This window comes from Amycolatopsis vancoresmycina (assembly GCF_000716785.1).
GTDB lineage: Bacteria > Actinomycetota > Actinomycetes > Mycobacteriales > Pseudonocardiaceae > Amycolatopsis > Amycolatopsis vancoresmycina.
In genome coordinates, this window is record NZ_JNYY01000015.1 from 56571 (window position 1) to 114241 (window position 57671).

Sequence of the window (57671 nt, forward strand, 5' to 3'; positions counted from 1 at the left end):
CCAGCGCGGCCGCGGCGAGCCGCCCGGCTTCTCCCGGGCGGCCGGAACGCGGTGCTTCGAGGAGCAGGTGCGCGTGGACGGCGTCGACCGCGGCGCGGTGCCGATCGCCGCCGGCGGGGCCGAGCCGGGCGCGCGCCGCGGTCACCTGGGCGAGCCCGTCGCCGGTCCGGCCGGCCAGGTGCGCCGCCCAGGCCAGCCGCGCGTGCAGCGCCGGAGCCCGGTCGAACAGCCCGATCTCGGAAAACCGGTTCGCCAGTGCGAACGCGCGGCCGGTCTGCCCGGTCTCGCCGAGCGCGTGCACCAGCGATTCCAGGACGGCGCCCCGCAACGGCAGGTCGGGGCTCTCCACCAGCAGCGCATCGGCCTGGTCCAGCAGGCCGACCGCGGCCGCGGCGCTCCCCGCCGCCAGTGCCCGGTGCCCGGCGTCGGCGAACAACCGCCCGGCCGCGGCCCGGTCACCCGCGAGCTGCCGCAGCCGCGCGGCCCGCGTGCACCAGTCGCCGGGCAGGCCGGGGTGCAGCAGCTCCGCCGCGTCGGCCGCGACCCGGGCGAGCTCGGCGCGCCGGGTGGGACCCAGCTGGGTGAGCACCGCTTCGGCCGTGAGCGGGTGTTCGAAGACGTACCAGCCGGCCGCGGCCGGGTCCGGCTTGACGAGCCGGGCCTCGACGGCGGAGTCGAGGAACACCGCCACGGTGCGGTCGTCGGCACCGATGGTCCGCTGCACCACCGGAGCGGGGAACCGGGTGCCGAGGACCGCCGCCGCGGCCAGCAGATCCGCCCCGGCCGGCCCGAGCTTGCCCAGCCGTGCGGCGATGCTGGTGATCAGCGCGGCCGGCACGGTGCCCGCCGGCCGGTCCGCCAGGTGCCAGCCGCCGGGGCCGTCGGCCAGCACGCCGTCCTGGACCAGCTCGTGCAGCAGTTCCTCGACGAGGAACGGGATTCCCGAGCTGAGCTGCCACAGGTGGGCGGCCGTGGCGGGCGGCACGTGCTCGCGGTCCGTGCCGAGGCACGCCGCGACCATCTCGTGGACGTCGGCGCGGCCCAGCCGGCGCAGTGTCCGAAGTGCACAGACCCCCTGCCGGGCGGCGGACCGGGCGATGTCGTGGGCGGCGGAGGCGCCGTCGCGGATCGTGCCGACCAGCAGCACCCGGGCCGAACCCACGTTGCTGACCAGGTACTCCAGCAGGAACAGCGTTTCGGCGTCGGTGTCGTGCAGGTCGTCGAGCACGAGCACGCAGCCGCCGGCCCGGCCCACCACGGTGAGCAGGCGCAGTACGGCTTCGGCGACCACGAGCAGCGGCGGCGCCAGGTCGGCCGCCGGCCCGCTTCGCCAGTCGGGCACCAGCACGCCCAGCGCCGGCAGGTACGGGCCGAGGTCGCCGACATCGATCGGTTCGGCGTCCCTCGTCAGCGAAAACAGCGCTTCGGCCAGCGGCCGGAACGGCACCACCGGGCCGATGGCACTCCCGCTGCCGCGCAGCACCCGGGCACCCCGGGCGGCGGCCCGGGTGGCCAGCTCCCGCGCGAGGCGGGACTTCCCGATCCCGCTTTCGCCGACGAGGAAGACGGCACCGCCGTGCCCGGCCAGCGCGTTGTCGAGCGCCTTGGCCGATTCGCGCAGCTCGGGATCGCGGCCGAAGACTCCGGGCGAGCGGATCAGCATGCCGGTATTGCGCCGCGCTCATCGGAACAATCGTATTCACGCATCGAATCGACCCCCAGGTCTCCGGCCCGCCGTGCGGGCACACCATTGGATACCCGATCGCCGTGCCGTGGCCAAGCGGGACCGGATGCTGGAATTTCCGGTGGTGGGGCGGTTCCCCCACATTTCCGGTTCGGGCGGCGGGGTTTCGGGAGAAGGCGGATCGTCCGTTCGGGGGTTGACAGGACGGCGGGACTGCCGGGGCGCCGGAAGCTCCGTGATCCAGGCCGCACTGTGGTCCGGTCCACCGGTCCGGCCGCACGATCCGCCCTGTTCGCCGGGAATCCGCGGCCGGGCGCGGCCGCCGCCGGGAATTCGGGGGCGCGGCCCCCATGGCGCGGCGCCGCCCGCCATGGGCAGACTGGCGACGCCGCGGCTGGGGTGAAGTGACCGGGGCACTGGGGTGGCACGACGGATCAGGCGCGGAGGAAACAGCCTGGTCCCGTTCCGGGTGGGCGCCTGCCCTTCCGTGGGGAAGATCGGACATTTCGTTCTCGGGCAGGACAGCTCCTGCCCGTGGTAACGCCCATGCCGCGCACGGCAGAATGCGGGGAAACAATTGAGTACGAACGAAATCGCCCGGGTCGGCGTGGTCGGCTCCGGCACGATGGGCGCGGGGATCGCCGAGCTCTGCGCGACGAGGGGGCTCGACGTCCGGCTGGCGGTGTCCCGGGAGTCGTCCCTGACCTCGGCTCCGCGGAAGATCGCGGCGTCGCTCGGCCGCCGCGTCGACAAGGGGAAGCTGACGCCGGCCGAGCGCGACGCCGCGCTCGCCCGGATCACGGTGCGCACGGACCTCGCCGAGCTCGCCGACCGGGACCTGATCATCGAGGCGGTCCCCGAGGACGAGCAGCTGAAGCTCGGCCTCCTCGCCACCCTCGACAAGGTCGCCGGCGACGACACGGTCCTGGCCAGCACCACGTCGGCGATCGCGATCACGCGGCTCGCCGCGGCCACCGCGCGGCCGGAGCGGGTGATCGGCCTGCATTTCTTCAACCCCGCCCCGGCCATGCGGCTCGTCGAGGTCGTTCCGGCGCTGCCGACGGCCGCCGAGGTGACCGAGCGGGTCACCGCCTTCGCCGAGCACACCCTCGACCGGGAGGCGGTCGTCGTCGCCGACCAGAGCGGCTTCGTCGTCAACGCCCTGCTGATCCCGTACCTCCTCGCCGCGATCCGCATGGTCGGCACGGGCTACTGCCCGGCCGAAGACGTCGACCGGGCGATGGAACTCGGCTGCGCGCACCCGATGGGACCGCTGCGGCTGGCCGACCTGATCGGCCTCGATGTCGTCGCCGCGATCGCGGCCGCGCTGCACGAGGAGTTCAAGCAGCCGCTCTACGCCGCCCCGCCGTCGCTTTCGCGGCTGGTCGAGGCCGGCCACCTCGGCCGCAAGACCGGCCGCGGCTTCCACACCTACTGAACCGGGAGACCACCGTGCACTCGTTCCTCAACATCAAGAAGTCCGCCCGGATCAGCGACGACTTCTGGGACGTCACCGACAAGGCCGGCCTGTTCGACGTCGTCGTGGCCGGGCTCGGCGACGGGCGCCACCGCGCGCTCGCCGACGGCCACGAGTTCGTCAACATGTCGTCGTACTCCTACCTCGGCCTCGACACGCACCCGCGGCTGGTGCGGGCCGCGGCCGACGCCGTGCTGGCCGAAGGCGCGCTGAACACCTCGACGTCCCGGATGCGGGTGCGCTTCGGCGCGTTGAAGGACGCCGAAGCCGCGCTGTCGGAGCTGTTCGACGTCGAAGCCGTCACCCTCAACTCGTGCGCCGCCGCGGCGTGGGCGGCGCTGCCGCTGGTCGCCTCGGGACTGTTCACCGAGGACGAGCCGCCGCTGATGGTGTTCGACAAGAACGCGCACTTCTGCCTCAACGCGATGAAGCCGAGCGTCGCCGACGAGACCGAAGTCGCCGTGGTGCCGCACAACGACGTCGAAGCGCTCGAAGCGTTGTGCAAGCAGCACAAGCGGGTCGCCTACGTCGCCGACGGCGTCTACAGCACCGGGGGACAGGCGCCGGTGAAGGACCTGCTGCGGCTGCAGGAGAAGTACGGCCTGTTCCTGGTCTTCGACGAGGCACACGGCATTTCGACGGTCGGCCACCGCGGCCGTGGCGTGGTCCTGGAGGAGCTCGGGCAGATCAACGACCGCACGATCATCATCACCTCGCTCAACAAGGGGTTCGGCGCGTCCGGTGGCGCGATCTTCCTCGGCAGGCGGGGTTCCCAGTGGCGGCTGGACACCGCGCAGCGCAACGGCGGGCCGCTGATGTGGTCGCAGCGGATCAACACCGCGGGCCTCGGCGGGCTGCTCGCGTCCGCCGAACTGCACCGGACCGACGAGCTGACGGTCCTGCAGCAGCGCCTGCAGGACAACATCGCGCTCTTCGACCGCTTGGTGGAGACCGGCGAGCGCGGGGACGGGCTGCCGATCCGGTTCGTCCGGGTCGGCTCGGAGGACGCCACCGTCCGGCTCGCCCAGGACCTGTTCCGCAACGGGTTCTACGTCTCGCCGATCTTCTTCCCGATCATCGGCCGCGGCAAAGCCGGCCTCCGGATCATGCTGCGCGCCAGCATGACCACGGCCGAAATCGAGCGGTTCGCCGCCCTGCTCGGCTCGCTGGGGGACGCGTGACCGCGCTGCTCTCGCACGTCGACACCGGTTCGCCGGAGTTCCGGCGCAACGTCGAGGACTTCGAAGCCAACCGGGAGGTCATCGCCGCGGCCCGGGCCGCGGCGCTGGCCGGCGGCAGCGACCAGGCCCACCGCAAGCACGCCGCCCGCGGCAAGCTGACCGCCCGGCAGCGTGTCGCACGGCTGCTGGACCCCGGCACGCCGCTGCTGGAGATCGGGCAGCTCGCCGCGCACGGCGTCTACGACGAGCCGGTGCCCTCGGCTGCGCTCGTCGTCGGGATCGGGCTCGTGGCGGGACGGCCGTTCGTGGTGTTCGCCAACGACGCCACGGTGAAGGGCGGCACCTACTTCCCGCTCGGCGTCCGCAAGCACCTGCGCGGGCAGAAGATCGCCCGGGAGAACGGCCTCGGCTGCCTCTACCTGGTCGACTCCGGCGGGGTGTTCCTGCCGCTGCAGGAGGACCTCTTCCCCGACGAGGACCACCTCGGCCGGATCTTCCGCAACATCGCCGAGATGTCGGCCGAAGGACTGCCCCAGCTGGCCGCGGTGATGGGCTCGTGCACCGCGGGCGGCGCGTACATCCCGGCGATGTGTGACGAGACGGTGATGGTGCGCGGCACCGGCACGGTGTTCCTCGGCGGCCCGCAGCTGGTGCGCGCGGCGACCGGTGAGGTCGTCGACGCGGAGACGCTCGGCGGCGCCGACCTGCACACCCGCGTCACCGGCGTCGCCGACCACCTCGCCGAGAACGACGACCACGCCCTCGAGATCCTGCGTGAGCTGGCCGCCCGCAGCACCCGGCCGCCGCTGTCACCGCCACCGCGGTCACCCCGGCCGCCGAAGTACGACCCCGCCGAGCTGCCCGGCGTGGTCAGCGCCGGGCTCAAGGAGCACATCCCGGCCCGCGAAGTCCTGGCCCGGCTGGTCGACGACAGCGAGTTCACCGAATACCGCGCCCGCTTCGGCCCGACGATGGTCTGCGGCACCGGGCACGTCGGCGGCTACCCGGTGGGCGTGCTGATCAACGACGGCGTGCTGTTCTCCGAGAGCGCGCAGAAGGCCGCGAACTTCATCGAAGTGTGCGCGCAGCGGGACATCCCGCTGCTGTTCCTGCACAACATCAACGGGTTCATGGTCGGTGCCGAGTACGAAGCCGGTGGCATCACCAAGCACGGCGCGAAGCTCGTCAACGCCGTGTCGTGCGCGAAGGTGCCGAAGTTCAGCCTGGTGATCGGCGGCAGCTACGGCGCCGGGAACTTCGCCATGTGCGGCCGGTCGATGGGCTCGCAGCTGATGGCCATGTGGCCCAGCGCGCGGTCCACTGTGGTCGGAGCGGAGCAGACGGCCAAGGTGATGACCCTGATCCGCGGTGACCAGCTCGCCAAGGAGGGCCGGGAGCTCACGCCCGAGGAGGAGGCGGAGATCCGCGAGCCGATCCTCGCCGCCTACGAACGGCAGGCGCAGCCGCTGTACTACGCGGCCCGGCTGTGGGTCGACGCCGTCGTCGACCCGGTCGAGACGCGGGACTGGCTGGCGCTGTGCCTGGCCATGGCCGCCGACGCGCCGAAGCGGGAGACCCGCTTCGGGGTCTTCAGGATGTGAGGGACGATGCCGAAGCGTGTGCTGATCGCCAACCGCGGGGAGATCGCCCGCCGGATCGCGCGCACCTGCCGCCGCCTGGGCGTGGACTACGTGGCCGTGCACTCCGACGCGGACGCCGGTGCGGCCCACCTCGAGGGCGCGATCGAGATCGTCCACATCGGACCCTCGGCGGCGCGGGAGAGCTACCTCGACATCGACGCCGTCGTCGAGGCCGCGCTGCGGACCGACTGCGACGCCGTCCACCCCGGGTACGGCTTCCTCTCCGAGAATCCGGCGTTCGCCGACCGCGTCACCCGCGCCGGGCTGGTCTACATCGGACCGGACGCGGCCACGATCGAGGCGATGGGGGACAAGGCCCGGGCCCGGGAGCTGATGGCCGCGGCCGGGGTGCCGGTGCTGCCCGGGTCCGAGCACGCGACCGAGTCCGCGGACGTCCTGCTCGCCGACGCCCGCCGGATCGGCTACCCGGTGATCCTCAAGCCGGTCGCCGGCGGCGGTGGCAAGGGCATGCAGGTGGTGCACGGCGACACCGAGCTGCCCGAGGCGGCCGCGGAAGCCGTCCGGCTGGGACGCGCCGGGTTCGGCGACGGCCGGCTGCTGGCCGAACGGTACGTCGCCGCGCCGCGGCACATCGAGGTGCAGGTCTTCGGTGACCGGCACGGCAACGTCGTCCACCTCCTCGAACGCGAGTGCTCGCTGCAGCGGCGGCACCAGAAGATCGTCGAGGAGGCGCCCGCACCGCACCTGTCCGCGACGACCCGCCACGCCCTGCTGGACGCGGCGGTCCGCGGCGCCACCGCGCTCGGCTACGTCGGGGCGGGCACGTTCGAGTTCGTCCTCGACGGCGACGGGCAGTTCTTCTTCCTGGAGGTCAACACCCGGCTGCAGGTCGAGCACCCGGTCACCGAGGAGATCACCGGCCTGGACCTGGTCGAGTGGCAGCTGCTCGTCGCCGACGGCGACCCGCTTCCGCTGCCGCAGTGGCAGATCCACGCCAGCGGGCACGCGATCGAGTGCCGCGTGTACGCCGAGGACCCGGAGCACGGGTTCCGGCCGGCGCCGGGCCGCGCCGAGGTCGTCCGCTGGCCCCGGGACGTCCGGGTCGAGGCCGCGTTCGACGATTCCGGCGCGGTACCGGGGTGCTACGACCCGATGGTCGCGAAGCTCGTGGCCACCGGACCCGACCGGCCCGCGGCGCTCGCCCGGCTCCGCACGGCCATCGAGGACACGACGATCCTCGGGCTCACGACGAACCTCGGGTTCCTGGCCGGCCTGCTGGCCGAACCCCGGGTCGCCGACGGCCGCGTCGACACCCACTTCGTCGACACCTGCACCGCCCGCCCGGCTCCGCACTCCCGGGACGCACTGGCCCTCGCGTGCGCGGCGGCGATGGCGGTGCCGGACCGGCCGGTGACCGCGTCCCCGTGGACCGGCACGATCGGCGCCTTCGACCGGGCCGCGCTCGACCCGGAAGCGCCGCTCGGCCGGGTCGTCCTGCGCCACGACGGCCGCGACCGCGAGGCCCGGCTGCTGTCCCGCGACCGGGCCGGGCTGCACGTCGAGACCGGCGGCCACCGGTTCGCCGTCCTCGCCGAGCGGGCCCCGGACGGGCTGTTCCACGGCACGGCCGGGACCACCCGCTGGACGGGTTTGCCCACCGCGGACGGCTACGAGATCGTCGTCGGCGGCCACCGCGTCGCCCTGGCGCGCCGCACCTTCGACGAAGGCGGCGGCGAAGCGTCCGACGGCGCGGTGCGCACGCCGATGCCCGGGGTCGTCGTCGGCGTGGCGTGCGCACCCGGTGCCCGGGTCGAAGCGGGGGAGCTGCTCGCGGTCGTCGAGGCGATGAAGATGGAGAACCGCATCCTCGCGCCCTTCGCCGGCACCGTCGAGCGGCTCTCTTGCGCCGCGGGCGACGGCGTCACCGCCGACCAGGTCCTGATCACCCTGAAAGCCGAAGGAGACACCCATGTCTGACGCACCGGCCCTGTTGTTCGTCGGCGGCGCCCGGCCGCTGAGCTTCAGCCTCGACATGGCGGCCGAGGCACTGGCCCAGGCGGCGGCGCGCGGGATCCGCGTGCACGTCACGAACACCGCGGAGGTCCTCGAGGCGACGGCGGACGTCGTCGCCAAGGCCGACGGAACGTCCGTCGTCGACGTGCTGCGGCCCGGCGAGTCCGCGGCCTGGGCACGCGGCAGCGGCGAGCGCTTCGACGCCGTCTACGCGCTGCAGGAACTGGCTCAGGTCGCCGTCGCCGAGACGGCCGAAGCGGTCGGCGCTCCCGGCAACCCGCCGGAGGCCGTGCACCGCGTCCGGACCAAGGACGCCTGCCGGGAAGCCCTGGCTGCCGCCGGGTTCCCGCAGCCGGTCGTCCGCCTGTGCGCGGACCTCGCCGAGGCGGAAGCGTTCCTGCGCGACCACACCGGGCCGTGGATCGTGAAGCCCCGCGACGCCATGGGCAGCACCGGTGTCAGCCTGGTGACCGAGGCTGCCGAGCTGCCCGCGGCCCTCGCCCTGCTGCCGGACGCGAAGGCGTTCCTCGTCGAGCAGTTCGTCGAGGGACCGGAGTTCAGCGTCGAGGGCGTCTTCCTGGGCGGCGAGCCGAAGATCCTCGCCGTCACGGCCAAGGAGAAGGTGCCGCCGCCGTTCTTCGTCGAGACCGGGCACGTGCTGCCCGCGCCCCTGCCGGACGCCCGGTGGCGCGAGATCGACGAGCAGGTCTCGGCCGCGCTGAAGACGCTCGGCCTGCGCGTCGGCGGCTTCCACGTCGAACTGTGGCTCACCACGGCCGGAGTCGTGCTCGGCGAGGTGCACGGCCGCTTCGGCGGCGACTGGATCCACCGCATGCTAGCCCACGCCATCCCCGGCCTCGAGCTGTACGGCCTGGTCTTCGACGACATGCTGGGGCGCCCGCTCCCGGAGGTCTCCCTGGAACCGAGCCGTGGCGCCGCCGTCCGGTACTTCACGCCGCCACCTGGGCGGCTCGCCGCCGTCGAGGGCTGGGACGAAGTGCTCGCCCACCCCGCGGTTCTGTATGCCGAGCTGGGCGTGCAGGCGGGCGACGTGATCCGGCCCCTGCACCGCTCCGGCGACCGCGTCGGCCTGGTCGTGGTCGGCGCCGACACCGCCGAAGCCGCGAGCGCGCTGGCCGCCGACCTCGTGAACTCGGTGAAGTTCGTGCCCGAGCCCGAACCCGACCGCCTGCCGGGCCTGTGGGCCCTGCGCTGACTTCGAGGACGACATGAGCACCGACATCGGCATCATCGGCACCGGCTCCGCCCTGCCCGATCGCGTCGTCCCCAACGCCGAGATCGCCCCGGCGGCCGGGGTCGACGCGGCGTGGATCGAACGCAAGACCGGCATCCGCGAACGCCGGCACGCCGCCCCGGGACAGGCCACCTCCAACCTCGCGGCGATCGCGGCCGACCGGGCGCTGCTGGCCGCCGGCCTGAGCCCGGACGACGTCGACCACGTCGTCGTCGCCACCTCCACCCCGGACCACCCGCAACCGGCCACGGCCAGCCTCGTCCAGCACCTCATCGGCGCCCGCTCGGCGAGCGCGGCCGACGTCAACGCCGTGTGCAGCGGGTTCGTCTACGCGCTCGCGATGGCCGAGGGGCTGCTGCACACGCGCGGCGGCGGCCACGCGCTGGTGATCGGCGCCGACATCTACTCCCGCATCCTGGACCCGCGTGACCGGAAGACCGCGATCCTGTTCGGTGACGGTGCGGGGGCGGTCGTACTCGGTGCGGTACCGGCGGGAGGGGGCGTCATCGGCACGCGGCTGCGCGGACACGGCGCCGGCCACGAGCTGATCGGCGTGCGGGCGGGCGGCAGCAGGCTGCCCGCGTCGGTCCGGTCGGTGCTGGACGGCGAGCACTTCTTCCGCATGGACGGCCGTGGCGTGCGCGAGTTCGTCACCGGGCACGTGCCGGGCGCGATCGCGGCCGCGCTGCGCGAGAGCGGGGTGCCCGCCGACGCCGTCGACCACCTCGTCCCGCACCAGGCGAACGGCGTCCTGCTGCGCGACCTCGCGGGCGCGCTCGGCCTGCCGAACGCCCGGCTGCACCTGACCGTCGGGGAGTTCGGCAACACCGGGGCGGCGTCCGTGCCGATCACCCTGGACGCCGCCCACCGGTCCGGTGCGCTGAAGACCGGGGACGTCGTGCTGCTGGCCGGGTTCGGCGGCGGCATGAACCTCGGCGTCAGCCTGTGCCGCTGGACCGCCACCCCGCCGCGACCGGGAGCCGGCGCGGAAAACCACGCCGGAGTCCTGTCCCACCGCTGAGAAAGGCCTTGCATGCCCGCGCTCCTGCCCCGCGGCGGACCACCCCGCCTGCTCGCCGTGGCGACCCTGGTCACGATGACCGGGTACGGCGTCTACCTGACCGCCGGAGTCCTGTACTTCACCCGGGCGGTGCACCTGCCCGCCGGCCAGGTGGGGGCCGGCCTGACCATCGCCGGCGCGGTGTCGCTCGCCGCCGGGATCCCGTTCGGGCACCTCGCCGACCGCCACGGCGCCCGCACGGTCTACGCGCTCACGCTCGTGCTGGGCGCGGTCTCCATGGCCGGGCTCTGCCTGGCCGAGGACTTCTGGTCCGTTGTGGCCTTCGCGAGTCTCGGTGCCGCCGCCCAGACCGCGGGACCGGCGGCCCGCAGCCCGCTCGTGCAGGAGTACGGCGGCGACCGGCCCGCGGAGTTCCGCGGCTACCTGCGTTCGGTGACCAACCTCGGCATCGCGCTCGGCGCGCTGCTGGCGGGCTGGGGCGTCGCGGCCGACACCCGCAACGCGTACCTGCTGCTGATCGGCGGCAGCGCGGTGTCCTACGCGGCGAGCACGGCCATCGTGCTGCTCCTCCCGGCGGTCCCCCCGAAACCGGCCGGGACCGGTCCCCGGTGGGTGGCGCTGCGAGACCGTCCCTACCTGGTGCTGACCCTGCTCGACGGGGTGCTGGCGATCCAGTACCGGGTGCTGACCGCGGCGGTCCCGCTGTGGCTGGTCGCCCGGACCACGGCGCCGAACTGGACGATCTCCGGCGTGATGGTGGTCAACACCGTGATCGTGGTGTTCTTCCAGGTCCGGGCGAGCCGCCGGATCGACACGACCCGGGCGGGCGCGGTGGCGTTCCGGCGGGCGGGGTTCGCGTTCTTCGCCGCCTGCGTGGGGATCGCGGCCATGGCGGGCGCGCCGACGTGGCTGGCTCTCGTTCTCCTGCTGGCGGCGGTCGTCGTGCACACGATCGGCGAGCTCTGGCAGGCCGCGGGCGGCTTCGAGCTGTCGTTCACGCTGGCGCCCCCGCACGCGGTCGGCCAGTACCAGGGCCTGTTCGGGATGGGACTGGGGCTCGGCGTGACGCTGGGGCCGGCGGTGCTGATCGCGCTGTGCATCACCTGGGGCACACCGGGCTGGTTCGTGATCGGGGGCGTTTTCGCGGCGACCGGCCTGGCCGTCCCCGCGGTGGTCCGCTGGGCCGAGCGCTCGCGCCGGCCGTCGGCCGAGCCGCAGGCCGCGTGAGGGCGTGGGCGCTCAGGACAAGTGTGCCGACAGCAGCCAGGCCGGTGCCGACTTGCGGCCGTTGCCCTCATCTCGGACGTCGCGGCCGGCGAAGCCCGCGAAATCCGGGAAGTTCTCGGGGACGTCGGCGTGGATGCGGGCCGGCCGGATCTCGTCGATCGTCCAGTACGCGCCCACCACCTCCCGCAGTTCCGCCGCCGAGACCGGGTTGACCTTGTCCGATGGCACGGTCGCGCTGTCGAAGACCAGCACGAAGTAGGACGCGCCGGGCGCCGCGGCGCGGACGATCGATTCCTGGTAGCCCCGGCGCCGCTCGACCGGCATCGAGTGGAACAGCGTGCTGTCGACGATGGTGCCGAACCGGCCGTCGTAGCCGGTGAACGTACTGATGTCGGCGACCGCGAAGGCGGCGCCGGCCAAGCCGCGCCGGGCGGCTTCCGCCCGCGCGAGCCCGATCGCGGTCGGCGACAGGTCCAGGCCGACCGTCGTGAAACCCTGCTCGGCGAGGCGGAGCGACGTCGCGCCCTCGCCGCAGCCGGCGTCGAGGACTTCGCCGTGGAAGGCGCCCGCGTCGATGAGCGCGGCGATCTCGGGTTGCGGTTCGCCGATGCTCCACGGCGGCCGGAGGCCCGGCCCCATCTCGGGCGCTTGGCCACGGTAGGCGGATTCGAACAACGCTTCGCTGGGTGAGTTCGTCATGCCCCCAGAGTGTCAACCGAGTTGATATATGTCAACATGGTTGACATGGAGAGTCTCCGCGACGAACCCCTCGGCTACCTGCTGCACCGGGTCACCGCGGCCCTGCGGGCCGAAGTGGCCGCCACCGTGCTCGGGCCGGCGGACCTGGCCCACCCCGGGTACCTCTGCCTGCGGATGCTGGCGCGGTCGCCGAAGTCGAACGCCGAGCTGGCCCGCGAGGCCCAGGTGTCGCCGCAGGCGATGAACAAGGTGGTCCGCGAGCTGCAGGAGCGTGGCCTGGTGACGCGACCCGCCACGGTGCCGTCCGGAAGATCGCTGCCCGCCACGCTGACCCGGGAGGGCGTGACCCTGCTGGCGCGCCTCGACCCCGCGGTGGCCGAGGCCGAGGACCGGGTCCTGGCCGGGCTCGGCGACCACGGCCGGCGCGAGCTCCGGCGGCTCCTCGTGGCGGCCTCCCGCCGCTGACGAAGATGCGACGTGTCGTGATTCGGACGCGGCCGCCCTAGTGACGGATCACGGCGCCGGCGCGAGCCTGGTGCGATGCACTGGAGATCATCTGTTCTGGTCGTGGCCTGCGCCGGCACCCTCGTCGCGGGCACCGCCGGAGCCGCGAACGCGGCGCCCGGCCCGCACGCGGCACCGTCACCCGCGGGCCTCGAACGCCATTCGGTCACCCTGCTCACCGGGGACGTCGTCCAGGTCGAGCGGCAGCCCGGCGGCAAGCAGGCCGCCACCGTGCAGCCCGGGCCGGGCCGGGAGAAGATCCGGTTCCACCAGCAGGAGGTCGACGGCCACCTCAGCGTCTTCCCCGAGGACGTCACCCCGCGGCTGGCCGCCAAGCAGGTCGACCGGACCCTCTTCGACGTCACCGAGCTGATCGCCGAGGGCTACGCCGACGAGCAGTCGGCGACCCTCCCGCTCATCCTCGGCTACCGCAAGGGCGCCGACCTCCGGCAAACCTCGGTGGCGGCCGACCTGGGCGTGACGCTGAGCAGCGTCAACGGCCGTTCCGCGCGGGCGAGCAAGGCGAACGCCGCCGCGTTCTGGACCTCCTCGGCGAACAGCGCGATCGAGCGGATCTCCCTGGACCGCAAGGTCCGCGCCTCCCTGGACCGCAGCGTCCCGCAGATCGGCGCCCCCGAGGCGTGGGCCGCGGGCTTCGACGGCACCGGCACCACGGTCGCCGTCCTCGACACGGGTTACGACCCTGCCCACCCCGACCTGGCCGGGCGGGTGACCGGGGCGGTCAACTTCACGACCAGCCCCGACACCACCGACCACTTCGGCCACGGCACGCACGTGGCCTCGACGATCGCGGGCTCCGGCGCCGCTTCGGGCGGCCGGCTCAAAGGCGCCGCGCCCGGCGCGAAACTGCTCGTCGGCAAGGTGCTCGACGACGACGGCTCCGGCTACGAGTCCTGGGTTCTCGCCGGGATGGAGTGGGCGGCGCACTCCGGCGCCAAGGCGGTCAACATGAGCCTCGGCGGCGGCCCGACCGACGGCACCGACCCGCTCAGCCTGGGCCTCGACGCGCTCAGCGAGCAGACCGGCACGCTCTTCGTGGTGGCCGCCGGCAACGACGGCGACCAGGGCGCCTACACGATCGGCTCGCCGGGCACCGCCGACGCCGCGCTGACCGTCGGCGCGGTCGGCCGCGACGAGAAACTGGCGTCGTTCTCCAGCCGCGGCCCGCGCCTGGGTGACAACGCCGTCAAGCCCGACATCACCGCGCCCGGCGTCGGCATCGTCGCCGCCCGCGCCGCGGGGACCGCGATGGGCGACGTCGTCGACGACCACTACACCGCCGCTTCCGGCACCTCGATGGCCACGCCGCACGTCGCCGGCGCGGCGGCGATCCTCGCCCAGCAGCACCCGGACTGGACGGGCAGGCAGCTGAAGGACGCGCTGGCCAGCACGTCCCTGACCGCCTCCGGGCTCTCGGTGTTCGAGCAGGGCGGCGGCCGGGTCGACGTGGCACGCGCGGTGAAGCAGAAGGTGTTCGCCACCGGCACGCTCGACCTCGGCGCGCTCGAGAACGGCACCGCTCCGGTGTCCAAAGAGGTCACCTACACCAACACCGGAACCACCCCGGTCTCGCTGAAGCTCGCGCTCGACGCCAAGTCCCTCGCCGGGGTCCCCGCCGGGGACGGGATCCGGCTCGGAAAGTCCACTGTGGACGTCCCGGCCGGTGGCCGGGTCACCGTCACGATCACCGGCGACCCGGCGAAACTGGCGGCGGGCACCTACAGCGGCCGGCTCACCGCGACCGCGGACGGGGTGGTGGTCCACACCTCGCTCGGCGCGGACAAGACCGCGCCCAGGCACAAGGTCACCCTCAGCGCACTCGACCTGCACGGCAAGCCGGCCGTCGCGCCGTGGCTGCTGATGTACGGCGAGGACTACCGCTTCGACCTGAACACCTGGCTCGGCGGCGGCAGCATGACGGTCGAGCTCGGCGCGGGCGTGTACTACCTGACCGCCGAGGTCGACGGGGGCGGCGACGGCCTGACCGTCTTCCAGGTCGTCCTGCCGGAGCTGCGGATCACCGGCGACACGGCCATCGTGCTGGACGCCCGCAAGGCGGTGAAGGTGGAGATCCAGACCCCCAAGCCGGCCGAGCAGGCCGGGATCTGGAGCTACTACACCTACCGGGAACTCGGGCCGCGCCGGATCGCGAACTACGCGATGCAGTTCGACTACACCCGCGAGCTCCGCGTCACGCCGACGCCGAAGGTGACCACCGGCGCCTTCGAGTTCGGCTCCCGCTGGTCGAGGATCGCGCCACCGTTGACGGTGAACGTCCTCGGCGGCCGCGACCCGCTGACGAACCGCTACCTGCCCGGCTCGCCCAAACTGGACGGCCGGCGGCTGCTGCTAGGGCCTGTATCGAAGTCGTCTCCAGCAAGTTGAGCTGGTGCTGGGCGTGTCGGTGGCCGACATGGGTGAGGTCTCCGGTAGGTGGTTCGTCGACCAAGAAGAACCTGAACACCGGAGACCTCGTGGACACCCTAGCGGTGACGAGGCGGTTCGATCTGACCGACGAGCAGTGGGCAGCGCTGGAGGCGTTGTTGCCCGTGCCGTCGCGGCCGGGTCGGCCGTCGTTGTGGAGCAGACGGCAGTTGATCGACGGGATCCGGTGGCGGGTGCGCACCGGCGCTCCGTGGCGGGACATGCCCGAGGGATATGGGTCCTGGGCAGCGGTTTATGGCCTGTTTCGGCGGTGGCAACGGGCTGGTGTCTGGCAGCGAATTCTGACTGCGTTGCAGGCTCTGGCCGAGGCGGCGGGGCGGATTACGTGGGATGTCAGTGTGGATTCCACGATCGCGCGGGCGCATCAGCATGCGGCGGGGGCGCGGAAAAGGGGGATCTGCAGGCCGAGCCGCCTGGCGGGGTCATCGTCGAGCCGGAGGATCATGCGTTGGGGCGGTCGCGGGGCGGGTGGACCACGAAGCTGCATCTGGGGTGTGAGCAGGGGCAGAAGCCGTTGTCGATCGTGCTGACCGCGGGGCAGCGTGGCGATAGCCCGCAGTTCGTTCCGGTCCTGGCCGGGATCCGGGTGCCCCGTCCGGGCGGTGGGCGGCCGCGGACGCGTCCTGATCGGGTGCTGGCGGACAAGGCTTACACGTCGAAGGCCAACCGTGCTCATCTGCGCGGTCGTGGGATCAAGGCGACCATTCCGAGCAAGGCCGACCAGGACGCGCATCGCAAGGCCAAGGGGTCGAAGGGCGGCCGGCCACCGGCCTTCGACCCCGAAATCTACAAGCAGCGGCACGCGGTCGAGTGCGGGATCAACCGGCTCAAACGCCACCGTGGGGTGGCCACTCGCTATGACAAGCTCGCTGTCCGCTACGAAGCCACCGTCCACGTCGCTGCGATCAACGAGTGGCTATGACCCACTTCGATACAGGCCCTAGCCGTCTCGGCCGGGCAGGGCAAACCGGCGGACTTCAAGAACGTGCGCGGGAAGGCGGCGATCGTCGACCCGGACCCGGCGGACTACGACCGCGACGGGGTTTCCCGCGCGGCCGCGGCCGCCGGGGCGGCGATGGTCTTCATCGTCGTGCCGGACGGCTGGGGCACCGCCTCGGTGCCGTCGGTCAGCGCGGCGCCGTTCCTGCCGATCCCGACCGTCCAGCTCGACCGGGACCAGGGGCTGGCGTTGCTGGCCACCATGAAGTGGTTCCCGGCGCTCCTGAGCCTGCAGGGGGTCCCGGTCAGCCCGTACCTCTACGACGTGGTGCAGACCGAGCGCGACCGGATCCCGGACAAGCCCGTCCACCGGGTCACCGCGGCGAACACCGCGGCCGTCACCACCCACTACCGCCAGACCGGCAGCGGCGGGGAGGCCAAGGAACAGCGGTTCGCCTGGAAGCCGTGGCAGGACTTCGCCGTCAACGAATACCAGCGGCGCGTGGCGACACCGTCGACCCGGGAGGAGTACGTCAGCTCGGGGGACACCCTGTGGCAGCACCGGGTCAGGCACGGCCTGATCTGGGACGAGATGTCCCCGCTCACCGGCGGCATGACCACGGCACCGCGCACCTACGCGAACGGGGAGCACGTCACCGAGGACTGGTTCGCGCCGGTGGTCCGGCCCGCCATCCCGCGGGGCGTGCCGGGCCTGGACTCGACCCGCGAAGGCGACAAGCTCCGGATCCGGATCCCGGAGTTCGCCGACAGCCAGGCCGGGCACTACGGCTTCAACGAAGGCGACGACCAGGCCGGACCGGCGGTCACCTCGGCGAAACTGTTCCGCGACGGGCAGCTCGTGTCGGAACAGCCGTACGCGTTCGGCACGTTCCCGGCCGGCGCGGACCCGGCGACCTACCGGCTCGACCTGTCGGTGCGGCGCGATTCGCCGGAGTGGCTGTTCGGCACCGGCACGCAGACGTCGTGGACGTTCCGCTCGGCCCGCTCGGCGGCACCGGCGCTGCTTCCGTTGCTGCAGCTGGATTACGCGGTCGAGGCGGACGCCGGTAACCGGCTCCCGGCCGGTCGCCAGGCCCGGATCGGCCTGTCCGCCCGGTTCCAGGACGGGATGGCCACGCCGGACGTGCGGTCGATGAAGGCCTGGGCGTCCTACGACGACGGCAGGACCTGGCGCGCGGTCGACGTCAAGCGCACCGGGAAGTCCTACGAGGCCACGATCGAGCACCCGGCGCTCGGGGCCACGAACTCCTACGTGGCGTTGCGCGTGCAGGCGACCGACACCGCGGGCAACGCCGTCGACCAGACGGTGCTGCGGGCGTACGGGCTCAGTTCGAAATAGCGTCGCTCAGGGGTCCCGGGTGCCTTCCGCCGGCCGGCAGGGGGTACCCGGGGCTCGGCTCGTCCAGCCAGCCGAGCTTGCTGGCCTGCCAGGCCAGCTGCATCCGGGTGCGGGCGTCGACCCGGCGCATGAGGTCCTGCAGGCGCCGCTGGACGGTCCGGTAGCTGACGTTGAGCTGGGTCGCGATCGACTTGTCGCTGACCCCGCCGATGAGCAGGGACAACAGCCTGCGCTCGTCGGGATCGAGGTGGGGCGTGGGCGCGGTGTCGCCGATCCGCAGCGGAGAAGCGCGTTCCCAGTAGACCTCGAACAACGCGACCAGCGCGGAGAGCAGGCTGCTCTCCCGGACGAGCGCGGCGGTGGGCTCGCCGGTGCTGTCGTGGCTGACCAGCGGGCACAGCGCCACCCGGCGGTCGGAGATGGCCAGGCGCACCGGCAGCTTCGAGATCGAGCGGGCGATCTCGCCGCCTTCGATGCCCTCCAGGACGTTGACGATCCGGCCGGGCTCTTCGAGCAGGCCGGTCTCGTAGATCACCCGGTACTGCACGCCGCGGGCCTGCGCCAGGGCCTCCTCGACGTTCTCCGACGCCGCCATCGCGACGTTGCCCTCCAGGCAGAACCACAGCGACTCTTCGCGGGCGCCGCGCTGGATGGCCAGCGCCTGCCGCCGGATCGCGTCCACCCCGGTGACGACCTCGACGAGCTGCGCGGAGTCACGCCGCCGCGCGCTGCCGCGGTACTCCTCGGCGAGCTGGGACACCGCGGCCCTGGCCGCCTCCAGCTTCTCCTGGCCGTGCACCAGCAGCGGGCCGAGGGAGACGTCCGGCGGCGCGGACGTGTACTGCCCGTCGGCCAGGTTGACGAGCCCCTTCGCCAGCAGGACGTCCAGGATCGGCTGCACCTCGCCGCGGCCCACGCCGGCCCGCCCCGCGATCTCTTCGGCCGCGGTCCGGTACCCGCCGACGACCACGCGGTAGACCCGTTCTTCGTCGGGTGTCATGCCCAGCGCTTCCAGCACCCTGCCTCCTAGCCACGCGGCCGGCTGTTCCCATCGGCGTCGACGGCTCGCTGACAACGTACAACGCGGCCCGGGACCGCGTTGCGACGCAGGACGCCGGTCACAGCGTGCCGTGGCGGCCGGACGCCACGGCACGCACGGGTGCTTCGAAGAGGTCCGCGATGCGGGCGTAGCCGGCGTCGTTGGGGTGGAACCAGTCGTCGGCGAGGCTGCCGCGGACCGGGCTCAGCGCCGGGCCGCGCAGCTCGGCGACGCGCACGCGGTCGTCGGCGTCGATCAGGGCGTTGATCGCCCGTGCTTCGGCGTTGCGCCTCGGCAGGGTGGCGACCACGGACCGGCCCGGCGGGAGCTGCGCGAGCAGCCGGCCGAACCGCGCGGCGGTCCCGCGGCGGCGCGCCGGGGTGAGCATGTCGTTGGCGCCCACCAGGACGGTCACCAGTGCCGGTGGCATGGGCAGGGCGTGCAGCCGGGGGAGCTGGTGGTCGAGGACGTCGGCGATCCGGGCGCCGGAAGCCGACAGGTTGACGACCGCGAACGGCTCGCCGAGCCGGGCGTGCAGGCGGGGAACCCAGCCACCGTCGGGGGTGCGGGCGCCGATGCCCTGGGTCATCGAGTCGCCGAGCGCGACCCAGAGCGGCCGTCCGGTGGCGAGGGCCGCGCGGTTGGCTTCGTCCCACGCTCGCGCGAAGGGTTCCTTCTGCGCGCGGACCCGGCGGACGCCGGGCAGCACGACAGCGGCAGCGTCGAGCAGCCGGCCCGACCACGTGCGCCTCGGCAAGGGTGTCCTCCTGGTTGGCTTTGCCCGGGCATTCGGAGCCGGCCGCGCCGCGGATGGGACACCGCCTCCGACGAGCCCTCGTCGCCGTTCGGGCGGCAAAGCTGCCCGGTTTACTCTCGTTCGCGCGACGTTCCCAGGCCGCCGTGACGTCAGGTGTAGAAGGTGGTGAGGCCCGCCGGTGATCGGCGGGGAACGGGGGGACAGGGGTGGAGCGGACGACGTGTTGTGTCGTGGGGGGCGGCCCGGCGGGCATGGTGCTGGGCCTGCTGCTTGCGAGGGCCGGGGTCGAGGTCACGGTACTGGAGAAGCACGAGGACTTCCTGCACGACTTCCGCGGCGACACCGTGCAGCCGGCGACCCTGCAGCTGCTCGACGACCTGGGACTGGGGGAGCGGTTCGCGCGACTGCCCCAGACCCGGATCACCGACGTCGTCCTGCCGGACGGGGCCGGTGGGGTCCGGTCGATCGGGGATTTCGGTGCGCTGCGCAAGTGGGGGGTGCGGCACCCGTACGTGGCGATCGTTCCGCAGTGGGACCTGCTGGACCTGCTCGCCGACGCCGCGAGGGCGGAGCCGGCGTTCCGGCTCGCGATGGGGACCGCGGTGACCTCCCTCGTTCGCGAGGGCGGCCGGGTCGCCGGGGTCCGCTACCGCGCGAACGGGGCTGGCGGTGCGGCGGTCGACGGCGAGCTCCGGGCCGACCTCACGGTGGTGTGCACCGGCCGGAATTCGGTGCTGGCCGCGGCGGCCGGGCTGGGCGTGACCGAGTACGGCGTCCCGTTCGACACCTGGTGGTTCCGGCTTTCGCGCCGGGAAGGCGAGCAGGTCGGCCGGCTGACCCGGCGGCCGGGCCGGGGCCGGTTCGCGATCGTCATTCCCCGGGAGGGCTACTTCCAGATCGGGTACGTCGCCCGCAAGGGCACCGACGGCCGGCTGCGTGCCCGCGGCATCGACGCGTTCCGGCGCGACGTGGCGGAACTCCTCCCGGAGTACGCCGACCGGGTCGGCGAGCTGGTCTCGATGGACGACGTCAAGCTCCTCGACGTCCGGCTCAACCGCCTGCGCCGGTGGCACGCCGAGGGTTTGCTGTGCATCGGGGACGCCGCCCACGCCATGTCGCCGGTCGGGGGCGTGGGCGTCAACCTCGCCGTCCAGGACGCCGTCGCGACCGCGGCCCTGCTCGCCGGGCGGCTGCGGCGGGGTGCGGTGCGCGGGGCCGACCTCGCCCGGATCCGGCGGCGCCGGTTGCCGTCGCTGCTCCTGGTGCAGGCGGTGCAGCGGATCATGCACGCCGACCTGGCCGGCGCCCTCGGGTCCGGGCGGCAGGCCGGTCCGGCGGGCCGGCTCCTGACCGCGGCACACTGGGTGCCCGTCCTGCAGACGGCGGCGTTGTACCTGGTCGGCGTGGGGTTGCGCCCGGAGCGGGCCCCGGCATCCGCTCGGCGCGACGGCACGCCGGCCGGTCCCGGCCGAACAGCCGGGCGCGGTCGACGGTGCCGTTGAGGTCACGGCACCCGGCCGGTGAGTCACAACCCGGCTGCAACCGGGCTGCGGTACGCATGCCGGATGGCGCGCTCCACCGCGGGCCCGGACGCAAGGGGGACTCCCGATGAGAACAGCGGTGCTCGCAGCGGTCGTGCTGCTGCTCGGCCCGGGAACAGCGGTGCCCGCGGGCGCGGTGGCCCCCGTCTGCGGGCCCGCGTCCGTGGCCGTCACCGACCAGACCCTCTACGAGGGCACCCCGGCCGCCGAGGAACCCAGCTCGTACACCACCTTCACGTTCACCGTGTCCGTCACGGCGGCCGCGGGGTGCGTGCCGGCCGGCTCGGTCGCCTACAAGACCGAGGACGGCTCGCCCGGCGCGACCAGCCCGGCCGACTACGTCCCCGCCGCGGGACGGCTGAGCTGGACCGGTGACTCCGGCCCGCGCACCGTCGCCGTCCAGGTCGTCAAGGACGCCGTCCGGGAGCCGAACGAGCCGTTCCTGCTGCGCCTGTCCGATCCGGTCGGGCTGGTACTGGCCGACGACCTGGCCGCGGGCGGGATCGTCGACGACGACGGCGGCGACGGGCCCGCGGTCGTGGTCTCCACCGACGGCGGCAAGATCTGCTGGCGGGTCTGCACCGTCGGGGTCGGGCTCGGGCTCGGCGGCCCGGCCAAGGCACCGGTCACCGTGCACTACCGGACCTTGCCCCTCGGCACCGGCGAACCGGCGTACGTGCCGGTCAAGGACGCGACGGTGACGATCCCGCCGGGCGCGTCCGGCGGCAGTGCGGTGGTCGAACTGCTCGACGGCAAACCCGGCCAGCGCGAGTCCCGGTTCGTGCTGGAGCTGTTCGCTCCCTCGGCCGGCACGCTGGGGAACGCGCGGACGGAGGTGACGATCAAGCCTGGCGCTTAGCCACCTCGCCGGCTTCGGCCGTCGCGTTGGCCTGGGTGTACAACGCGGCGGCCGTGGCCCACTGCCGGGCCGCGTCGGCGGGCCGGCCGAGCCGCGCCTCGAGGTCACCGAGATCGCGGTGCAGGTGCGCCTGCTCGTAGCCGTCGGGCACGGTGGCCCGCACGGCCAGCCCGCGGTCCAGGTGCTCGCGGGCGGCGGCGAGGTCGCCCGCGCCGAGCCGGGCCCGCCCGAGGTGCTCCAGCGCGGCCGCCTCGCCGTGCCGGTCGCCGACGTCGCGGCTGATGTCGAGGGCCTGCCCGAAGAAATCCGCCGCGGTGGCGAAGTCGCCGCGGTCGAGGTGGACCCGGCCGGCGTCGAGCAGTGCCTCCCACTCCAGCCAGCGGTCGCCGAGCAGCCGGCTGACCGCGAGCGCCCGGCCGAGGTGCGCCAGCGCCGCGTGGTGGTCCCCGCGCTGCAGGTGCGCCTCGCCGAGCGTGTCCAGCGTGGCCGCCTCGAGCCGGGCATTGCCGAGCGCGCGGAACGTCGTCAGCGCCGCGGTCAGCGGTGCCAGGCTCTCCGAGGCGCGGCCCATCCGGACGTAGGTGTGGCCGAGGTTGCGCTGGGACAGCGCGTGCCCGAGGTCGTTCCCGGCCGCGGCGTTGCGGGCCACCGCGAGCCGGTGCGCGGCAATGGCTTCGTCGAAGCGGCGCAGTTCGGCGTAGGCGTTGGCGGTGTTGTTGTGGATGTGCCCTTCGCCCTGGACGTCCCCGGCGGCCTGGGCCGTCCGCAGCGCGGCCGCGTTGGTCTCCAGTGCCTCCGGCAACCGCCGGGTCATGAAGTACGCGACACCCAGCGCCCGCAGCATCTCCGCCTCCGCCAGCGGGTCGCCGAGCCCGGTCGCGGCGGCGGCGCCCTCGCGGCACAGCTCGACGCGGGTGTGCCAGTGCCCGGCCGTGTCGTAGAAGCTGGTGAGCAGGTACGTCAGCTGCCACGCGGCTTCGGCGCGGCCGTGTTCGCGGGCGAACCGCACCACCGGCAGCAGGTTGTCGCGCTCGGCGGTGAGGAAGGTCAGCGCGCCGTGCCGGTCGGCGCCGACCGGGACTTCGGGCGCGGCGAACCGCGGTACCGGCGTGACCAGGTCGCGGTTCGGGTCGATGGCCCGGTTCGCCGCCGCCACGGCCACCAGGTACCAGTCGACGAGCCGGTCGGCGATCTCCGCGTGGGCGGCCGGGGGCTCGTCGGCCCGCGCGCACTGCCGCGCGAACTCGCGGATCAGGTCGTGGAACCGGAACCGGCCCGGACCGGCGGCCGTGACCAGGTGCGCGGCGGCGAGCCCGGCCGCGGCGCGGTCGCCGTCGGTGCCCGGCACCCCGCAGAGCGCGGCCCCGAGCGCGGCGCTGAACGTGGCCCCCGGGCCGAGGGCGGCCCGGCGGAAGAACCGGGCCTGCGCGGCGGCCAGTGGCCGGTAGGCCGTGGCGAGCACCGCCCGGACCGTGCGGGAATCCCCTTCCACGGCCAGGGTTTCCAGCCGCCCGGCCCCGGCCAGCTCGGCGGCGAGCTCGGCGATCGGCCGCTTCGGCGCACCCACCAGCCGGGCGGCCGCGATGCGCAGCGCCAGCGGCATCCCGCCGCACAGCCGCGCCACCCGCGCCGCCGGTCCCCGCTCGCGCCGCACCCGCTCGGCGCCCAGCACCCGGTCCAGCAGCGCGACGGACTCGGCGTGCCCGAAGGCGTCCAATGCGACCGGGCGCACGGCGTGGCGGGTGCTGAGCGCGGCCAGGTGCTGCCGGCTGGTGACGACCAGCAGGGCCGGGCCGGTGCCCGGGATCAGCGGCAGGACGTCCTCGAGGCCGGCGACGTTGTCCACCACGACCAGGCAGCGGCGGCCGTGCAGCAGCGACCGGTACAGCGCGGCGCGCCCGGCCTGGTCGCCCGGGATGTTCTCGTCGGGCACGTCGAGGCCGCGCAGCAGGTGCGTCAGCGCCCGGGCACCCGGCAGCGGGTCGGCCGGGTCCTCGCCGCGCAGGTCGAGGAACAGCCGGCCGTCGGGGAAGCGGGCCGCGACCCGGTGTGCCCAGTGCAGCGCCAGCGCGGTCTTGCCCATGCCCGCCGCGCCCGAGACCACCACCACCGGCCGCTCGGGCTCGTCGAGCACGGCGTCGAGCGCCGCGAGCTCGGCTTCGCGTCCGGTGAAGTGCCCGACGCCCGCGGGCAGCTGCGAGGGCCCGGTCGCGGCCGGGCCGAGGTCGAGGGCGGGGTCGCGCCGCAGGATCGCCGTGTGCCGGGCCAGGAGTTCGGGACCGGGGTCGACGCCGAGCTCGTCGGCGAGCCGCCGCCGCAGCCGCTGGAAGGCGTCGAGCGCGTCGGTGTGCCGCCCGCAGCGGTAGAGGGCGAGCATGTGCAGCCCGGTCAGCCGTTCCCGGGTCGGGGCGGCGGCGAGCAGCCGGGGCAGCTCGTGGACGGCCTGTTCGTGGTGGCCCAGCCGCAGTTCGGCGTCCCAGAGGTCCTCCACTGCGCCCAGCCGCAGTTCGTGCAGCCGGTCGACCTCGCGCCGGCCCCAGCCGGCGGGCACCGCGTCGGCGAAGGCGTCCCCGCGCCAGAGCGTGACCGCCGCGCGCAGGGTGGTGGCCGCCCGCTCGACGGCGCCGGCCGCGAGGTCGGCCGCGCCCGCGCGGACCTGCTGCTCGAAGCGGTACGCGTCGACCGCCACCGGCGGCACGGTGAGCAGGTAGCCCGGCTCGCGGGTGACCAGGACGCCCGGGAACCCGCAGCCCTCCAGGGCCTGGCGCAGGCGTGCGACGTGGCTGTGCAGCGTCTTGACGGCGGTGCGCGGCGGGTCTTCGCCCCACAGGACGTCGACCAGCCGCGGGATCGGCAGGACGGTGCCCGCGTGCAGCGCCAGCACCCCGAGCACGACCCGCTGCCGCGTTCCGTGCAGGGTCGCGGGCCCGCCCGGGCCGATCGCTTCGACCGGCCCTAGCACGCGCAGTTCCCCGGGTTGGGACACCCCCGTCTCCTTCCCGCGCGGCACCACCGCTCAGCGAGCGTAACCAGCGCGAAGGGGGTCGAAAACAGCCAACCAGCTGATCCGCGGGGGCCGCGACAACCGGTTCACAACCGGTCGCGGTGACGCTCGGTTCGAAGTTCCAGTTCCGACTCTGTGAGGGAAACCGGATGAGCACCAGATCGCGGCCCCAGCGCCGCAGACCGTTGACCGCCGCGTTCGCGTTCGCCGCCGCGGCCGCTTTCCTGCCCGTGGTCCCCGCGGCGGCGGCCCCGGCCGGCGCGCCGCAGGCCAACTCGCCGTGCGGGCCGCTCGACGTCGCGTTCGTCGTCGACGACACCGGCAGCATGGGCCCGGCGCTGACCAACATCAAGAGCGAGCTGGGCAACATCGCCACGGCCGTGCAGGCCAACTCCGGCAACGACTACCAGCTCGGCCTCGTCACGTTCAAGGACGACGTGACGGTGCGGACCGACCTCGCGCCGCTCAACCTGGCCGCGGTCACCCCGCAGATCAACGCGTTGACCCCGGTGGGCGGCAACGGCGAGCCCGAAGCGTCCGACGAGGCCGTCAACACCGCCGTCAACGACCTGCCCGCCGCCGGGCGCCCGCAGACCGGCGACTTCTCCGGGACCTGGCGCACCAACGCGACGAAGATGGTCATCCTGGTGACCGACGCCCACCCGGGCGGCTTCGACGACACCTTCACCGCGGCCGACCAGGCCAACGCCCACCTGCGGGCGGTGCAGGCGGCGAACAAGGGCATCAAGGTCTCGGCGGTCTACGTCCAGACGAACGCGCTGCCCGGCATCTCGACGATCATGCAGGACTACGCCACCACCACCGGCGGCACGTACGCGGCGACACCGGCCAGCGGCGCGGGTGCGGGCGCGGCGATCCTCGACGCGCTCAAGAACTGCCGCAAGACCGACGTGTTCATCAAGGACGCGCCGGCCGACACCGGCGTCGCACCGCACGGCCTGAACCCGATCTGGACGAGCCCGGACATCAAGGTGTGCACGACGCTGCCGCCGTGCGCGGGCACCAACCCGGTCGTCGGCGCGGCGAACTACGTGGTCGTGACGCTGAACAACCCGGGCCCGGGCGGATCCGGCGCGTCGACCGGCCACGTCGAAGTCTCCTACACCGCGCAGGGCGGGGCGGCGCTGTGGCCGACGGACTGGATCCCGATCGGGTCCTCGCCGACGGTGACCGTGCCGGCGGGCACCACCCAGGTGACGATCCCGTGGGCGGCGGTGCCCGGACCGGGCCACTTCTGCCTGCTCGCCCGGTGGATCTCGGCGACCGACCCGATGACCTCCCCCGAGCTGCCCGGCTCCAACACGCTGGTCAACACGCGGAACAACAACAACATCGCGTGGCACAACGTGGACACGATCAAGCTGAGGCCCGGTACGCCGGTGACGCACCCGTTCACCCTCGGCAACCCGGCCGCGGACCGGCCCACCCCGACCGACCTGCTCATCACCCAGCCGGGCAAGCCGTTCGCGGGCGGCCCCGGCAAGGTGGTGATCGACCTCGGCAAGGTGCTGGCCGAGCGCTGGCGCCAGAGCGGCCAGAAGGGCATCGGCGTGCGTCAGGTGGGGGAGACGCAGGTCGAGATCACCGGCGGCCAGCAGGCGGTGCTGCAGGGCCTGCTGATCCAGCCGAAGGAGCGCCTGGAGACAGCGGTGACGTTCACGGCGGCGGACGCGGCGGCGGGCACGGACTTCGTGGTCCGCGTTTCCCAGTCGTCCGGCGATGAGGACCTCGGCGGCGTCGAGTTCCAGCTGTCGGCCGAGGGATAACCCGGATCCGGGCGGCCACCTCGATCGGGCGAGGTGGCCGCCCGGCGTGCCGTGCGGCGGTGGCGCCGCAGAGCACGGACAACAGGTCGCTGTGTCAGTTCAGCAGGTGTGTAAGAGGGTTTTCACCTGTTCCGCGGGGCCGGCCAGCGGCCGTGGATGCGTTCTTGGCCGGGGTGCGGGTGGTGCACAGTCCCGGAGGTCGGCCGCAGCCGTTCGCGGGTGAGCACGGCCAGCCGCAGCAGGGGGCCGACCAGCCGGTCGTAGAGCCGGGGCAGCAGCCGGAAGCCGGTGATGACGAGCGGGTTGCCGGGGCCGATCGGCACCGACACGTGCCGGCGGGGCCGGTCGGCCAGCCGGGTGATCGCCGCGGCCACCCGTTCGGGGGCCAGGACGGGCCAGGGTGGGCGGACGGCGTGGCCGGTGTAGTTGGCGGCCTGGTAGTAGATGGGGGTGTTGATGCTGCCGGGGCTGACGATGCAGACCGACACGCCGGGCTCGTCCCGTGTTTCCTGCTGCAGGGTGCGCAGCACGGCCCGCTGCCCCCACTTCGAGGTCGCGTAGGCACCCATCTGCGGGACGGTGATCGATCCCAGCAGCGAGTTGACACCGATGAACGTGCCGGCGTGCTGGCGGCGCAGGACCGGCAGCACCGCGCGGGCCAGGTGGAGGGTGCCGTGCACGGCGGTGTCGACGACGGCGGTGAACACGTCGGCCGGCATCGCCTCGACGCTGCCGTACCCCATGACCGTCGCGGTGTGCACGACGACGTCGATCCGGCCGTGCCGGTCCAGCGTCCGGGCGACGATCCGGCCGGCGGCCGCGGGGTCGGTGATGTCTTCGGCGAGGGTGTCCACAGTGGAGGCTCCGGCGTGCCGGCAGGCGGCTTCGGCGGCGTCGAGCGCTTCGGCGCTGCGGGAGACGAGGACGAGCTTGCCGGCCCGGCCCGCGAACGCGACCGCGGTGGCCAGGCCGATCCCGCTGGTGGCGCCGGCGACCACCACGATCCGGCCCGTCGCGGCGCGGGCACGGTCCGGTTTCAGGCGACTGCGCATGACGCTCGGGCTACCCGGCCAAAACGACGACAAACCGATGCGAGCAGTGCCCGCTCAGCCGGAGCGCCGCTGGGTCGTGACGCCGCGGCGGAGGTCGCCGGGCAGCGGGCGGACGCGCTGGAGGTCGCGGCGGGTGGTGGAGTGCAGCTGCCAGGGCACGCTGGTCACCATGACTCCGGGTTCGAACAGCAGGCGGCCTTTCAGGCGCAGGGAGCTCTGGTTGTGCAGGATGTTCTCCCACCAGCGGCCGACGACGTACTCGGGGATGTAGATGCAGACGACGTCGCGGGGGCTGCCGCGGCGGAGGTTCTTGACGTACTGGACGACCGGCCGGGTGATCTCGCGGTACGGGGACTCGATCACCTTCAGCGGGAGCTTCATCCCGCGTTGTTCCCATTGGTGCTGCAGCTCGCGGGTGTCGGCGTCGTCGACGTTGACGGTGATCGCGCTGAGGGTGTCGGGCCGGGTGGCGCGGGCGAAGGCGATCGCGCGCTGGCTGGGTTTGTGCAAAGTGGACACCAGCACGATCGCGTGGACGCGGCTGGGCAGCAGCTCGAACTCGTCGTCGGGCCGGAGTTCCTCGCGGACGTGGGTGTAGTGGCGGTGGATGGCGCGCATCAGCAGGTACAACGCGGGAATGGCGATGACGACGAGGTAGGCGCCGTGGGTGAACTTGGTGATCAGGACGACGATGAGCACGAGTGCGGTGAGCAGCGCGCCGAGGGCGTTGATCAGCCGTGACCGCTGGGCCGCCCGTCGTTCGCGGCTGTCGGTGGGGCCGGCGAGCACCCGGTTCCAGTGGCGGACCATCCCGGCCTGGCACAGCGTGAACGAGGTGAACACGCCGAGGATGTAGAGCTGGATCAGGCGGGTGGTGGAACCGTCGAAGGCGAAGATCAGGATGCCGGCGACCAGTGACAGGGCGATGATGCCGTTGGAGAAGGCGAGCCGGTCGCCGCGGGTGTGCAGCTGGCGGGGCAGGTAGCGGTCCTGGGCCAGGATCGAGGCCAGCAACGGGAACCCGTTGAACGCGGTGTTGGCGGCCAGGATGAGGATCAGGGCGGTGGCGGCCTGCAGGATGTAGAACAGCACCGTGTGGTCGCCGCCGAAGACGGCGGCGCCGATCTGGCTGATGACGGTGCGCTGGGGGTCGGTGGCGCAGTCACCGCGGAAACCGGCCAGGTCGCAGGTGTTCTCGGCGATGTGCACCTTGGTGATCAGGGCGAGTGCGGTGATGCCGCCGAACATCACCACGGCGGTGACGCCCATGGCGGTCATCGTGCGGGCGGCGTTGAGCGCCTTCGGTTTCCGGAACGCGGGCACGCCGTTGGAGATGGCCTCGACGCCGGTGAGCGCGGTGCAGCCGGACGCGAAGGAGCGCAGCAGCAGGAAGACCAGGGCGGCGCCGGTCAGCCCGACCTGCTCGGGCCGGACGTCGTAGCCGGCGCTTTCGGCCACCGGAGCGTGCCCGGTGAAGGTGCGGCCCAGCCCGACGACGACCAGCAGCATGACGGTGGCGATGAACAGGTACGTCGGCGCGGCGAAGGCGCGGCCGGATTCGCGGATGCCGCGCAGGTTCATCGCCATCAGCAGGACGATGAAGCCGATGTTGAGCGCGATCCGGTAGTCGTTGAGTTCGGGAACGGCCGAGATGATGTTGTCCACTCCGGACGCGACCGAGACGGCGACGGTCATGATGTAGTCGACCATCAGCGCGCCGGCGACGACGAGCCCGGCGCGGCTGCCGAGGTTGCGGGAGGCGACTTCGTAGGAGCCGCCCCCGCTGGGGTAGGCGCGCACGACCTGCCGGTAGGAGATCACGACGACGGTGAGCAGCACGGCCACCGCCAGCCCGACCCAGGGAGCCAGCGTGAGGTAGGCGAGGCCGCCGATGCTGAGGATGAGCAGGATTTCCTGGGTGGCGTAGGCGACCGAGGAAAGCGGGTCGCTGGCGAAGATGGGCAGCGCGAGCCACTTCGGCAGCAGGGTCTCGCCGAGGGTGTCGCTGCGGAACGGCCGGCCGACGACCAGCCGCTTCAGCCATGAGGTGGGTGCCGGCACGTAGGGAGCGTGCCTGGTGGCGTGGCTGTCCGGCGTAGAGAAAACGTCAAGATACCGGTATCGGCGTAGGGAAATCGTAAGTGTCGTTCCCGTGCTCGTCAGATTCCCGTCAACGACCCTGGTCGCCGCCGGGCGGCTGCCTACGGTTCGGCACGTCGTCCCCCCGGGAGCTGCCATGGCCGAAACCGCTCTCACGCGCGTGATCTGCTGCCCCGGCGCGGTGGAACTGCTCGACGAGCTGGCCTCCGGCGACCGCGCCTTCGCCGATCTCCGCCGGGTCGTCCCGCGGCGGATGCTCGAATCCGCGTTGCGCGTCCTGGCCGCCGAGGGAGCCCTCCGGCGGACGACGACGGGAACCTGGGACGGCCGGCCGGGCGGCGAGGTGGTGTTCTGCCTCACCGCCGCCGGCTGCCGGATGGTCGACGATTTGTCCGATTTGGACGTCTGGGTTGCCGCGTACGAGCGTCACCTCGACGGGTAGCCGGGCCTGGGCCGGACAGCGGTTCGCCGGCACCTCCGTCAAGAACGCGTCAACGCGCCGTGAGGACGCATCAAGACTTTGTCAGGTGGCCTCCGAACCGAAGCTCCGGAGGGACACGCTTTCGTCAGTCCGGTCCCCGTTCGGGCGACCTCGGCTTGTCGTGCGCCGGAAAGGAGCAGCCGCATGGCCGATCTGGTCGACGTCCTGCAGCCCCACCTCGCGGTCGCGGCGGCCAGGCACTGACCCGTGACGACAGCGGACGCGAGCCCGCCGAAGCGCCGCCGCGGTGAACTGCGCATCTACCTCGGGGCCGCCCCGGGCGTGGGGAAGACCTTCGCGATGCTCGGGGAGGCCCGCCGCCGGGCCGGCCGCGGCACCGATGTCGTCGTCGGCCTGGTCGAGACGCACGGCAGGCGCAAGACCGCCGAGCTGCTGGAGGGGCTCGAAGTGGTGCCGCGGCACACGCTGGCCTACCGCGGGCACGACTTCGAGGAGATGGACGTCGACGCGATCCTCGCCCGCGCCCCGGAGGTCGCGGTCGTGGACGAGCTGGCGCACACCAACGTCGCCGGCTCCCGCAACGAGAAGCGCTGGCAGGACATCGAGGAACTCCTGGACGCCGGGATCGATGTCCTCTCGACGGTGAACGTGCAGCACCTGGAGAGCCTCAACGACGTCGTCGAGCGGATCACCGGCATCGCCCAGCAGGAGACCGTGCCGGACGAGGTCGTGCGCCGCGCCGGGCAGCTGGAGCTGGTCGACATCACGCCGGAGGCGCTGCGGCGGCGGCTCGCGCACGGCAACGTCTATCCGGCGGAGCGGATCGACGCCGCGCTCGGCAACTACTTCCGGCCCGGGAACCTCACCGCGCTGCGGGAACTGGCCCTGCTGTGGGTGGCCGACCAGGTCGACGTCGCCCTGCAGCGTTACCGCAGCGAACGCGACATCACCGACACCTGGGAGGCGCGGGAGCGGGTGGTCGTGGCGATCAGCGGCGGCCGGGAGAGCGAGACGCTCATCCGGCGAGCCCGGCGGATCGCGCAGCGAGCCGGAGCCGAGCTGCTCGTGCTGCAGATCCTGCGCGGCGACGGCCTGGCCGGTGTCTCCCCGCAGGCGCTCGCCGAGTACCGAAAGCTCGCCGAAGACGTCGGCGCCACCTTCCACACGGTCGTCGGTGACGACGTCCCGACCGCGCTGCTCGACTTCGCCCGCGGCGTGAACGCGACGCAGGTCGTGGTGGGCACCTCCCGGCGCTCCCGGGTGGCCCGGCTGTTCGACGAGGGCATCGGCGCGACGGTGGTCCAGGAGTCCGGGCCGATCGACGTGCACATGGTCACCCACGACGAATCCGGCGGGCGGCTGCGCGCGAAGCTGTTCCCGCGCAGCTCCCTGGCCCGGCGGCGGCAGCTGCTGGGCTGGGGGCTCGCGCTGCTGCTGCCCGCGGTGGCGACGCTGATCGGCGTCGTGCTGCGGCAGACGCTGATCCTGTCCACCAACGTGATCGACTACTTCCTCGCGACGATCATCGTGGCCCTGGTCGGCGGCCTCGGGCCCGCGCTGTTCGCCTCCATCGCGAGCGCGCTGCTGCTGAACTTCTTCTTCACCCCGCCGCTGTACACGCTGACCGTCGACGCCCAGCAGAACGTCATCACGCTGGTGGCGATGGTCGTGGTCGCGGTGGCGTTCGCGCTCGTCGTCGACCGCGCCTCGCGCCGGGCCGACGCCGCCGCGCGGGCGCGGACCGAGGCCGCGCTGCTGGCCTCCTACGCCCGGACCGTGCTCGGGGGCGGCGATCCGCTGCAGCGGCTGCTGGAAAAGGTGCGGGAGAACTTCGGGCTGGAATCCGTTTCGCTGCTGGAGAAACGGGACGACGAATGGGTCCGCGCGGCGTGCACGGGGGAGCGGCCGTGCGACGATCCGGACGAGGCCGACGTCGACGTCCCGGTGACCGACGACGTCCACCTGGCCCTGCGGGGACGCACCTTGCCCGCACACGACCAGCGGGTCCTGGAAGCGGCCGCGGGTCAGGCGCTGCTCGCGCTGCGGCAGCAGCGGATGGCGGCGCAGACGCAGGAGGCGCAGCGCCGGGCGGCAACCACCGAGCTGCGGACGGCGCTGCTCTCGGCGCTCGGCCACGACCTGCGCACGCCGCTGACGTCCATCAAGGCCGTCTTCGGCGGGCTGCGCGCGCACGACATCAGCTTGTCCGAAGCGGACACCGAGGAACTGCTGAGCGCCGGCGAAGAGTCGACGGACCGGCTTTCCGGGCTGGTCGACAACCTGCTGGACTCCTCGCGCCTGGCGACCGGCGCGGTGCAGCCGGTGCTCCGGCCGATCGGGTACGACGAGGTCGTCGCGACCGCGCTGGCCGCGGTGGACGGCGGCGCGAAGGTCGCGGTCGACATCGACGACCGGCTGCCCGCGGTCACCGCCGACGCCGGCCTGCTGGAACGGACGATCGCCAACGTGGTCGACAACGCACTGCGCCACGGCGGCGGCGAGGTCGCCGTGCGCGCGAGCACCTACGGGGGCCGCGTCGAGCTGCGGATCGCCGACCACGGTCCCGGCTTGCCGAAGGGCGCGGCCGACTCGGCGTTCGCCCCCTTCCAGCGGCTCGGCGACCGCAACACCACCACCGGGGTCGGACTCGGTTTGTCGGTCGCGAAGGGGTTCGTGGCGGCGATGGACGGGGACATCCGGGCCGAGGACACCCCGGGTGGCGGCCTGACGGTCGTCGTGTCCCTGCCGGCGGTGCCGCGATGACGTCCGTGCTCGTGGTCGACGACGAAGCCGCCCTCGTGCGGGCGCTGCGGATCAACCTCACCGCCCGCGGCTACTCCGTGGTCACCGCCACCGACGGCGCATCCGCCCTGCTGACCGCGGCGACCGAGCGCCCGGACCTGGTCCTGCTCGACCTGGGGTTGCCCGACATCGACGGCATCGAGGTGATCCGCGAGCTGCGGACCTGGAGCGCGATGCCGATCATCGTGCTTTCGGCCCGGGACACCTCCGCCGACAAGATCCGGGCCCTCGACACCGGCGCCGACACCTACGTGACCAAGCCGTTCGGGATGGAGGAGCTGTTCGCGTGCCTGCGCGTCGCGGAACGCCGGCTGGCCCTCGGCGCGCCCGAACCGGATCTGGTCGTCGAGACGGCGGCGTTCACCGTGGACGTCTCGTCGAAGACCGTCCGCCGGGGTGCCGTGGCGGTGCACCTGACCCGCACCGAATGGGCCATCCTCGAACAGCTCGTCCGCAACCCCGACTCGCTCGTCAGCGGTACGCACCTGCTGACCACGGTGTGGGGGCCGGAGTACGCGGACCGCGGGCACTACCTGCGTGTCTACCTGGCACAGTTGCGGCGCAAGCTCGAACCCGACCCGGCCCGCCCGCGGTACCTGATCACCGAGACCGGCATCGGGTACCGCTTCGCCCCGGAGGATCCGCCGTGACCGGAGGCCGACGGCGGGCCCTGGTGCCGCTCGTCGCGGCGCGGCTGGGCTTCGCACCGGCTGCGTCACCGAAGGATCCCGCAGGGCGAGCGCACGTGGCAGCGCCGCCAGTGCGTCGAGGACGACCTCGCCGGCCACGCAGTCCGGCTGGGCCGTCTCCCGGAGTCCGTGGTTCCTCGCAGCGACGCTGCTTGACGGTTTTCCCTGTGTTCCTCGGCCACTCAGGACACTTTGCGGTGGTAGGCCGCGGTCGCGAAGGCGTAGGCGACGACAAGGATGCCGGCGCACCAGGCGAGGGCGGTCCAGATGTCGGTGCCGACCGGTGCTTGCGTGAACAGGGCTCGGATGGTGTTGACGATGGACGTGACAGGCTGGTGTTCGGCGAACCAGCGCACCGGTCCGGGCATCGTGGCGGTGGGGACGAAGGCCGAGCTGAGGAACGGCAGGAAGATCAGTGGGTAGGAGAACGCGCCGCCGCCTTCGGCCGTTTTCGCGGTGAGGCCGGCGATCAGCGCGATCCACGTCAGGGCGAGGGTGAACAGGAGCAGGATGCCGGTGACCGCGAGCCAGGCCAGGACGCCGGCGCTCGTGCGGAAGCCCATGAGCAGCGCCACACCGACGACGATCACCAGCGAGATCAGGTTGGCGGCCAGCGACGTGAGCACGTGCGCCCACAGCACGGCCGACCGGGCGATCGGCATGGCGTGGAAGCGCTCGAAGATCCCGCTCTTGAGATCGGTGAACAGCCGCAGGGCGGCGTAGGCGATGCCCGAGGCGATCGTGATCAGCAGGATGCCGGGCAGCATGTAGTTCACGTAGGAGGCCGATCCGGTCTGGATCGCGCCGCCGAAGACGTAGCCGAACATCAGCATCATGGCGACCGGCGTGATGACGGTCGTGATGATCGTGTCCAGGCTGCGGGTGATGTGACGCAGCGACCGTCCCCAAAGGATGGTGGTGTCCGTGGTCATCGGTTCTCGCTTTCCGTGCGGGTGCCGACGACGGCGAAGAAGACGTCTTCGAGGGTCGGCTGCTTCTCGACGTATTCGACCTCGGCCGGCGGGAGCAGCTGCTTGAGCTCGGCGAGCGTGCCGTTCACGATGATCCGGCCCTCGTGCAGGATGGCGATCCGGTCGGCGAGCTGCTCGGCCTCGTCCAGGTACTGGGTGGTCAGCAGCACGGTGGTGCCGCGCGCGGCGAGGTCCTTGACGGCGGCCCAGACCTCGACGCGGGCTTCGGGGTCGAGGCCGGTGGTCGGCTCGTCCAGGAAGATCACCGGGGGATCGCCGATGAGGCTCATCGCGATGTCCAGGCGCCGTCGCATGCCCCCGGAGTACGCCGACACCTTCCGCGTGGCCGCGTCGGTGAGGGAGAAGCGGGCCAGCAAGTCGTCGGCAACCTTGCCGGGCTGAGCGAGGCGCCGGAGCCGGGCGATGAGGACGAGGTTCTCCCGGCCGCTGAGGATCTCGTCGACGGCGGCGAACTGCCCGGTCAGGCTGATCGCCGCCCGCACGCCGTCGGCCTGGGTGACGACGTCGAAGCCGGTGATCGCGGCCGTTCCCGCGTCGGGTTTCAGCAGCGTGGACAGGATCCGCACCACCGTGGTCTTGCCGGCTCCGTTCGAGCCGAGCAGGGCGAAGATGCTGCCCCGTGCGACGTCGAAGTCCACGCCACGCAGGACGTGGAGCTGTTTGTACGACTTCTCGAGGCCGCGTACTCGGATCGCTGTCATCGGTCATCCCCTCATCCAGCTAGTCAGTAGTGCTGAGTACTGGTATACAGTAGTACTAGGTAGCGGTGCCAGGGCAAGCCCGGAGGAGCGATGGACGACCTGACGGAGATGTTGAAGGGCACCCTCGAAGGCTGTGTGCTCGAGATCATCGGCAAGGAGGAGACCTACGGCTACGCCATCACGCGCCGGTTGAACGACCTCGGCTTCGGCGACGTCGTCGAGGGAACCGTGTACACGATCCTGTTGCGCCTGGAGAAGAACAAGCTCGTCCAGGTGACGAAGCGGCCGTCCGAGAAGGGGCCGCCGCGCAAGTTCTACGCGCTGAATGACGCCGGTCGCGAAGAGCTCGGGCGGTTCTGGGCGAAGTGGCAGTACGTCTCCTCGCGCATCGACGAACTGAAGGAAGGTGGGGAATGAACTTCTGGGAGACCATCACCGGCAGCGACCTGACCCGGGAATACCAGGCTTTCGAAGCCCGGGCCGGGGCGTTGCCGGAGGACTACCGGGCGGCGTGGGAACAGATCAAGGCGAACCTCTTCCCGTACGGGGATTTCTCGGGCCGCAATCTGATGCCGATCCTCGACGGCGCGCTGGGACTGCTCGAAGAAACCGCGGCGGAGGGACAGAGCATCCACGACGTGCTGGGAGACGACGTCGAGGGTTTCTGCGCGGCGCTCGCCGGCGGTGAAGGCGCCAAGAACTTCCGTGACCGGTGGCGGAAACAGCTGAACCGGAATGTCGCGAAAAAACTGGGCCGGCTGGGAGGCTGAGATGGGCATCCAGGACGTCATCGAAGGCAAGAAGCAGTGGCGGGCGCATCTGGCTCGGGTCAAAGCGCTGCCGCCGGACTACCAGATCGTCTACAAGGAGATGCAGAAGTACCTGTTCAAGGTCGGCCCGGTCGACCTGCTCGAGGGAAACCTGCTCTCGGGGATCGTCGACTTCTTCGCCGAAAGCGCGGCGACCGGCCGGGGAGTCCTGGAGGTGATCGGCGAGGACGTCGCCGCCTTCTGCGACGAGCTGATCAAGGACTCGCCGACCTACGCCGACCGCTACCAGGAGTCGCTCAAGGACAAGGGTGGGCATTAGCCGGAAAGCGGTGTGAAACCACGCTGAAACCGCGGTTGCGCACTCTCGTCCCAGCCGCGACCACCGAGGTCGCGGCGGACGAGAGGAGAACCGTGACCACCCCGGCGATAGCGGCCAGCGGGCTGCGCAAGTCCTTCGGCGACCAGGTCGTGCTCGACGGCATCGACCTGCAGGTCGCCGAAGGCACGATCTTCGCCCTGCTCGGGCCGAACGGCGCGGGCAAGACGACCGCGGTGCGGATCCTGTCCACCCTGATCCGCGCCGACGGCGGGCGGGCCTCGGTCGCGGGGCACGACGTGGCCGCCGAGCCGGACGGGGTCCGGGCCGCGATCGGCGTCACCGGGCAGTTCTCGGCGGTCGACAACCTGCTGACCGGCGAGGAGAACCTGCTGCTGATGGCCGATCTGCACCACCTCGGCCGGGCCGAAGGCCGGCGGAAGGCGGCCGTCCTGCTGGAGCGGTTCGACCTCGTCGAGTCCGCGGGCAAGCTGGTCTCGGCCTACTCGGGCGGGATGCGGCGGCGGCTCGATCTGGCGATGACGCTCACCGGAGAGCCGCGCGTGCTCTTCCTCGATGAGCCGACCACCGGGCTCGACCCGCGCAGCCGGCACACCATGTGGGGGATCATCCGGGACCTCGTCGCCGGCGGCGTCACCGTCTTCCTGACGACGCAGTACCTGGACGAGGCCGACGAGCTCGCCGGCCGGGTCGCGGTGCTCGACCACGGCCGGGTGGTCGCCGAAGGCACCCCGGACGAGCTCAAGCGGCGGGTCGCCGGCGGGCACGTCCGGCTGCAGTTCGCCGACGCCGCCGCCCTGGACGCCGCCGCCCGGGCGCTGGGGGAGGGGACGCGGGACGAGTCCGCGTTCACGCTGTCGGTGCCCGGCGACGGCGGGGTCCGCTCGTTGCGCGGCCTCCTCGACCGGCTGGACGGCGCCGGCGTCGACGTCGGCGGCCTGTCGGTGCACACCCCGGACCTCGACGACGTGTTCTTCGCCCTCACCACCGAGAAGGAGGCCGTCCGATGAGCTACGCGGTGCGCGATTCGGCGACCATGCTGCGGCGCAACCTCAAGCACCTGCGCCGGTACCCGGGAATGATGATCATGGCCCTGGGAATGCCGGTGTTGCTCCTGCTGTTGTTCGTCGGGGTGTTCGGCGGCGCGATGCAGGCGGGCGTCCGCGGCGGGGCGTACGTCGACTACCTGGTGCCGGGCATCCTGCTGATGACCGTGGGGTACGGCGCGTCGATGACGGCGCTGGCGGTGAACCGCGACATGACCGAGGGGATCATCGCGCGGTTCCGGACGATGGCGATCGCGCGGGTGTCCGTGCTGACCGGGCACGTCCTGGGCGCGGTGCTCCGCACGGTCACCAGCGCGACGCTGGTCGTCGGGGTGGCGCTGCTGTTCGGGTTCCGGCCCGCCGCGGGACCGGGCGGCTGGTTCGCCACGCTGGGACTGGTGCTGCTGCTGGCGTTGGCGCTCACCTGGCTCGCCGTGGCGGTCGGGCTGGCGGCGAAGAACGCCGAGGGCGCGAACCTGTTCATCCTGCTGGTGCAGGTGCTGCCGTTCGTCAGCAGCGCGTTCGTGCCCACGGACACGATGTCGGGAGCCGTGCGCTGGTTCGCGCGCAACGAGCCGTTCACGCCGGTCATCGACACCCTGCGCGGCCTGCTGCTGGGCACTCCGGCCGGGAGCGTCGCGTGGATCGCCGTGGCGTGGTGCGCCGGGTTCGCCGTCGCGGGGTACGTCTGGGCGCGGCTGCTGTTCAGGCGCGATCCCGCGGCCTGACCGCCAGCGCCGCGATCGCCGCCGCGCGCAGGTCTTCGCGGCCGAGGCCGGCGTATTCCGACCGCGCGTCGGCGTACGCCGGCTTGTCGGCCTGTTCGGCCAAGGCGCGGATGCGGGCCGAGGACATCGTGGGGTGGAAGCCGCGCGCGTACCGGAAGCGCTCGGCGAGGGCGACCAGGCGCACCGCCGCGGCTCGCTCGCCGGGCGTCTGCGCGCGGTCGAGGTCGGCCAGCGCCAGCGCCAGCAGCACCGCACCGCAGACCGGGACCGACATCGCGGCGTCGCCGAGCAAGCCGGGCAGCGCGCGGGGGAGTTCGCCGGTGATCTCGGTGACGAGGTCGAGCCGCCGGTGGTGGGCGTGGGCGACCACGGTGACGGCCTGGGTCTCCCACGCCCAGCCGTCGGCGCCGGGGCCGGTGTCCTTCGTGGACCGGAGCCGTTCGGCGGCCTGCCGCCACAGGCGCAGGCCGGTGTCGGTGTCGCCGCGGGCGAGGAGGATTTCCGCGCGGGCGCCGACGTCCACCATGGACGCGCCGGCCGCCTCGCCGCCGCCGGTCAGCATCGCCCGTTCCAGCCAGTGTTCCGCCTCGTCGATCGCGCCGACCTGGAGCTGGGCCAGGACCAGGGCGCCCCGGATGCGGGCGGCGCCCGGCCAGGTGCCGGTCTCGTCGAGCACGGCGAGCACGGTGCCGATCGACCGCCGCGCGTCTTCGCCGCGTTCCAGTTCGAGGCACAGTTCGCCGACCCGGGCGTGGGCGACGGCGCGCATCCACGGCGAGTCCCGGTGTTCGAACACGGCGACCATGCGCTCGGCCGCGGCCAGCGCCCGCTCGGGATCCTCGAGCGCCGACCACGCGTAGCCGGCGACGCCCTCGGCCAGTCCGGCGACGAGGGGATCGTCGTCGTCGCACAGCGCGAACAACGGGCCGAAGTCGGCCGCCGCCACGGCCCGGATCACCGTTTCGGCGGCGTGCACCAGCGTGCCGGGCGCGGCGGGCGGGAGCCGGCGGAGGGCGGCCAGCGAGCGCGTCGGCCGGGGGCCCTGCAACAAAAAGCTGTTCACCGCGCTCAGCACCAGCGCCGCGCGGGTCGCCGCCACGAGATCGGGCTCCGGACGGAAGTGCGAGAGGAGCCAGGCGGTGTCCTCGACGAGCGCGGCCATCCGGCCGAAGTTCGACTCGAACGTCCACAGCCCGGCCAGGACGGCGGCGGTCGCCGCCACGACCGGGCCGTCCTCGTGGTCGATTCCGTGCCGCAGGGCGTGCACCAGGTTGTCCTGCTCGGCACCGACCCGGCGCATGGCCGGCACGAGGTCGGCGGCGAACAGGGAATCGTGGTGGGCCAGCGCGAAGTCCACGGCCCAGGCCAGGAAGCCGGTGGTGGCCTGCTCGGTTTCGCCGGCTTCCCCGCGGCGGGCGGCGCTGAACTCGCGGACCGTCTCCAGCATCCGGAACCGCGTGCCCGCCGGGGTGTCCAGGACCTTGACCAGCGAGTGGCCGGCGAGCTGGTCGAGCAGGCCCCACACGTCGACGTCGAGCAGGTGCCGGGCAGCCTCGGCGGTGAAGCCGTCGGGGAAGACCGACAGGGCGCGCATGGCGGCCTGCCCTCGCTGGTCGAGGAGGGTCCAGCTCCAGTCGATGACGGCGTGCAGCGTGTGGTGGCGCGCCGGGGCGTCGCGGGCGCCGCCGCGCAGGAGGACGAACCGGTCACCGAGGTGACCGGTGAGCTCGGCGACCGACATGACGCGGCTGCGGGCCGCGGCCAGTTCGATCGCGAGTGGCAGGCCGTCGAGGTGGGCGCACAGCTGCCGGACAGCCTCGTCCGGCAGGTCGACGTCCGGGCGGATCGCCCTGGCCCGCTGCCGGAACAGCTCGGCGGCGGCCGCGGGGGTCAGTTCCGGCAGCGCGTGGACCGCCTCGGAGGTGAGGCCGAGCGGGGTCCGGCTGGTGGTGAGCACGCGGAGGTCGGCGCTGAGCGCGACCAGCGCCCGGACGAGCTCGGCCACGCCGCGCACCACGTGTTCGCAGTTGTCGAGCACCAGCAGCGCCGGGCCGGCGCCGAGCGCGTCGAGGATGCCGGTCACGGCGTCACGCGGGACCGCCGGGCGGCTCCCGGGCGGGCCCGCCTCCGCTCCACTGACCGCCGTGGCGGCTTCGGCGGCGACCTCGTCGTCCCGGGTGATGCCGGCGAGCGGCACGAAGTGCACGATCCGCTGCTCGGCCCGGCGGCTGACGGCGTGGGCCAGCCGGGTCTTGCCCAGCCCGCCCGCGCCGACGATCGAGGTGACCCGGGACGTCCGCAGCAGCCCGGCGACGGCGGCCAGGTCGGCGTCCCGGCCGAGCAGCGGGTTCGGCTCGTGGGCGACGCCGTGGCGCACCGCGGGTGCTTCGCCCTGCAGGAGCTGCTGGTGCAGCTGACGCAGTGCGGGTCCGGGATCGCTGCCGAGTTCGTCGCGGACCGTGCGCCGGTAGGTCTCGTACCTGGCCAATGCGGCAGCGGGACCGGCCGTCGCGGCTTCGCTGCGCAGGAGTTCCGCCAGGAGTTCCTCGTCGCGCGGTCGTTCCGCGGCCAGCTCGGCGAGCTCGTCGACCGCTTCCGCGGCCCGGCCCAGCCGCGAGCGGCACAGCGCGCGGGCGCGGACCAGCCACCGGCCGGTCGACGCGCGGGCCGTCCGCAGCGCGGCGAGCGGGTCGGCGCTGCCGGGGTCCTCGTGCGCGGTCCAGAGCGCCAGGCCCGCCTCGGCCTGGGCGAGCGCACCTTCGTGGTCGCCGTCGCGGGAAAGCCGGGCGCAGGCGGCCGCGCTGAGGACCAGTGCGCCGGCGTCGATCCGGCTCTCGGCCAGGGTGAGCCGGTAGCCGGACGGCGTGGCCTCGATGACGTCGTGGCCGAGCTGGGCTCGCGCGCGGGACACGAGAACCTGCAGCGCCTTCGCGGGGTGCTCCGGCTGCCCGTCCGGCCAGAGTCCTTCGATCAGGCGGGCGGTGCTCGCGCCGGTGCGGAGGTCGTCGGCGAGCAGGGCGAGCAGGCTGCCGAGGCGGGGGCTGGTGATTTCCCGGCCGCGGTAGGCCACCCGCGGCAGCAGGACCAGCTCGATCGTCACCGCCTCAGGCTAGCCCGGGGAGCTGCTCGGCGGAGGGTTCGCTGGGGAACAGGACGGGGCGGGCCGCCCGCCGTCCCGGCTTCGATCCGTCCACAGTGGAGGCGTTCGAACGCCGGGCGGCGCTCGAGGGGGCGGGCACCGGATGCGGGTCTCCTCGGCCACTTCTTCCGGCCGCTCGCGTAGGCTGAGCGCGGCGCGCCGGGAAGTCTGGTCGGCATCCGGGATTCGGATCGGGAAGGACCGGCTCATGCGCGGGGTGGAAACCGTCCTGTTCCTCGTGGTCGTGGCGACCGTGGTGGCCACGTTCGCCCGGCGGTGGCGGGTGCCGGCGCCGTCGCTGCTGGTCGTCGTCGGCGTGGCGGCCGGGCTGCTGCCGGGGGTACCACTCGTTCAGGTGACCCCGGACGTGATCAGCCTCGTCGTGCTCCCGCCGCTGTTGTTCGCCGCGGGGGAGGAGCTGCCGTGGCGGGACCTGCGCGCGGTCGGCCGTCCGGTCGCGGTCCTGTCGGTCGGGCTGGTGCTGTTGTCGGCCGCGGCGGTGATCGGGGTGGCGGTCGTGGTGACGCCGTTGCCGGTCGGGATGGCGTTCGTGCTCGGCGCGGTGCTGGCCAGCACCGACCCCGTCGCGGTGACGGCGCTGGCGCGGCGGTTGGCGCTGCCGCCGCGGGTGCAGGCGCTGATCCAGGCCGAGAGCCTGTTCAACGACGCGACCAGCCTGCTGCTGTTCCGGGTGGCGCTGTTCCTGGCCGTCGCCGGCGGGGCCGCGTCCTGGGGCCGGACGCTGAGCGAGTTCGGCCTGCTCGCGGGCGGCGGGGTGGCGGTCGGGGTGCTGACGGCGCTGGGTGCGTTCGTCATCCGGCGGCGCACCGAAGACCCGGTGCTGGAGACGGTGATCTCCCTGGTCACGCCGTATGCGGGGTATGTGGTGGCGGAGTCGGTCGGCGGGTCGGGCGTGACCGCGGTCGTGGTGGCGAGCGTGATCCTCGGGACCCAGGCCGAGCGGCTGACGACGGCCCGGATCCGGCTGCAGGTCGGCGCGGTGTACCAGACCGTGGTGTTCCTGCTGGAGAGCGTGGTGTTCGGCCTGATCGGGCTCCAGCTGCCGGCCCTGGTGCGCCGGGTGACCGGCGGGGGTGCGTGGTGGCTGCTGCAGGCGCTGGCCATCGCCGCGACCCTGGTCCTCGCGCGGCTGCTGCTGGTGTTCGTGCTCTCGGCGCTGCGGCAACGACGGCAGGACGGCCGCATCTCCTGGCAGGTGCCCGCGGTCGTGTCGTGGGCGGGCGCGCGGGGTGTCGTGCCGCTCGCGGCGGCGCTGTCGCTGCCGGTGGCCACTTTGGACGGTGCCGAGCTGCCCGCGCGTGACCTCGTCCTCCTGCTGACGACGGCGGTGATCGTGCTGACGCTGGTGGTCCAGGGCTTCACGCTCGCCCCGCTGGTCCGCCGGGCGGGCATCGCGCTCGACCCGGCCGACCTGCGCACCGAGTACGGCACCGCGCGCCGGAAGCTCGCCGAAGCCGGCCTTTCGCACCTGGACCACCTGGCCGAGACCGAGTCGGCGCCGGCGTTCGTGGTCGACCGGCTGCGGGCCGGCTGGCAGGCCCGCCTGGACCACATCCGGGGTGACACCGGCGAGGAGGCGGCGGACTGGGTGCGCGGGATCGACTACCGAGCCCTGAAGCGTGAGCTGATCGACGTCGAGGCGGCCGAGCTGACCCGGCTGTTCGAGGCGGGCGAGATCACCGACGGCACCCGGCGGCGCATCCAGCGGCTGCTGGACCTGGAGCACGCCGGGCTCGAGGACTGAGCGGCCTGCCGGGGGATCGGCGTCCGCCGTGTAAGGCATAATTTTCGTCGTCATGCGCGAAACTTGCTGAAATCAGTCTGACTCTTGCCAAGAATTGGCCGAATGCCTACATTCCTGTCACCGACGTACTCGTGCACCGGCGGACGAGAGGAACGGCATGGAGATCTCGCGCAGGAGGTTCATCGGCTCGGTGGCCGCGGCGTCGGCCTGGGGAGCGCTTTCTCTCACCGGCGCGCCGGGCGTCGCGAACGCGGCGAGCCCGCCCGGCGACGTCGTCGGCAAGATCACCGTCGGTTACCAGGGCTGGTTCGCCTGCGCCGGGGACGGCGCCCCGATCAACGGCTGGTGGCACTGGGGCCAGGACTGGGGCCGGACGCCGTCGCCGGGCAACAACGTGATCAAGGCGTGGCCGGACATGCGCGAGTACACGCGCAGGTACCCAACCGCGTACGGCAACTTCGGCAGCGGCGAGCCCGCGACCCTGTTCTCGTCGTACGACCAGCAGACCGTCGACACGCACTTCCGGTGGATGGCGGAGAACGGCTGCGACACCGCCGCGCTGCAGCGCTTCAACCCCAACAGCGCCGAAGGTGCGACCCGCGACGCGATGGCCGCGAAGGTGCGCTTCGGCGCCGAAGCGCACGGCCGGAAGTTCTACATCATGTACGACGCCACCGGCTGGGCGGCCATGCAGTCCGAGATGAAGGCCGACTGGACGGCGAAGATGTCCGCCCACACCGCCTCCCCGGCATATGCCCGGCAGAACGGCAAACCGGTGGTCTGCATCTGGGGTTTCGGCTACAACGACGGCAACCACCCCTGGGACGCGAGCACCTGCCTCGACGTCGTGAACTGGTTCAAGGGCCAGGGCTGCTACGTGATCGGCGGCGTCCCGCGGGAATGGCGGACCAGTGACGGCGGTTCCCGCCCCGGGTTCGGCGGCGTTTACCGCGCTTTCAATATGATCTCACCGTGGATGGTCGGGGCCATCGGCAACGCCGGTGACTCGGACTGGATGTACCAGAACCTCAACGTCCCCGACGTGGCCGACTGCGCCGCCAACGGCATCGACTACCAGCCGTGCGTGCTGCCCGGCGACGTCTCGGGCCGCCAGCGCGCCCACGGCGACTTCATGTGGCGCCAGTTCTACAACATGATCCGCGCCGGCGCGCAGGGGCTGTACATCTCGATGTTCGACGAATACGGCGAAGGCAACCAGATCGCCAAGACGGCGGAGAACGCGTCGATGACACCGGCCGGCTCCGGCCTGCTCGCCCTCGACGAGGACGGCACCGCCTGCTCCGCGGACTACTACCTGCGCCTCACCGCCGACGGCGGCCGGATGCTCAAGGGGCAGCTCGCCCTGACGGCGGTGCGGCCCACACCGCCGGTCCTGCCGTCCACCGGTTCGACGGATCTGGCCCGCGCCAAGGTCACGGCCGAAAGCAGCCACGTCCAGGGCTATGTCTCCGGCAATGCCGTCGACGGAAATCCGGGTACCTACTGGGAAAGCGCGAACAACGCGTTCCCGCAGTGGATCCAGGTCGACCTCGGCGCGGCGACGACGGTGAGCCGGATCGTGCTGGCCGTGCCGCCCGCTTGGGGCGCGCGGACCCAGACCCTGTCGATCGCCGGCTCGGCCGACGGCAGCACGTTCGACACGTTGGTCGCACCGGCCGGGCACACGTTCGACCCGGCAACCGGCAACAGCGTCACGATCACCGCGTCCGCCACCGGCCGGCGGTACCTCCGCCTCGCCTTCACCGCCAACACGGGCTGGCCCGCCGGGCAGCTGTCCCGGCTGGAGGTCTACGCCTGAAGCGCGTTGCGCACCGACACTCCCGTGATGATATTGGACACCTACAATGGGAGGGGCACGAGAGGAGGCGGCAATGGCTGTCGACGTGCAGTCCGAGATCGTGATCGACCGCCCTCGCGACGAGGTCGCCGAATACGCGATCGATCCGTCCCACGCGCCGGACTGGTACGCCAACATCGAATCCGTGGAATGGGAGACCCCGGCGCCGCTGGGCGTGGGCTCGCGGCTCGCGTTCGTGGCGCGGTTCCTGGGGCGCCGGCTGGCCTACACCTACGAGATCGTCGAGCTGGTTCCCGGTGAGCGGCTGACGATGCGCACGGCCCAAGGTCCGTTCCCGATGGAGACGACCTACACCTTCGCCGCACACGGAAACACCGGCACTCACATGACCTTGCGCAACCGGGGAGAACCGAAGGGATTCTCGACGATCAGTGCGCCGCTGATGACCACGGCGATGCGCCGGGCCAATCGCAAGGACCTGGCAACCCTCAAGGCGCTGCTGGAGCGAGGTCCCTCATCGCCCGCGAGCTGACCGAACTCCTCTGTAACGCCTGACCCCGGTCGAGGCACTGAGTCTGCCGTCACCACTCTTTCGACGGCACAGCGTGCCCGACCACCGGAGGCGTTACATGACGGAGAACGTGCCCGGCGCCGTCCGTGACCGGCAGAGCGCGTGATGCACGAGTGGACCGTGCGGGCGGCGATCCTCGCCGACCTGGCGGGCATCGCCCGGGTCGCGGGCCTGAGCGGCCTGGGCCGCCACGAAACCGGCGCCGATCCGGACTACGTCCGCCACCTGCTGGCGCACGGACGGCTCGCCGTGGCCGAAGCCGCGACCGGGGAGATGCTCGGCTACGCCGCCACGATCCCGGTCGGCGACCGCACCATGCTGACGGATGCGTTCGTCGTGCCCGGCAGGCAAGGCGCGGGCGTAGGCGGTGCGCTGCTGGACGAAGTCCTCGCGCCCGGCGCGCCCCGGATGACGTTCAGCTCCCAGGATCCCCGGGCCATCGCCGCCTACAGCCGACGCGGCCTCTCGGCCACCTGGCCGCTGCTCTACCTCCGCGGCAACCCCGGGAAACTCGCGACGCCGGCCGGGTGGTCCGTCGAGGCGACCGACCCAGCACGAGCGGCGCTCACCGAACGGCAGTTGACCGGCACCGATCGCAGCGCCGACTACGAGTACTGGAGCAATCGCCCGGACGGCGCCGCGTTCGTGGTGCGCGCAGCGGACGACGTCGTCGCAGCGGGCTGCCTCGGCGGTGGCGGCGATGAATTCGGGCTGACCCATCTGCGCTGCGCACCCGAAGCCGACGCCACCGGCGCCGTCGTCACCGCCCTGACATCGGTGCGAAGTCCCGCGCTGGTGTGCCTGCCCGCCACGCACGCCGCTGTTTCCCATCTGCTCGAAGCGGGTTTCGCCATCACCGACTTCGACCTGTTCATGACCACCGAACCCGCCCCTGCCCCCGGCCACGGCGTGTTTTCGCCGGGCCTGTACTGAGGAGCCGTCATCGCTGCCGACCGAGCACCACTCTTCTGCGACACCGCACTGGCCGAGCGCATCGAGCGGGCCGAGGCTCAGCTCATCGCCCAGTGCAGCGAAGCCACCCACCGCCGGGCGGACACCGCCGGTTTCGTCCTGCCGATCGCGGGCGGCGTGGCGAGCTTCGCCGAGACCGGTTCACCCTGCAACAAAGTCGCCGGCCTCGGCTTCGGCGGTGTCCCGACCGAGAGCGAACTCGGCGAGATCGAACAGGCCTTCGCCGCCTTCGACGCGCCCACGCAGATCGAACTCGCCCACGTCGCCGACCCCGCGATCGGCACCCTGCTCACCGGCCGCGGCTACCGGCTCGAATCGTTCGAGAACGTCCTCGGCCTCGCCCTCGACGACCGGCATCAGCGCGTCGCGCCACCCGGAATCGAAATCCGGCCCAGCGGCGACGACGAGTTCGAAACCTGGCTCGAAATCATGGCCGACGCCGTCGCCCGGCCCGACACCCAAGGCGTGCCCTGGCACGAGGAATTCCCGCGCGAGGTCTACCTGAACGCCGAACGCGACTTCGCCACCGCCGGGGTGACCCGCTACGCGGCCCTGCGCAACGGCGTCCTCGCCGGTGGCGCCGGCCTCCGCGTCGCAGACGGCATCGCGCAGTTCGCCGGCGCGGCGACCACCCCGGCACATCGCCGCCAGGGCATCCAGTCCGCGCTGCTCTCGGCCCGGCTCGCCGATGCCGCGGCAACGGGGTGCGACGTCGCGGTCATCACGACCCAGCCCGGGTCGAAGTCCCAGCAGAACGCCCAACGCCGGGGCTTCGACCTCCTCTACGCCCGCGCGATCCTGGTGAAGCAGCCCTGACGAGGATGCCCCGCCGGAGCGTCGTCAGCAGATCGCGACGACGCTGTTCCACCAGGTCCACACACCCGGTGAGGTCTGGAGAATGATGTGCCAGAACCGGAACGTGCTCGGCACCGGGTAGTTGCGGTAGTAGGTGCTGGTCTGGCCGACGAAGTCGTACGACGCGATCTTCCCGTTGACGACCGCGGCGAACGTGCCGGGCGCGGTGCACTGGTCCTGGCCGTACTGTTCCGTCGCCGTGATGGTCACCGGACCGGGGTTGATGATGATCGGGTCGTAGGGGCAGATCGTCCGGTCGGCGGACGTGAAGTACCCACGAGAGCCGACGCCTTCGGAGTGGAGGTAGTACTCGACGGTGTGGGTGCCGTAGACGTGGGTGCCGACGAACATGTGGGTCCGGTACGGCGGGACGGTCTCGCTCCAGCTGAGCCGGTCGCAGATGTTGATCGTGGACGTGGCGGCCGCCGGGGTGGCCCCGAGCAGCGCGCCGAGTGTGACGAGCACGACGAGGATGCCGATTCCGCGTTTCATGACGTTTCCTGGGGGAGTCGGTGAAGAGCCCGATGAAATCGCGCGGCCGCTGTCCTCATTCATAGGGGGTGGGTGCCCGGTCGCGCTACCGCCGTGCGGCGGATCTTCGGTCGCTCGACGGAGAAGGTGACGGACACGCCTTCGATCAGCCAGCCTTGGGCCGCGGCCTGGCAGGTGCGTGCGCAATTCAGATGAGCTTCGAGGTACGCCCACAAAGGCTCAGGTTCGGGCGGAAGGTTGTCAGTCATGGCGTGTCATACCTGTTTCGCGGTCACGGCTTTCGCCGGTGCACGACGTGTCACGAAGTCGTGCAGGAACGCTGCGACCAGGCCGCCCGCGAGGGGCGCGGCGAGGTATACGACCAGCTGCGACCAGGGCACGCTCCGGCCCGTCAGAAACAGCACGACATCCGGGCCGACGGTGCGGGCCAGGTTCACCGATGCGCCGGTGAGCGGTCCGAACACCATGATCTGGGCGGCCAGCGCCAAGCCGATGCCGAGCCCGTGCACGCCGCGTGGGGCGTCCGGCGAGACGGCCAGCGCGAACACGGCGGTGACCAAGATGAAGGCCCCCAAGGCTTCCGCGAGCATGGCCTGTCCTAATGAGACACTCGGTCCGAAGGTCGTCGCGCCGAGGCCCGCGTCGAGTGCCGTGCCCGTATACGCCGCATAGACCAGTACCGCGGCGAGGATTCCGCCGAGAAGCTGAGCCACCAGGTATCCCGGAACCTCGCGCCAGGCAAACCTGCCGCGCGCGGCCAGGGCGACGGTGACGGTCGGATTGAAGTGGCCGCCGGATGTCGCGCCGAAGGCGTAGATGGCCACGGCGAGCGCGAGACCGTGCGCCAGCGCGACGATCAGCAGCCCACCGCCGCCGGCCGAGGCGGCTTTGACCGCCACGGCTGCGCCGATACCGAATGTGCACAAGATTGCGGTGCCTGCCAGTTCTGCGATCAGCCGGCGAACCAGTGCGACGTGCACGGTGACGAGTCCTCTCCTACCGGGGCAGCGACGTGGCCCAATGGACGTGCTGGCGTCTCCAACCTGCCGCGAGCCGACGTCGCGGCATACCGCCGAACCCAGTGAAGAGTCTTACGGATCCCTTACGCGACAACGTCGCTCACTCGGCGGCACCATTTTTCGCGCCGTCGTGCGAGCTGTCGAATCCCGCCGTGGCCGGCTCGGTGGCGATGGCGCGCCCGATGCCCGAGACCGCTCCGGTGACCAGGGTGCGGGCCGTAACGGCGGCGGAGCCGGCCCGGGGCGCCGGTCGTACTTCCGGGCGATCCGGGCCGGCCGGTCGTTTCGTACCATCAGCGGGTGAACGCCGTGCTCCGCTCGCTGTGGGACGAACCCCGGCCGCCCGATCCGCCGTCGCGGGTGTGGCGCGACTGGGCGCTGCTGGGTGTGCTCGGGACGGCGGTGCTGCTCGAAGGCCTGTTCCGGCCGGACATGCCGTGGCGGGTCCTGTCCGTGGTCGTCGCCGCCGCGCTGGTGCCGGCCCTGCTGTGGCGCCGGACCAGGCCGTTGCCGGTGTTCCTGGTCGCCTCCGGCACCACGGCCGTGGTCACGCTGCTGACCGGCGGGGCCGCCCCGTCGGCGTACGCGACGGCCGGGCTGCTGCTCCTGCCGTACGCGCTGGCGCGGTGGGGCTCCGGGCGCGAGATCGTGCTCGGGCTGGGGACCGTGCTGCCCGAGACCGCCCTGCCGGTCGCGCTCGGGCAGAAGAGCGTTGCCGACGCGGCGGGCGGGCTGGTCGTGCTGTTCGCGACCGTCGCGCTGGCCGCCGCGTTCCGGTACCGGGCACGGGCGCGGCTGCGGGAACTGGACCAGGCCAAGCTGCTCGAGCGGGAACGGCTGGCGCGCGACCTGCACGACACGGTCGCCCACCACGTCTCGGCGATGGCGATCCGCGCCCAGGCCGGCCTCGCGATGATGCCGTCGCAGCCGGACGCCGCGGCCGAAGCGCTGCAGCTGATCGAAGCCGAAGCCGCGCGCGCCCTCGACGAGATGCGCACCATGGTCCGCGTCCTGCGCCGCGACGAGCCGGCCGACCTCGCCCCGAACCCGCGGATCGCCGACCTGGAGAACCTCGCCAGCCGGGCCCGGCCGTCCGTCGACGTGACGGTCACCGGCGACCTCGGCGACCTGCCACCGTCGATCGGCAGCGCGATCTACCGCCTCGCCCAGGAATCGGTCACGAACGCCCGGCGCCACGCCCGGCACGTCACCCGGATCGAGGTCCGGGTCACGGCCGACGACACGGCGGTGCGGCTGCGCGTGAGCGACGACGGGGACCCCGGCCACCCGGGCTCGCCCGGCTACGGGCTCGCCGGGATGATCGAGCGGGCGGGCCTGCTCGGCGGGACCTGCGAAGCGGGCCCGAACCCGGGGCGCGGCTGGACCGTCACCGCCGTCCTGCCCCGCGGCGGGGCGGCGGCATGACCATCCGCGTGCTCGTCGCCGACGACCAGGAGATCGTCCGCACCGGCCTGACGATGCTGCTCGGCGTCCAGCCGGACATCGAGGTCGTCGGCGAGGCCGCCGACGGGGAGGCGGCCGTCGAGCTGGCGCGGCGCCTGCACCCGGACGTGTGCCTGTTCGACATCCGCATGCCCGGCACCGACGGCATCGAGGCCACCCGCCGCCTGGCCGGCCCCGGCGTCGAGGACCCGATGGCCGTCGTCGTCATCACCACGTTCGACCTCGACGAGTACGTCTACGCGGCGCTGCGGGCGGGAGCACGGGGGTTCCTGCTCAAGAACGCGGGCACGCAGCTGCTCGCCCAAGCCGTCCACGCCGCCGCGACCGGCGACGCCCTGATCGCGCCCAGCGTCACCGCGCGGCTGCTCGACGCCTTCGCGGGGACCGGGGTGCCGAACCAGCCCGTCGAACCCCTCACCGACCGTGAAGAGCAGGTCCTGCTCAGCGTGGCGCGCGGGCGCACCAACCGCGAGATCACCGAGGAGCTCTACATCACGCTGAGCACGGTCAAGACCCACATCGCGAGCCTGATGGCGAAGCTCGGCGCCCGCAACCGCGTCGAGATCGCCATCTGGGCCTACGAAACCCGCCGCATCGGCGGCGCGGCACCCCCGCCACGCCGAAAGTACTAGAGCCGGGCCGTACTTGAGGCCGGTCGAGGTCCGGCCCTCGGACCGATGAACCGCGGGCCGTCGGCGGTCATGCTGGGCGAAGCCGTCCACACATGACCTCCGAGAGGGGTTTTTCCTTGCTGCCGAACAAAAAACCGGAGTGGCTCGTCCCGGCGGGACTGCTGCTGCTCAGCGCGATCCCGGTGGCCGCGGGTTCCGCGCGCGTGGCCGAACTGGCCGGCGGTGCGCGGGTCACCGCGGACAACGCGCGGTTCTTCGCCATGCCGCTGCCCGTCGTGCTGCACATCTTCGGCGCGAGCATCTTCTGTGTCCTGGGCGCCTTCCAGTTCGTCCCGGCGTTGCGCCGGCGCAGGCCCCGCTGGCACCGGGTCGCCGGACGGCTGCTGGTGCCGTGCGGGCTGGTCGCGGCGCTGTCCGGACTGTGGATGACGCTGGGCTACGAGCTCCCGCCGGGCGACGGCGACCTCCTCATGGTGTTCCGCCTGCTCTTCGGCACGGCGATGGCCGGGTCGATCGTCCTGGCGACGGTCGCGATCCGCCGTCGCGACGTCCGGCGGCACCGGGTGTGGATGACCCGCGGGTACGCGATCGGGCTGGGCGCGGGCACGCAGGTGCTCACGCACGTTCCGTGGGCCCTGCTGGTGGGCGTGCCCGGCGAGGTCACCCGGGCGATGCTGATGGCCGCGGGCTGGGTGATCAACCTGGTCGTGGCCGAGTGGGCCCTGCGCCGACGACCGCGCGCGGCCGTGATCAATCCGCAGATGCGGTCATTACTGCCCTGAGATGATGCTTTTGCGCATCGTATGCCCACGGTAGCGTGCAGCCCTGGCTCTCTGCACCGGCTCGTCGCGGCGACGGTCAAGACGCGCCTGTCCGGTGGCCACGAGCTGACCGCGTCGACCCGGGAGGCCGTCGCCGAGCTGGGGCTGGCCGAGGGGAGCCCGGTGGTGGCGCTGGTCAAGTCGGCGGAGATCTCGCTGGCGACCGGCTGACCCGCCCCGGCTCCCGATCCACCATAACGCCGTTTCCACGGACCTGTCCGCCGGTTCGTGCCGCAGTTGCGGCCGAGCTGTGCCCGAACGGTGGATGCGCGCCGGTCGCGCGCCGACTTAGCGTGGAACGATGGCCGACCTCCTGGTCACGGGCGACGGCGCCCGGCGAACCATCGCGATCGACGAACTGCGCGCCCGCGCGCTGGTGCGCCTCGACGTCGACTACGTGACCCGCCGCAAGCGGGAGCGGCACGAGGTCCAGGGCGTCCACCTGTACGACGTGCTCCGGGACGGTCCGCTCCCGCTGGACCCGAAGCACAAGATGTCCGGCCTGACCGTGGTGGTCGTCGCGGTCTCCGCCGACGGGTTCCGGGTGGTGCTGTCGCTCGCGGAGATCGACCCCGAATTCGGCCACTGCGCGGCGTTGCTGGCGACCCGCTACAACGGTGAGCTGCTCACCCGCCCGACCCTGGTGATGCCCGGTGACCTGCGGGCCAGCCGGTACGTCCGCGACGTGGCCCGGTTGTGCCTGCTCCGCGTCGAAGCCGACGAACGGCAGGCAGACCGCGTGCTGCCCCGAGCCCACGGCTAACCTTTCCGACTCATGGAGCCAGGACTGGACGCCGAACGGCTGGCGCTGGGCACCTTGTGCGCGGAACTGCCGGCACTCCGCGAAGAGTGCCTCGCACTGGGTGCGAAGGAGCAACACCTGCTGACCCGCATCGAAGCCGAGGCGCGGGCCCGCCGGCCCGTCACGGACCTGCTGCGGGAACTCGTCGGGCCGGACGTCGTGCGCGGTCTGAGCACCGGACTGCCGGGCGCGGGCCCGGGACGCGCCGACGACGAGCGGTTCGGGTGCCCGGACGGCGCCTGCGACCGGCTGGCGCACACCGTGCCGGCCGGCCCGGTGCCGCGGTGCGCGGTCACCGGCCGGTCGATGACCCGTCGCTGACGGCTCTTCCGGCGAACGCCACCGGCGCGGCGCCGCCGGCCACTAGGCTCGTGCGGTGCTTGCTGGTCCGGAGGTGAGGCGGCGGTCGTGGGCAGGTTCTTCGAGGAGCTGGCGAAGAAGCTGGCGGAACGGTGGCTCGCGCTCCTGGTGCTGCCCGGTGCGGGATTCCTGGCGGTCGCGGCGGTGGGCGGGTGGCAGCGCCACCGGGCCGCCCTGGACTGGTCGCGGTTCCGCCAGGGGACCGGCACCCTCACGGCGGCGGTCTCGCGGCTCCCGGTGGGCTTCCAGCTCGTGCTGCTGGTCGTCGTGCTGCTCGGCGCGGCCGGGGTCGGCCTGGCCGTGCAGGCCATGGCGGGCCTGACGCGGCTGGTCTGGCTCGGCCGCTGGCCGGCGCCCCTGCTGCGGTGGCGGGTGCGGGCGCGCCGGCGGCGCTGGCTCGACCTGGTGGGGCGGCGGCGAGCCGTGAGCGGGGAAGCGCCCGAGCGCCGGGCGACCGCGGATCGCCTCGCCGGGAAGGCCAACCGGATCGCGCTCGCCGAACCCGGCCGTCCGACGTGGATGGGCGATCGCGTGCACGCGGTGGAACAGGTCGCGCTGGCCCGGTTCGGCCTGGACCTGACGTTCGGGTGGCCGCGGCTGTGGCTGGTGCTGCCGGACACCGTGCGGGCGGAGATCACCGCGGCCGAGGCGAGTTTCGCGGCCGCCGTCGCGACCGGCACGTGGGCGCTGCCGTACCTGGCGCTGGCGGTCTTCTGGTGGCCGGCGGCGGTGGCGGCGCTGGCGTTCGGCGTCACCGGGTGGGCGCGCGCCCGCGCCGCGATCGGCGACCTGGGTGCGCTGTCCGAGGCCGCGGTGGACCTGCACGGCCGCACGCTCGCGCGGGCGCTCGGCGTCGGCGATCCGGACGAACCGGGGGTGCTCACCCCCGAGCAGGGCAGGAAGATCACCGAGATCGTCCGGAAAGGACGATGACGTTCGCTGGGGGAACGGTGGAAGCCGAAGAAAGCCCGCTCATGCAGTGGAAGCTGACCGAGCACGGCCCGCTGGACGAGCAGGTGCACATCCAGGTCGGCACGCGGGGACGCGAGTACTACGTGGACCACACGGGCTTCGGCGACCGGTCGTTCCCGGACAAGGGAACGGCCTGGGACGCGATCAAGGACCTGATGCGCCGCCACCGCGGGACGTGGCGCGAAACCCCGTGCGACCGCACGCCGTTCGAGGAACTCCGTCCGCCGGACGGCTCCCGGGTGCTCTACGACACCGGCGGCAACTGCCTGTTCGGGCACTGGGGCGAGGACAAGGACGACCGCTGGAACCGGTACCTCGACGCGCTGGACGGCGGCCGCACCTTCCACCTGACCGAGGCGCACGCGCTGTTCGGGGGCGGCATCGAGGCGGTGACGTACACGGAGCCGGACACCGGTGCCGAGCGGCACGCCGTGACGACCGCGGTGGACCCGGGCTCGGACTACTGCGTCGTCGACTACCCAGACCGGGAGGCCGCGGCCGCGGCGTACGAGAAGGAGGTGCACGGCCACGCGGACGGGGAATTCGGCTACCGGGCGAGTGACCTGCCCGAGATCCCGGTCGATCCGGACTCCCGGCTCCCGAACGATCTGCGGATGCTGGACGACGGCACGGTGATAGCCGAAGCCGACTACGAGTACCTGTACGGCCCGCCGCCCAGCCGGATCACCTGGCCCCGCACGCCGTCCTCCGTGCCGCCCGGACGCGTGCGCGGCATGACGGCCGCGCCCCGGGACTGGGGACCGGGTGAGGCCCGCGTCGAAGACGTCACCCCGGCGGCGTGGCACGAGGAGAACCCGGGACTGCGGTCCAAGGCCCTGGCGCTCCTCGCCCTCGCGGACGGGCGGGTGCTGCTCGCCTCCGGGCACGACGGCACCGCCCGCGTGTGGAGCGCCCGGGACGGCGGGCAGCTGCGCGATGTGGTCGGGCACAGCGAATGGGTGCTGTCGGTCGCGCTGGTCGTGCTCGGGGACGGCCAGGTCGTGCTGGCCACCGGCGGGAAGGACGGGCTGGCCCGGCTGTGGACGGTGCAGGAGGGCCTGCCGGTGCGGGAGCTCGAGGCGCACCGCTCGCCGGTCAACGCGGTCGCCTGGGTCTGCCCACCCGGCGAGGTCCCCCGGCTGGTCACCGGGAGCGACGACGCGACGGTGCGCGTGTGGGATCCGGACACCGGCCGCGAAGTCGCCACGTTCGAAGTCGGCGAGCCGAGCATCGACATCGTGTGCTCGGTCGCCACCGCCGTGCTGCCCGACGGGCACGTGTGCGTCGTGGCCGGGACCGACGACAGCATGACGGCGTCGGTGCACGTCTGGGACGTCACGGCCGGGCAGCGGCTGCACCGGTTCACGATCGAGCGGGACGACGACGGTATCCGCGGGCCGCGGGTGGCCGTCGTGACGCTGGCCGACCGGTCGTTCCGCGTCGCCGTGGCGGTGGGCGGCACCGTGCGGGTGTGGGACGGGCTGACCGGCGAGGTCGTGCGGACGTCGTCCCTGCCGGCCGCGCGCGAGTCGGCGGTGGCGATGGCGGTGCTGCCCGACCTCCGGGTGGCGGTCGCGGCGACGGACGGCGGACGCACCGTCGTCTGGGACGCCGAATCCGGGGCGCAGCTGGCCACGGCGACGAGCGGACGGCCGGCTTTCCCGCCCGCGGTCGCCCTCGCGGCCCGGCCGGACGGCGGGTTGCTGCTGGCGGTGGGACGCCGGGACGGCGCACCGGCGCAGCTGCTCCGGCTCGATCTCTGAAGGAGCCGCCGATGCAGATCGACGAGCTGATCGCCCGCGTAGCGGACTGGCTGGCGCCGGGGGCCCCGCTGTTCGGGCCGGACGCGGAAACCGAGTCCGCGGCACTGTGGCGGACCGTGCGCGCGATCGACCGCGCCACGGCTCCGCCGCCGCTCGCCGACCGGCTCCACCAGGCCCACGTCCTGCTCGGGCGGTTCCACCACCTGCGGTACCGGGCCCGGCGAGAGCCCGTGGACCTGGCGAAGGCCGTGGTGTGCCTGGAGTTCGTCGCCGGCGACCACCGGTACGTGCCACCGGACCTGGAAGCCCTCGTCGGCCGGTTCACCGATCCGGCCGAGCAGGCGGAGGCCGGAACCGGCCTGCTCGCGGCGTCACTGGCGAATCCGGCGGAGGCGTTGCTGGACGCGGGCATCCAGCTCGTCACGCCGTCCGCACCGGACCGGCCGGACCTGTTGTCCGTGCTGTGCCTCGCGCATCGGCGCCGTTACGAGCGGTCCGGCTCGAGCACCGACCTCGAACGGGCCATCGAGACCGGCGAGCAAGCCGTGGCACTCGCGCCGGAGGCCGAAACGTGCGCTCGCCTGGCCGAGGCCTACCGGTGCCGTTACGCGCTGCACGCCGATCTCCCGGATCTGCAGCGCGTGATCGACCTGCTCGAACAGGGGGCGCACCCGGACGACCGGGTGCTGGCCACGGCCTACCGGCTCCGCTACGACCGGACCGGCGAGGCCGGGGCGCTGGACCGGGCCGTGGTCCACGGCGAGCGAAGCGCGGACGCCGTCGAATTGAGCGTCACGTTGCTGCGCCGCTTCCGCCGGGACAGCTCGCTGCCGGACCTGGTGCGCGCGGCCGCGCTGGCCGCCGCCGAGCCTGAGGTGGCCACCGGGCACGCGGCCGAGATCGCCGCGGTGTTCCTGGCCAAGCACGAATACGGCGGCGAGCGGGCGGACCTGGAGCGCGCGGTGCGTCTCGGCGAGCAGGCCCTGGCCGCACTCCGGGACGACGACCCCGGCCGGCCGGAGCTGCTGCGCATGGCCGCGGTGGCCCGGCATCGCCGCTACCTGAGCGAAGGGTCCGAATCGGACCTGGAGCGCGCGACCACCCTGGCCCGGTGGGCCCACGGCGGCTTCCCGGCCCACCAGCCCGGCCGGGCCGAAGCCGCGGTGACGCTCGCCGCGATCCACCTGACCCGGCACGCCCGCAGCGGGGTCCGCGCCGAACTGGAGCGCGCGGTCGAGCTGGCCGAGCGCCTCGTGACCGACGGCTGCCCGCCGGAGTGGACGGCGACCCTCAGCCGCGCCTGTCACGCGCGCTACCGGGTCACGGCGGTCCGAGCGGACCTGGACCGCGCGATCGAGCTCGGGGAACGCGCGGTGTCCGCCACCGACGTGGCCCGGCCCGCCCGCCTCGCCGACCTGGCCGCGGCCTACCGCACCCGCTTCGGCGCCGGCGACCTGAGCCGGGCGGTCGAGCTGGGCACCCAAGCTGTCGACGGAACGCCGGAGGAGCACGTCGACCTGCCGTGGCGCCGGTCGGCGCTGGCGGAGGCCCGGCTGGACCGGTACCGGGTGGAGCGGGACGTCGCCGACCTGACCACGGCCGTGGAGCTGAGCGAACGAGCGTGGCGGCACGCGGACTCGAACGGCACCGAGCACCCGGGAGGGATGCGGCTGGCCGCCATCTTCGCCGAGGCATTGCTCGCCCACGTGGAAAACGGCGGGCCGCTGCAGCCGGAACTGCTCCGGGAACTCGTGCGGAACGTCACCGGGTCGCGCGCGGCGTCCCCGGTGGACCAGGTGGCCGCCCGGCAGGCGGTCGGTGAGCTCGCGCTGGCCGCCGGGCAGCCGGGCGTCGCGGCGCCGGTCCTGGACTCGGCGATCGCCCTGCTGCCGTCCCTGCCGCCCCGGGAGGCCGGCTGGGCGGACCGGCAGCAGCGCGTGGGCGACCGGCTCGGCCTGGTCCAGGCGGCGGTGTCGGCGCACTGCGCGACCGGCGACCCGGCGCGGGCGATCGAGACGGCGGAACTGGGCCGCGGGGTGCTCCTGGCGGCGGAGGCGAACACCCGCGCCGATTTCGCCGGACTGTCCGAACGGCACCCCCGGGTGGCCGACCGGTTCGAGTGGGTGTGCGAGCGGCTCAGCACGCCCGGCTT

General features: G+C 72.9%; 47 protein-coding genes and 1 pseudogene (2 of these 48 cut by a window edge). 36 read left to right on the forward strand and 12 right to left on the reverse strand.

From position 1 onward, the window contains the following. On the reverse strand, positions 1-1663 hold the 5' portion of the coding sequence (locus tag OO60_RS31505) for an ATP-binding protein (protein ID WP_033262698.1). 1220 nt of this gene lie to the left of the window's left edge; the window shows 1663 of its 2883 coding nt (coding positions 1-1663); its start codon is at positions 1661-1663; its stop codon lies beyond the left edge, outside the window. A 598-nt stretch (positions 1664-2261) separates the two neighbouring features. Between OO60_RS31505 and OO60_RS31510 the strand changes: the two genes are divergently transcribed. From OO60_RS31510 to OO60_RS31540, 7 genes are read left to right on the forward strand one after another with little or no spacing between them, the layout of a single operon-like run. Then, a complete protein-coding gene (locus OO60_RS31510) occupies positions 2262-3122 on the forward strand; it encodes a 3-hydroxybutyryl-CoA dehydrogenase (RefSeq protein WP_004559470.1) in 861 nt (286 codons plus the stop codon). A 14-nt stretch (positions 3123-3136) separates the two neighbouring features. Next, positions 3137-4342, forward strand: a complete 1206-nt coding sequence (locus tag OO60_RS31515; protein WP_004559469.1) for an 8-amino-7-oxononanoate synthase family protein — start codon at positions 3137-3139, stop codon at positions 4340-4342. After that, positions 4339-5943 carry a carboxyl transferase domain-containing protein gene (locus OO60_RS31520; RefSeq protein ID WP_033262699.1) on the forward strand — a complete coding sequence of 535 codons (1605 nt, stop codon included), beginning with the start codon at positions 4339-4341 and terminating at the stop codon, positions 5941-5943. The genes OO60_RS31515 and OO60_RS31520 overlap by 4 nt, the downstream gene beginning before the upstream one ends. A gap of 6 nt (positions 5944-5949) precedes the next feature. After that, positions 5950-7920, forward strand: a complete 1971-nt coding sequence (locus OO60_RS31525) for an acetyl/propionyl/methylcrotonyl-CoA carboxylase subunit alpha (protein WP_003053728.1) — start codon at positions 5950-5952, stop codon at positions 7918-7920. Further along, the gene (locus OO60_RS31530) at positions 7913-9172 is read left to right on the forward strand and encodes an ATP-grasp domain-containing protein (protein ID WP_003053730.1); all 1260 of its coding nucleotides are present in this window, start codon (positions 7913-7915) and stop codon (positions 9170-9172) included. Before OO60_RS31525 ends, OO60_RS31530 begins: the two co-directional genes overlap by 8 nt. Positions 9173-9185: 13 nt before the next feature. Further along, positions 9186-10232: a 3-oxoacyl-ACP synthase III family protein gene (locus OO60_RS31535; protein ID WP_003053732.1), complete on the forward strand. Its 1047-nt coding sequence runs from the start codon at positions 9186-9188 to the stop codon at positions 10230-10232. Between the two features lie 12 nt (positions 10233-10244). Continuing rightward, a complete protein-coding gene (locus OO60_RS31540; RefSeq protein ID WP_033262700.1) occupies positions 10245-11459 on the forward strand; it encodes an MFS transporter in 1215 nt (404 codons plus the stop codon). Between the two features lie 12 nt (positions 11460-11471). Here the strand turns inward: OO60_RS31540 and OO60_RS31545 are convergent, their stop codons facing one another. After that, positions 11472-12158, reverse strand: coding sequence for a class I SAM-dependent methyltransferase (locus OO60_RS31545; protein WP_033262701.1), 687 nt, complete (start codon positions 12156-12158; stop codon positions 11472-11474). A gap of 45 nt (positions 12159-12203) precedes the next feature. Between OO60_RS31545 and OO60_RS31550 the strand changes: the two genes are divergently transcribed. From OO60_RS31550 to OO60_RS31565, 4 genes and pseudogenes are all read left to right on the forward strand, one after another. Further along, positions 12204-12623, forward strand: coding sequence for a MarR family winged helix-turn-helix transcriptional regulator (locus OO60_RS31550; RefSeq protein ID WP_003053738.1), 420 nt, complete (start codon positions 12204-12206; stop codon positions 12621-12623). Between the two features lie 75 nt (positions 12624-12698). Continuing rightward, positions 12699-15068 (forward strand): S8 family peptidase, encoded by a 2370-nt coding sequence (locus OO60_RS31555; RefSeq protein WP_081911282.1) that lies wholly within the window; start codon positions 12699-12701, stop codon positions 15066-15068. A 104-nt stretch (positions 15069-15172) separates the two neighbouring features. Continuing rightward, positions 15173-16050: pseudogene (locus tag OO60_RS46030) on the forward strand (IS5 family transposase). 63 nt (positions 16051-16113) lie between these two features. Further along, complete coding sequence (locus OO60_RS31565) at positions 16114-17427, forward strand: hypothetical protein (RefSeq protein WP_003053747.1); 1314 nt, start codon at positions 16114-16116, stop codon at positions 17425-17427. Here OO60_RS31565 and OO60_RS31570 read toward each other — a convergent pair. Both OO60_RS31570 and OO60_RS31575 read right to left on the reverse strand, forming a co-directional pair. Next, a complete protein-coding gene (locus OO60_RS31570; RefSeq protein ID WP_003053749.1) occupies positions 17414-18445 on the reverse strand; it encodes a helix-turn-helix transcriptional regulator in 1032 nt (343 codons plus the stop codon). The two genes, OO60_RS31565 and OO60_RS31570, sit on opposite strands and share 14 nt — an antisense overlap. Positions 18446-18545: 100 nt before the next feature. Next, positions 18546-19223 carry an SGNH/GDSL hydrolase family protein gene (locus tag OO60_RS31575; RefSeq protein ID WP_033262702.1) on the reverse strand — a complete coding sequence of 226 codons (678 nt, stop codon included), beginning with the start codon at positions 19221-19223 and terminating at the stop codon, positions 18546-18548. Positions 19224-19429: 206 nt separating this feature from the next. Here OO60_RS31575 and OO60_RS31580 point away from each other — a divergent pair, with 206 nt between their 5' ends. Both OO60_RS31580 and OO60_RS31585 read left to right on the forward strand, forming a co-directional pair. Then, the gene (locus OO60_RS31580) at positions 19430-20725 is read left to right on the forward strand and encodes an FAD-dependent oxidoreductase (RefSeq protein ID WP_167346742.1); all 1296 of its coding nucleotides are present in this window, start codon (positions 19430-19432) and stop codon (positions 20723-20725) included. A 106-nt stretch (positions 20726-20831) separates the two neighbouring features. Beyond that, entirely contained in the window at positions 20832-21623 is a 792-nt protein-coding gene (locus tag OO60_RS31585) for a Calx-beta domain-containing protein (protein WP_033262703.1), read from the forward strand. Here the strand turns inward: OO60_RS31585 and OO60_RS31590 are convergent. Continuing rightward, positions 21607-24609 carry a BTAD domain-containing putative transcriptional regulator gene (locus OO60_RS31590; RefSeq protein ID WP_244885608.1) on the reverse strand — a complete coding sequence of 1001 codons (3003 nt, stop codon included), beginning with the start codon at positions 24607-24609 and terminating at the stop codon, positions 21607-21609. The genes OO60_RS31585 and OO60_RS31590 overlap by 17 nt on opposite strands. A gap of 167 nt (positions 24610-24776) precedes the next feature. Between OO60_RS31590 and OO60_RS31595 the strand changes: the two genes are divergently transcribed. Further along, complete coding sequence (locus OO60_RS31595; protein WP_240490686.1) at positions 24777-26414, forward strand: vWA domain-containing protein; 1638 nt, start codon at positions 24777-24779, stop codon at positions 26412-26414. A gap of 122 nt (positions 26415-26536) precedes the next feature. Here OO60_RS31595 and OO60_RS31600 read toward each other — a convergent pair whose 3' ends face one another. Both OO60_RS31600 and OO60_RS31605 read right to left on the reverse strand, forming a co-directional pair. Continuing rightward, positions 26537-27466 (reverse strand): SDR family NAD(P)-dependent oxidoreductase, encoded by a 930-nt coding sequence (locus tag OO60_RS31600; protein ID WP_003081197.1) that lies wholly within the window; start codon positions 27464-27466, stop codon positions 26537-26539. A 54-nt stretch (positions 27467-27520) separates the two neighbouring features. Then, complete coding sequence (locus OO60_RS31605; RefSeq protein WP_003081201.1) at positions 27521-29527, reverse strand: APC family permease; 2007 nt, start codon at positions 29525-29527, stop codon at positions 27521-27523. 175 nt (positions 29528-29702) lie between these two features. Here OO60_RS31605 and OO60_RS31610 point away from each other — a divergent pair, with 175 nt between their 5' ends. The 3 genes from OO60_RS31610 to OO60_RS31620 all read left to right on the forward strand — a co-directional run bounded on the left by OO60_RS31610 (position 29703) and on the right by OO60_RS31620 (position 33460). Then, on the forward strand, positions 29703-30008 hold the full coding sequence (locus OO60_RS31610; protein ID WP_003081204.1) for a winged helix-turn-helix transcriptional regulator: 306 nt from the start codon (positions 29703-29705) through the stop codon (positions 30006-30008). Between the two features lie 246 nt (positions 30009-30254). Next, positions 30255-32771, forward strand: coding sequence for a sensor histidine kinase (locus OO60_RS31615; RefSeq protein WP_051767821.1), 2517 nt, complete (start codon positions 30255-30257; stop codon positions 32769-32771). After that, on the forward strand, positions 32768-33460 hold the full coding sequence (locus tag OO60_RS31620) for a response regulator (RefSeq protein ID WP_004562500.1): 693 nt from the start codon (positions 32768-32770) through the stop codon (positions 33458-33460). Before OO60_RS31615 ends, OO60_RS31620 begins: the two co-directional genes overlap by 4 nt. Before the next feature lie 221 nt (positions 33461-33681). Here the strand turns inward: OO60_RS31620 and OO60_RS31625 are convergent, their stop codons facing one another. Together OO60_RS31625 and OO60_RS31630 are read right to left on the reverse strand one after the other, a co-directional pair. Next, complete coding sequence (locus OO60_RS31625) at positions 33682-34431, reverse strand: ABC transporter permease (protein WP_004562501.1); 750 nt, start codon at positions 34429-34431, stop codon at positions 33682-33684. Beyond that, positions 34428-35192, reverse strand: a complete 765-nt coding sequence (locus OO60_RS31630; RefSeq protein ID WP_033262704.1) for an ABC transporter ATP-binding protein — start codon at positions 35190-35192, stop codon at positions 34428-34430. Before OO60_RS31630 ends, OO60_RS31625 begins: the two co-directional genes overlap by 4 nt. A gap of 90 nt (positions 35193-35282) precedes the next feature. Between OO60_RS31630 and OO60_RS31635 the strand changes: the two genes are divergently transcribed. The 5 genes from OO60_RS31635 (at position 35283) to OO60_RS31655 (ending at position 38073) form a co-directional block, all read left to right on the forward strand. Further along, entirely contained in the window at positions 35283-35609 is a 327-nt protein-coding gene (locus OO60_RS31635; RefSeq protein ID WP_004562502.1) for a PadR family transcriptional regulator, read from the forward strand. Further along, positions 35606-35962 carry a DUF1048 domain-containing protein gene (locus tag OO60_RS31640; RefSeq protein ID WP_004562503.1) on the forward strand — a complete coding sequence of 119 codons (357 nt, stop codon included), beginning with the start codon at positions 35606-35608 and terminating at the stop codon, positions 35960-35962. The genes OO60_RS31635 and OO60_RS31640 overlap by 4 nt, the downstream gene beginning before the upstream one ends. Position 35963: 1 nt before the next feature. Beyond that, positions 35964-36281 (forward strand): DUF1048 domain-containing protein, encoded by a 318-nt coding sequence (locus OO60_RS31645; protein ID WP_004562504.1) that lies wholly within the window; start codon positions 35964-35966, stop codon positions 36279-36281. Positions 36282-36373: 92 nt separating this feature from the next. Then, a complete protein-coding gene (locus tag OO60_RS31650) occupies positions 36374-37309 on the forward strand; it encodes a daunorubicin resistance protein DrrA family ABC transporter ATP-binding protein (RefSeq protein WP_004562505.1) in 936 nt (311 codons plus the stop codon). Beyond that, positions 37306-38073: an ABC transporter permease gene (locus tag OO60_RS31655; protein ID WP_004562506.1), complete on the forward strand. Its 768-nt coding sequence runs from the start codon at positions 37306-37308 to the stop codon at positions 38071-38073. The genes OO60_RS31650 and OO60_RS31655 overlap by 4 nt, the downstream gene beginning before the upstream one ends. On the opposite strand, the gene OO60_RS31660 is transcribed toward OO60_RS31655, so the two are convergent. Further along, on the reverse strand, positions 38051-41173 hold the full coding sequence (locus OO60_RS31660) for an ATP-binding protein (protein ID WP_033262705.1): 3123 nt from the start codon (positions 41171-41173) through the stop codon (positions 38051-38053). The genes OO60_RS31655 and OO60_RS31660 overlap by 23 nt on opposite strands. A gap of 247 nt (positions 41174-41420) precedes the next feature. Here OO60_RS31660 and OO60_RS31665 point away from each other — a divergent pair, with 247 nt between their 5' ends. From OO60_RS31665 to OO60_RS31685, 5 genes are all read left to right on the forward strand, one after another. Further along, positions 41421-42977 (forward strand): Na+/H+ antiporter, encoded by a 1557-nt coding sequence (locus tag OO60_RS31665; RefSeq protein ID WP_003104638.1) that lies wholly within the window; start codon positions 41421-41423, stop codon positions 42975-42977. 157 nt (positions 42978-43134) lie between these two features. Then, positions 43135-44796: a glycoside hydrolase family 99 protein gene (locus OO60_RS31670; protein WP_033262706.1), complete on the forward strand. Its 1662-nt coding sequence runs from the start codon at positions 43135-43137 to the stop codon at positions 44794-44796. Positions 44797-44869: 73 nt separating this feature from the next. Then, positions 44870-45328: an SRPBCC family protein gene (locus tag OO60_RS31675; RefSeq protein WP_003104636.1), complete on the forward strand. Its 459-nt coding sequence runs from the start codon at positions 44870-44872 to the stop codon at positions 45326-45328. A gap of 144 nt (positions 45329-45472) precedes the next feature. Further along, positions 45473-46300, forward strand: coding sequence for a GNAT family N-acetyltransferase (locus tag OO60_RS31680; RefSeq protein WP_003104635.1), 828 nt, complete (start codon positions 45473-45475; stop codon positions 46298-46300). Positions 46301-46456: 156 nt separating this feature from the next. Continuing rightward, positions 46457-47155: a GNAT family N-acetyltransferase gene (locus OO60_RS31685; protein WP_003104632.1), complete on the forward strand. Its 699-nt coding sequence runs from the start codon at positions 46457-46459 to the stop codon at positions 47153-47155. Positions 47156-47179: 24 nt separating this feature from the next. Here OO60_RS31685 and OO60_RS31690 read toward each other — a convergent pair whose 3' ends face one another. Together OO60_RS31690 and OO60_RS31695 are read right to left on the reverse strand one after the other, a co-directional pair. After that, positions 47180-47686: a hypothetical protein gene (locus tag OO60_RS31690; RefSeq protein ID WP_003104630.1), complete on the reverse strand. Its 507-nt coding sequence runs from the start codon at positions 47684-47686 to the stop codon at positions 47180-47182. A 254-nt stretch (positions 47687-47940) separates the two neighbouring features. After that, positions 47941-48666, reverse strand: coding sequence for an MIP/aquaporin family protein (locus OO60_RS31695; RefSeq protein WP_003104629.1), 726 nt, complete (start codon positions 48664-48666; stop codon positions 47941-47943). Positions 48667-49005: 339 nt separating this feature from the next. Here OO60_RS31695 and OO60_RS31700 point away from each other — a divergent pair, with 339 nt between their 5' ends. The 9 genes from OO60_RS31700 to OO60_RS31740 all read left to right on the forward strand — a co-directional run. After that, on the forward strand, positions 49006-50130 hold the full coding sequence (locus OO60_RS31700; RefSeq protein ID WP_003104617.1) for a sensor histidine kinase: 1125 nt from the start codon (positions 49006-49008) through the stop codon (positions 50128-50130). Further along, on the forward strand, positions 50127-50801 hold the full coding sequence (locus OO60_RS31705) for a response regulator (protein ID WP_003104615.1): 675 nt from the start codon (positions 50127-50129) through the stop codon (positions 50799-50801). The genes OO60_RS31700 and OO60_RS31705 overlap by 4 nt, the downstream gene beginning before the upstream one ends. Positions 50802-50917: 116 nt before the next feature. Beyond that, positions 50918-51583: a DUF2306 domain-containing protein gene (locus OO60_RS31710; protein ID WP_003104613.1), complete on the forward strand. Its 666-nt coding sequence runs from the start codon at positions 50918-50920 to the stop codon at positions 51581-51583. A 21-nt stretch (positions 51584-51604) separates the two neighbouring features. Then, positions 51605-51793 carry a TOBE domain-containing protein gene (locus tag OO60_RS31715; RefSeq protein ID WP_003104610.1) on the forward strand — a complete coding sequence of 63 codons (189 nt, stop codon included), beginning with the start codon at positions 51605-51607 and terminating at the stop codon, positions 51791-51793. A gap of 130 nt (positions 51794-51923) precedes the next feature. Beyond that, positions 51924-52385, forward strand: coding sequence for a molybdopterin-binding protein (locus OO60_RS31720; protein ID WP_003104608.1), 462 nt, complete (start codon positions 51924-51926; stop codon positions 52383-52385). A 12-nt stretch (positions 52386-52397) separates the two neighbouring features. Beyond that, positions 52398-52745 (forward strand): hypothetical protein, encoded by a 348-nt coding sequence (locus OO60_RS31725; RefSeq protein WP_003104605.1) that lies wholly within the window; start codon positions 52398-52400, stop codon positions 52743-52745. Between the two features lie 87 nt (positions 52746-52832). Beyond that, positions 52833-53717, forward strand: a complete 885-nt coding sequence (locus OO60_RS31730) for a hypothetical protein (protein WP_033262708.1) — start codon at positions 52833-52835, stop codon at positions 53715-53717. Continuing rightward, positions 53714-55519 (forward strand): WD40 repeat domain-containing protein, encoded by a 1806-nt coding sequence (locus tag OO60_RS31735; RefSeq protein ID WP_156081336.1) that lies wholly within the window; start codon positions 53714-53716, stop codon positions 55517-55519. Before OO60_RS31730 ends, OO60_RS31735 begins: the two co-directional genes overlap by 4 nt. 11 nt (positions 55520-55530) lie before the next feature. Continuing rightward, a protein-coding gene (locus OO60_RS31740; RefSeq protein ID WP_033262709.1) for a CHAT domain-containing protein crosses the window boundary here: on the forward strand, positions 55531-57671 show its 5' portion. It continues 1108 nt past the right edge of the window; 2141 of the gene's 3249 nt are visible here — the first part of the coding sequence; its start codon is at positions 55531-55533; its stop codon lies off the right edge, out of view.

Coding starts and splice junctions, on each gene's coding strand:
- OO60_RS31680 (WP_003104635.1), top strand. CDS start 45,473: ATGCACGAGTGGACCGTGCGGGCGGCGATCCTCGCCGACCTGGCGGGC.
- OO60_RS31720 (WP_003104608.1), top strand. CDS start 51,924: ATGGCCGACCTCCTGGTCACGGGCGACGGCGCCCGGCGAACCATCGCG.
- OO60_RS31725 (WP_003104605.1), top strand. CDS start 52,398: ATGGAGCCAGGACTGGACGCCGAACGGCTGGCGCTGGGCACCTTGTGC.
- OO60_RS31525 (WP_003053728.1), top strand. CDS start 5,950: ATGCCGAAGCGTGTGCTGATCGCCAACCGCGGGGAGATCGCCCGCCGG.
- OO60_RS31585 (WP_033262703.1), top strand. CDS start 20,832: ATGAGAACAGCGGTGCTCGCAGCGGTCGTGCTGCTGCTCGGCCCGGGA.
- OO60_RS31535 (WP_003053732.1), top strand. CDS start 9,186: ATGAGCACCGACATCGGCATCATCGGCACCGGCTCCGCCCTGCCCGAT.
- OO60_RS31665 (WP_003104638.1), top strand. CDS start 41,421: ATGCGCGGGGTGGAAACCGTCCTGTTCCTCGTGGTCGTGGCGACCGTG.
- OO60_RS31655 (WP_004562506.1), top strand. CDS start 37,306: ATGAGCTACGCGGTGCGCGATTCGGCGACCATGCTGCGGCGCAACCTC.
- OO60_RS31600 (WP_003081197.1), bottom strand. CDS start 27,466: ATGCGCAGTCGCCTGAAACCGGACCGTGCCCGCGCCGCGACGGGCCGG.
- OO60_RS31620 (WP_004562500.1), top strand. CDS start 32,768: ATGACGTCCGTGCTCGTGGTCGACGACGAAGCCGCCCTCGTGCGGGCG.
- OO60_RS31675 (WP_003104636.1), top strand. CDS start 44,870: ATGGCTGTCGACGTGCAGTCCGAGATCGTGATCGACCGCCCTCGCGAC.
- OO60_RS31705 (WP_003104615.1), top strand. CDS start 50,127: ATGACCATCCGCGTGCTCGTCGCCGACGACCAGGAGATCGTCCGCACC.
- OO60_RS31670 (WP_033262706.1), top strand. CDS start 43,135: ATGGAGATCTCGCGCAGGAGGTTCATCGGCTCGGTGGCCGCGGCGTCG.
- OO60_RS31630 (WP_033262704.1), bottom strand. CDS start 35,192: ATGACAGCGATCCGAGTACGCGGCCTCGAGAAGTCGTACAAACAGCTC.
- OO60_RS31610 (WP_003081204.1), top strand. CDS start 29,703: ATGGCCGAAACCGCTCTCACGCGCGTGATCTGCTGCCCCGGCGCGGTG.
- OO60_RS31555 (WP_081911282.1), top strand. CDS start 12,699: ATGCACTGGAGATCATCTGTTCTGGTCGTGGCCTGCGCCGGCACCCTC.
- OO60_RS31540 (WP_033262700.1), top strand. CDS start 10,245: ATGCCCGCGCTCCTGCCCCGCGGCGGACCACCCCGCCTGCTCGCCGTG.
- OO60_RS31690 (WP_003104630.1), bottom strand. CDS start 47,686: ATGAAACGCGGAATCGGCATCCTCGTCGTGCTCGTCACACTCGGCGCG.
- OO60_RS31735 (WP_156081336.1), top strand. CDS start 53,714: ATGACGTTCGCTGGGGGAACGGTGGAAGCCGAAGAAAGCCCGCTCATG.
- OO60_RS31640 (WP_004562503.1), top strand. CDS start 35,606: ATGAACTTCTGGGAGACCATCACCGGCAGCGACCTGACCCGGGAATAC.
- OO60_RS31595 (WP_240490686.1), top strand. CDS start 24,777: ATGAGCACCAGATCGCGGCCCCAGCGCCGCAGACCGTTGACCGCCGCG.
- OO60_RS31635 (WP_004562502.1), top strand. CDS start 35,283: ATGGACGACCTGACGGAGATGTTGAAGGGCACCCTCGAAGGCTGTGTG.
- OO60_RS31625 (WP_004562501.1), bottom strand. CDS start 34,431: ATGACCACGGACACCACCATCCTTTGGGGACGGTCGCTGCGTCACATC.
- OO60_RS31530 (WP_003053730.1), top strand. CDS start 7,913: ATGTCTGACGCACCGGCCCTGTTGTTCGTCGGCGGCGCCCGGCCGCTG.
- OO60_RS31545 (WP_033262701.1), bottom strand. CDS start 12,158: ATGACGAACTCACCCAGCGAAGCGTTGTTCGAATCCGCCTACCGTGGC.
- OO60_RS31645 (WP_004562504.1), top strand. CDS start 35,964: ATGGGCATCCAGGACGTCATCGAAGGCAAGAAGCAGTGGCGGGCGCAT.
- OO60_RS31550 (WP_003053738.1), top strand. CDS start 12,204: ATGGAGAGTCTCCGCGACGAACCCCTCGGCTACCTGCTGCACCGGGTC.
- OO60_RS31715 (WP_003104610.1), top strand. CDS start 51,605: ATGCCCACGGTAGCGTGCAGCCCTGGCTCTCTGCACCGGCTCGTCGCG.